We start from the raw sequence: 57,671 nt of genomic DNA, 5'->3' as shown, positions 1-57,671 counted from the left end.
ATATTGACTGAGGCTGACTTCACAGGAGCTAACTTAGAGGAAGCAAATTTTTATCAAGCCATTCTAGATCTGAGTAATTTAAGTCAAGCTAGATTAACCCGAGCGGATTTAAGATCTACTTCTTTGCAATCCGCATTGCTATATAAAGCTTCCTTAGGCAAGGCGCAGTTGCAAAAAGCTAATCTTAGCCAAGCCATTTTGAAAAGGACATTTTTACGGGATGCCAATCTCAGCCAAGCCATATTAATTAAAGCTAATCTCAGCCAAGCTAACTTAATTGGTGTCAATCTGACAGGTGCAGATTTGACTGAAGCAAATTTAGACAATACTTTTCTACAAGAAGCAAATTTGTTTCAAGCTTGTTTAGCAGGAATAGATTTAAAGCACACTATATTAACTGGAGCAATAATGCCAGATGGCAGTGTTTATCACAATTAATCTAACGGTGAATGAGAATTTGGTAAAGTCGATTACTGTCAGCAATAGTTACAGTGAAATCAAGGTCTTCGTATTGAAGCTTTTCTCCCTGTTGAGGTATTTTCTGCCACTGCTCTAACAAAAAGCCACCCAAGGTATTGTAATTGTCTGCTAAGGGAAGATCTAAATCTAGTTGTTCATTAACTTCCTCAAGATTCATTTGTGCCGAGACGAGGAATGTATTTTCATCTAATTCTTGGATAGCTTCAATCCCGGTTTCGGGATCACTGCCTGCATCACCAACAATCTCGGCAACTAAATCATGGAGGGTAATTAAACCAGAAGTTCCTCCAAATTCATCAATCACGATCACCATTTTTTGGTGCGATCGCTGCATCATTGGCAACAATTCGTTAAGGAAGGTGGATTCAGGAATAAAACTAACAGGTTTAATCCAGGGCTCAATGGTCGATTCATTTGATAATTGACCTTTAGCTAATGGCTCAGATAATTTTTTGTAATGAATAATTCCTTGAATATCGTCTAGAGAATCACCGATAACAGGGTACCCAGAGTAGCCTGTTTCGGCAACAGTTTGTAGTAGTTCTTCAAAGGTGGTGGTCAGGGACAGAAATTTAATATCGGTTCTGGGAATCATGACTTGTTCAGCAGTATCGTCATGAAAGTCAAAGACATTTTTGAGTAGTTGTCTTTCCTCCGCTTCTAAACCAATAGATTCTCGATCTGTAGCGATAATTAACTGTAATTCTTCTGAGGTAACTTTTTTGTACCATCCTTGTCCACTATATTCAACTCCCACTAGTTTCAAGAGTAAACGAGTTGATAGGTTTAAGATAGCCACAAAAGGGCGAAAAATACGAGCTATTACAACACTGGGAGGCCCAAAAAACCTAGCTAGTTTTTCGGGGTACATTAAAGCTACAGATTTGGGACAAAGTTCCCCGAGGACAATTTGTAAATATGCCAAGATAACAAAAGCTAGGGGGATTGCCAATGAATGGGCGATCGCTTTGGAAACAAAGGAAGGTAGAGACAAACGTTGGATTATAGCAACAATAGATACGGCCATCGTTTTCTCGCCTACCCACCCCAAAGCAAGACTGGAAAGAGTGATACCTAACTGGGTAGTAGATAAAAGGCGATCGATACTCCTTTGTAAAGACTGTACGGTTTGAGCTTGAATGTCACCCTCTCGAACCAGTTGACTAATACGAGAACGACGGACAGAAACAATCGAAAATTCCGCAGTAACGAAAAAAGCATTAATTGCAATTAGTAAAAAAACACCAACAAAGGTTAACAACAAATTTTGACCAACCATCGATTAACTAACGATGAGTAATAAATATTAGATGCCATCGCGTAACTTGCTTTTTGCTCATTTATTTTTAGAGTGAGTTAAATTGTATACCTTGGTTAAAATATCCTTTTCCTTAATGATTTTTAGACCTTTATGCTTTCCCCCCAAGGGTTTTTGGCTGCTGGTATCCTCAGAATTGATATCAGGTTGAGTTACCACTTTAAGAGCTTCTCGACCCATGAAATAGCCAACATAAGAGCTAGCTACCCCAGCCAGAAGCATCATCAGAAATAAAAATATGGTCAGCCAGAAGTTAACTCTTACTTTCATGCGATCGCAATTTTTTTTGAATGAATTTTGTCAAAGATACAAGACTTACTAATATAATGGTCTACTAGAGAAAAAAAATAAATACCCAGGGTTGGCCGAGCGGTTTAGGCAACAAACTCATAATTTGTGCTAGGCAGGTTCAACTCCTGCACCCTGGATACTAATCATGTATAAGATTAATTTTAGATCTATCGACAGTGATGACTCTTTCTTTAAAGTCAATAGCTAATGGCTAATAGCTAATTGCACTATAGCTTGGATTTTCTTTAAGGGAAGTATCATAGGGATTTTCCAGATCTCTAGTGTACATGCGCATTCCTGTTGCTGCTTGTTGCATCATCCCCTCTTGATATACTCGATCAACAGCTTTACCGTCGCTAGAAATATGCTGCTCGGGAAATCCTGTAAAACCGAAGATAGTGTTGAACTGACCCCAAATACTACTTTGTTTGAAAGCATTTTTGCCCTTGGTAAAATAGGCATCTTCAAACGCCTCATGAAGAGGCATCATTTCTGCTTGGGCTGGAAGTGAAAATAAGCTGGCAAGGGTTGATACTACTAAGATTTTGGATAATTTAGTTAATTTAGTAAACTTAATAGACATTACTTTATTGATGGATTAACTTCTGCTCAATCCTAGCTGATGATTTAGTGAAAGGACAGTCTAGAAGTATTATTTTCACTTCATAAATTATGAATACAGACCAGATTTCTATTTCTTCTCTAGCTACGGCTAATACTGATACTCTACGACAAGTTCTTTTAGATTTAATTGTCAAATATGCCTACGTCGAAGGAGATTTTGTTCTCTCTTCTGGGGCAAAAAGCGACTACTATATCAACTGCAAGCAAGTAACCCTTAGAGCCGAGGGGGCATTAGCATTAGGTCGCTTATTATTTCAACTATTGCCAGAAGATACGGCAGCAGTAGCAGGTCTTACTTTGGGGGCAGATCCCATGGTTTGTGCCGTGAGTGTTGTTTCTGCTTGGTCAAATAAACCTATTCCTGCTTTAATTATTCGTAAAAAACCCAAGGGACATGGAACGCAGGCTTATATAGAAGGACCATCTTTGACACCAGGAGCAAAGATAGTTGTCTTAGAAGATGTAGTTACTACAGGAGGTTCAGCTTTAACCGCAGTCGAAAGATTGCAGGATGCTGAATATCAAGTAATACAAATTCTCTCTTTAGTAGATCGAGAACAAGGAGGAAGTGAACTTTATCAGTCCAAAGGAATTGATTTTCAAGCTTTATTTTCGATCAAAGAAATTCAGCAACACTCAACTTAAAAATAATTTACTTTTCGTTATGTTGGGTGAGAATGTTATTGGTTAAGCTAGAGAGGTAATTATATGATACATACCTTAATTCCTATGGAATCTTCATCTCGCACTTCTAAACCAATAAACTGGTCAACAGTCATCATGTTTGCTTTGGGATTTTGGCTAAGCGCTAGTTTGGTCTTTGACTTGTTGGTTGTTCCTGGGATGTTAACCAGCGGCATGATGAGTGAGTCGGGTTTTGCTAGTGCTGCCTACATTATTTTTGGCACTTTTAATCATCTAGAACTATTGTGTGCTGCTACTGTTTTAGCCGGATGCTTGGTCTATCGTTACGGTTATCGGTTAACCAGTGAAATCAATTACAAGTCGATATTAACTGCAGCCATTTTATTGGTTATTTCTATTGCTTATACCTATATTTTGACTCCTCAAATGAGCAGTATGGGAATGTCATTAGATATGTTTGCCAATACAAGCTCTACTTCTGCCTCTATGACCGCCATGCATATAGTTTATTGGAGTTTAGAGGTAATTAAATTAGTTGCAGCTACTACTTTATTGCGCGGTTTCTATCGCAGTTCTTGTAGCCTGGCTTAATCTTTGACAATAGCTTTGTTAGCGTTGGGATATTAATCAAAACTAGAGAATTAAATAGTGCAGAAACAATTGAGTTATTGTTTCTGCACTATATTTTTTTTAATTTCATGTTGGCAAATCCACCAAAAGTAAATAGTTAAATTTATTAAGCCAACTAACTTCGTACCATCTTCTAACATGGCATGAATGCCACGACTGCTAATTGGCGTAATATCGATCGCACTAGAAAAGCCGAATAAACAAAAAGATAATAGTAAAGGGATATAGGGAGTGTGACGAATTGTGCTCCGAAATGCCCAAGCATAGAAAATCAAAACTACACCATACAGAGTATAGACGCTTAGTTTAACTAGCTTACACGTTCCAAAAAAGGCGCACATGATTAAGGTTAAACGAAAGCGATCGTCAAAGAAGAGTAGCAGCATGATCAGTGCGCTAACAAATAAAAAGATTTTGAAACGACGGTTGGCAGGAGGTAATAAAATAGCAGAAAATAAGCTGATGGCGATCGCAACACACCACATTATCTCCGAAATGCTGGTAAACCAGCCTAAATAGAACATCCCAACATAAAAAGGATCGCTAAAGAGACTTTCGATACCTGCGCCTTTACTTTTGATTTTGGCATAAATACTCAGCAGACTCAGAATCACAATAGTGATAATATTTAACCAAATTAGAATCGGGATACGGTTAAAATGCTGCTTTCCTTTATTTAACCAAAATTTAAATTGGGGAAAAGCATTGAATTTTTCTCTCATTAGTAGCAATCTAAAATTTTTGAACCTATTGAGGCAAACTGATATCATCTTCCATACTACATAAAAGCAGAAAGTAAAAATGGATGAAGGCAATCTTCTCTACGGAGGAGTTTTTGCCAATCACTAACTATGAATCTCAAACGGTTTGTTTCCTTGGTAATTAGCGTTGCTATTTTACTGTATATCTATGCTCAGATTGATGTTGTCAATCTCCTCCAAGTTTTTCAAAATTGCGATCGCTTAATGTTAGCCATCAGCTTAGGGATGGTTATTCCGATTACCCTGATTACCGCTTGGCGACTACAACAGTTAGTACCACAGCAAAGTTTAGGATTTCTAGAAGCTAACCGTCTAATTTTGGGAGCGAGTGTTCTCAATATGGTGTTACCGTCCAAGATGGGTGATATTGCCAAAGCATATTTTATGTGTGAACGCTCCAATTTGAGCGGGGGACTGGCTTTAGCAATTTCTATTTTTGAAAAAGCTTGTGATTTACTTTCTTTGTTGCTGTGGTGCGTTTTTGGCTTGATTTTATATCCTGCCAAAGATCCTCTATTTTGGACAATGACCTTAGGAGTAGCAACGGGATTGGCTTTAGGCTTGTTATTATTAAGCTCTCAACAATTTGCCGATTTATTTTTTAATTTAGCTATTAGTTTTGCCCCTAAGTCATTAAAAATTAAGCTACAGAAAATGCAAGTCTCCTGGCGAGAGATGTATAGCTATTTTTGGAGTAATAAACCGCAATTATTACTAATTAGCAGCACTTCAGTATTTATTTGGTTCTTGCATCTACTGCAAATTTGGCTGTTTATCTTGGCTTTAAAAGCTTTCACTCCCTTTATTATTAGTTTAGCCCTCTCTCCCCTATCAATATTGGCAGGATTGCTCCCTCTAACCTTTGCTGGAATAGGCACTCGCGATGCAGCGATCATCTATTTTTATCAAAATTACTTGAGTGATGCAACAGGAGCAGCTTTGGGTTTATTGTGTACTTCTCGCTATTTTATTCCTGCTTTAATTGGCTTACCTTTTTTGGGACAAATGCTTAGTGCAGCTAAAAAAATAAATGATTAGAGAAAACTCACGAGAGAACTGACGCTTCGCTTGTGGGTTTTCACCTTCTATAAAGTTTTGTAGTCTCTTTAAGCTACTGATTATATATGTTAATAAAATATTACAATAAACATCTCATAATAAGAGGTTACTTTGGCTATGTTATTAACTGTAAAAGCTTCTTTGAGTCCAGATCGTACTCTTAAATCTTCTTTCTTATTTAAAACCACTCCCCACGCAATAGGGTTTCATCATTAACCTAAAATTCATAATTTCAGTAATCCCAGTTTAACTAACTGCGGATTTTACCAAGCTCCTTCGAAGCTAAAGTAGCAAATAGCAAATAGCAAATATGACTCCGAAGTCGGTATAAAGCCTCTTACTCTAGGAAGAGGTAAAACTTGCTACTTGCTACTTGTTATCTGCTACTTGTGAATTGGCTAGTAATTACCTGAAGACCAGTGTATAGTCACCTTTTTCATCACTGACTAGCAACTCTTTACCTCTTTACAAAGAAATCAAATATCTTCAATCAGTGGGAATTTAATTGAGCTTCGCGCGCTATTCAATTCATTCAACACTAGTTGTCTGCTTTCCTATAATTAAACTTTTTTTTACTCCCAGCAGCAAAATTTGATTATGTCTCCTAAATTTAAACGTAGCGTAGCCATAATTATTGGTATCGATAACTATCAACATGGTATTCCAACTCTCAGAACAGCTGTTAACGATGCTAAAAAAATCTCTCAGATTCTGCATAACTACCATGGTTACAAAATTTGGGGATTATTAGACGAAAAAGCAACGTTAGCCAAATTTATACGTTTGATAGAAGAATCTTTACCAAACAAAATTCTAGAAAGCGATCGCCTGATTTTCTATTTTGCGGGACACGGTATTGCTCTTAACGGTGATGATGGACCTGAAGGGTTTTTGATTCCTCAAGATGCTCGAATGGGGGACACCAGTAGTTATTTACCAATGGTGCAACTGCAAAAGGCTTTGGATAAATTGCCCTGTCGTCATTTTCTAGGAATCCTTGATTGCTGTTTTGCCGGGGCATTTCGTTGGTCTAGCACTAGAAAGTTATTGGTTATCCCCGAGGTCATTCACCGACAACATTACGATCGCTTTATTGAAGCTTCTGCATGGCAAGTAATTACTTCTGCAGCTCACAATCAAACAGCATATGATAACCTAGCTTTAAAAGATGATCGTGGAGAAACCGACAGTCATCATTCTCCTTTTGCGGCAGCTTTAATTGAGGCTTTGCAGGGTGATGCGGATTCTAATCCTCCAGCAAAAAATGGAAAACCTGCAGGGGATGGAGTCATAACTGCCACGGAACTATACTTATATTTGCGCGATCGTGTAGAACTAGCCACCGAAGAAAATGGAACAAAACAAACCCCTGGTTTATTTCCCTTCAATAAACACGATCATGGAGAATACATTTTTCATACTCCTGGACATGAACTGAACTTACCTGATGCACCGCCCCTCGATGAAAGCCAAAATCCTTATCGTGGTTTAGAATCTTTTGACCAGGAACACCACAATCTATTCTTTGGTAGACAAGCTCTAACAGAAAAGTTATACCAGTTTTGCCAACAGCGACCATTAACAGTAGTTTTAGGGGCTTCGGGAACAGGTAAATCGAGCTTGGTCAAGGCGGGATTAATTACTTATATCCAGCAGTTAAAAACAACAGAAAACCGATGGCAAGTTTTGTCTCCTATGCGTCCTGGAGAATCTGCCTTCAAAGCGTTAAATAAAATATTGTCAGAACACAATTCATCTGGCTCCTCAATTCTTAGTCTGACTAGCAGGGAAAAAAAAGAGGTTTTGACAGGCAAAATTGATTATATACTGGCTGCGGACGTTCGAACTAAGTTGTTATTGGTAATTGACCAAACAGAAGAACTAGTTACTCTATGTCGAAATAGGAGAGAGCAAGATGAATTTTTCCTTCTGTTGGCTGAATGGTTAAAAAAATATCCTCAACAGTTGCATATTCTCTTCACTCTTCGCAGTGACTTTGAACCCCAATTTAGAACTCTGATTTTAAAGTCGTATTGGCAAAAAGCTAGATTTGTAGTGCCAACCATGACCAGAGAGGAATTAAGAGAAGCAATTGAAAAACCAGCAGCAGCACGGGTGATGTATTTTGAACCTTACTCATTGGTGGAGCAATTAATTGATGAAGTAGTTCAGATGCCAGGAGCTTTACCTTTACTTTCTTTTGCTTTAAGCGAGCTGTATATTAAGTATTTGCAGAAATTCCGTGCAGGAATTAGAGATAAGCGGGTAATTACTCAAGAAGACTATCAAGAGATAGGAGGAGTAGCATACAGTCTGACTCAAAGAGCCAACAACGAATATGAAAAGTTAGTCCAACAAGATTCAGCCCAAGCTCAAACTATTCGTAATGTATTGTTACGCATGATTGCTGTAGGTGGAGGAGAAATAGCTCGTCGCCGAGTACTTTTATCGGAACTAGAATATCCTGAACCAGAAAACGGACGGGTTAAAAAGATGATTTTGCACTTCTCTGCTGCACGTTTACTGGTAGAAGGGCAAGATACTGAGGGAAACTCCTATGTAGAACCAGCTCATGATGCTTTGGTTCGAGGATGGTCAAAGCTGTTGGTATGGAAACAGCAGGAGGAAGAAAGTTTACTCTTACTACGGCGGCTAACACCCATAGCAAAAGAATGGAAAAATTTAGAAGATGGAGAACAGCCTTCTGGGAACAAACCTGTGGATTATCTATGGCATGGCAATCCTTATCTTAATGTATTAAAAGAAAAACTTGAAACTAGTAAATACTGGTTTAACCAGATAGAAGCTGAGTTTGTGCAGCGTAGTCTTCAAAGAAAGCGCAATAATAGGCTTCGTTCAACTAGCTCAATTACGCTAGGAGCAATCTTACTTACTATCTTGGCTTATACCATCATACAAATCTTATCAGCATTCGATCAATTCCAATTTGGTCTAATCAAAGTATTACGAGCATTTCCTCCTGAAGATGTGCTGAATTTTACTGATACTGAAGAGAGACAGGATATTCCTGGAAGGATCGAAAAAAAATCACCTAATAATGATTGGAAGGCTCTCTTGGAAAAAGAGGAAGAAGAGAAAAAAGCATATGCTATGCTTCGCAAATATAAACGAGGAAAAGTATTGGCAATTGGACATGAGGGCATTTTAACCCAGAAAAAAAACGTACAAAAAGGATTTTTGTTAATAGTACTCAACCTTCTTAGTGGAATTAATGATGACAAGAATGATGACAAGAAAATCAAAATCTTAATTTCAAATGGACATTGTGAACATGTAACCAAAAATGGAGGCTGGGACAACAAAAAAATTTCAGAAGAGCAACTTAATAAATGGAATTATGAAATAGAAGAAATTTCTCAAGATATTAATCTTAATCAACTCAAAAAAGGTCGAATTTTGATAATTGCAAATGCCTGGGGGAATCTAAAAGATGCTGAAATTAATGCTATTAAAAAATTTGTTTCAGAGGGAGGGAAAATTATCGCTATTGGCACAGGATGGTCGTGGCAAAAATTTAGTCACAGCGATGATTTGAGAAAAAAGTTTGTCAAATTAAACGAATGCGTTAGAGATGGACAAGATCCTAGCGATATTGAAACATATCCTATGAATAAACTGTTAGTAGAATTTGGAGCTTATTTTACAGACGATAAAATAGAATTAGGGATTACATTAGGGAAGTGACTGTAAGACTCTGGTCTATTGAGCATCTCCATGTGGATAATTACGTAAATGTCTCAAAAATTGTGCCAAAGTGGCATTTGAACTATAAAAAACGTTTTGAATATCGCTAGGCGATTGCCCTCCGCCCTAAACAAAGGCTTAAGCTGCATATACTAGCTTCTTGCTCAATAGTCTCAACGGGTGGACCCCCCGCCTCGCTTCGCTTTTCGCGCTCCGCATCGCGAACCAGCAGAGCTGAGCGCCAATTAATCGAGAGGAGCGATCTAAGAAAGTTTAATTGTTTAATTTCTATATGAGACATTTACAATTAATAAGATTAGTTAGTGAGCTAACTAAATCTTATTTTGCCTTATTTTAAGTTGGTTGAGTTGATTGCCGATGAGTTTACCCAACTTATGAAAGTCTCCGACATACAAAAGTCGTAAAAAGTTTTGGACTTTAGCCTTGAAAATCAAAAAATAGCTATTTTTGACAATGTAAGGTTGTTGAGCATACCATTTTGCTTGGGCATACTTTTGAATTTTAGTAAAAATTGCCGATCTGGGCGGAGAATTTTTGTTTAATTTCCATTCTGGTTCTAAATTCAAAAACTGTTTTAAAACTAAACCAGTCCATAGCTGAGTATCATCGATGATGATTTTTCCTCCTACTTTTAACTTTTGATATGTATAGTACCAATCAATAAACGGTATAGGAAATGCATGAGAACCATCAATTAAAACTAAATCCATTTTGTTAATATTTAAAGATGGCAAAACCTTTTCCGAAAAATCTATTTTAAAATCTATTTTATCAGTATTTATTTGATGTCTTTGACAGTAACTCTTGATTCTGTCAACCTGTTTTTCACTAGGACAAATGCAAGTATGATGAGAAGATTTTATAGCAAAAAGTATTGTGCTAATTCCAGTACCTGTTTCTAAAGTTATGGAATCTTCATTAATATTATTATTAATAAAATAAAGGACTTCATCAGATAACTGCCATGAAGTCAGTTTACCTGGAGCTTCTTCATGTATCAAAGGAGGATTTTTCAATAATTCTTGTAATTTTTCCATGCCAAGTAATAGTTATAAATTTGACGCTATTGGTCATAAATAAAAGTATGTTAGCATTTAGTATGAGAGCTTAATATAAGTGAATACACGGAAATTTATTGAGTATTAATTAATCACACTCATCACTTTACAGCGCAAATCCACTCAATATTGTTCCAGGAGAGTCGGCAGAAATAAAGACGCTAAAGCTCTCAGAAGCTTTAGTATTGGGGTTATTAATGTCAATCTGCTTCCTGTAAAACTTTGATCTCAGCTATTAATTTGGCATTTTTAGGGATAACGCCAAGAATTCCCTTTTCTCCATAACCTAAATGGGGGCTAATAATTATTTTTCGATAGCCCTTTACTTTCATCCCTTGAACTGCATAAAAAATTCCTGGAACTAAATATTCCCGATCTATCCGTGTCCGATGTTTTAAAAAGCCATCATCATTAACCTTTATAGCAATACGAACTTTTATTATGACACTCATTACTCGTTACTCGTTACTCATTACTTACGAGCAATCAAATAAACTTGTCCTAACGTAATTTTGTACGGCTATAAATGTGGATCAATTGAATAAGATAAGCATTGATGCGGAACTTTTACCACATCACCTTTATTCAGGGTCAAGCGAATTGCGAGTATATAATATCGATGGCGTTGAACACGATTTCCAGTTCCTTCTGTTTCCTCAATTAGTTTGATTCCCTTTTTTAAGTTCATGCCAAAATTATTTGAGTTATTTTAGCGATCGCTAACTATTTGAGAAGTTAGCATTTTAGAATCTGATTGTAGGGGATCGATTGCGGAATATAGCCCCTCTTTTACTCGTTTACGAGATAAAACATTAACTACACTCCCACGAATAGAGATTTCTTTGCCTTGGCTCACTGCCATATCAATAAGCACTGATAACTAATAACTAAGCAAATAAAAAGCTAGTAGAAAATTTTTAATTCTACTAGCTGGTCATTGGAAAATCAATCTTTATTTTTCTTATCACATCATCATAGTACTAAAAGTATTATTCTTGATCATTACTAGGATCGCCACTAAAAGGTTGAACTCCTGTATTGGGATAGTCATCGTCAGTAGGTTCAAAAAGTCTTGCAACTCCGTTAACAAGATATTGAAATGTGTCTTGTATCCATGTAAAGATTTTCATGTTTTTTTACCTCTTTATTTAGCGACTATTTTAATCTAATAACTATTTAAATCTAACTCTAGATGCACCATTTATTCTCGAAATATTTATTAATTAATAATTGTTGTTTTCTTTTCTAGTTTTAGATTAGGCGAAAATTTTGAAGAACTTGTGAGCTTTTGGTAATAGTTATGACAGATGATAATTAAACCTTGCGGTTTGATTGGTTTGTAGGCTACAACGGTTAGTCACTAACAAATCAAGTTATTCGTCCTATGTCATCGCTACACTCATATTTATGTAGACTACGAATAGCAAGCATTGGTAGAAAATATCGACTATTTCTCAAACTTGGCATGGCTTCTGTTTGCTTGATTTTGCTGCAATCTTGTAACGTCTCTTCTGCCGTAAAGACTCCTCAGCGGCTAGCCAAACTTGTCAATCTCTCTCAGGAACCCCAAAAAATCCCTTCTAACGCTACAGACCAGAAATCAAATAATATCGAGGAGCGAGAATTATTTAACCAGCCGTCAGAATACGATCGGCAAAAATCCGACTTATTGACTGATACTGCAAAGCTACTGGCAGGAATGCGTATCAGTAACTACAGTCAGTTAGCTCAGGTAAAGAATTTAGCTGCCTGGTCTTCGCATATTGATTTTCTCAGCAATGCTTGGTCACAACTAGAATCTCAACATCTAGCGAAAATTCGTTATTGGCAACAAACCGAGCTATCTCCAATCATTGGCGATCGCACCACAGTTTTATACCCTTTTAGTCGTGCAGATTTTCTCCACACTTATACTTTATTTCCTCACAGTAAAGAATATATATTAATTGACTCATATCCTGTAGGAAATTTAGTTGATTTTGTCCAAGCTAAACCGCAGCAAATTCGACAAGAATTACAAAAAGCAAGAACTTATCTCTATCATATTCTATCGAATAATTCCTTACGTACTGAGGAAATTCACAATTTACAAACTATAGAAGCTCTACCTGCTTTATGTGTCTTGATAGCCAGAAGCAATAATCGCATTGTTAATATAGAGCATATTAGTCTTAACGAAGCAGGAATAATTATCCCTCAACAACCAGGAATGCTTACAGGAGTTAAAATAACTTTTCTTACTCCAGTTAACACTGAATTAAATTACTTATATTATTTTTCAAGCAATCTATCTAATCAAGAATTAGCTCAAAATCCAGAATTGAGTAAATTTATTGACAGTCGGCATAATATAGTTACTTATCTGAAATCAGCAGCTTATTTAATGCATTTTGATCGCTTCTCTAGCATTAAAGAATTAATCTTATCTCGAAGCAAATATTTATTACAGGATGATTCTGGGGTGCCATTAAGTGATTTTAATCCTCAAAACTGGAATTTTCATTTTTATGGAAAATATAGTAAACCAGCCGAGTTATTTGGCAATCAATATCAACCTGAATTATGGAAAGCATATAACTCTAAAAAACAAATTAAATCTCTTGATTTTGTCATTGGCAACCAATTATCTATTGACCACAACAATTTAATATTAATAATCAAGAAAAATAAAATAAGCAAGTAATAACTAATAATTAATAATCAAACTATAAATGAAAATTATCGGGTTGATGAGTGGAACTTCTGTTGATGGTATTGATGCCGTGTTAATAGAAGTTAGTGGTCAAGAAACAGATCTTAAAGTTGAGCTACTGGCAGGAGAAACTTTTGCTTATCCTGAAGAACTAAGGGCAAAAATACTGGCAGTGTGCAGTGGCAAGCCCATTTCCCTCGATAAGTTAGCTAGTTTAGATGATGCGATCGCTTTAAACTTTGCGCAGGCTGCCCAAAAGATCCAATCTCAGAAATCTCCAGCCAAATTAATTGGTTCTCATGGTCAAACTGTATATCATCGACCACCCTTAATAGAAGGAACTGATAAGAATTTAGGCTATAGCTTACAAATTGGTAGAGGAGAATTAATTGCTCATCTTACGGGAATCAAAACTATCAGTAACTTTCGGGCAGCAGATATCGCTGCTGGCGGAGAAGGTGCACCTATGGTACCAAAAGTAGACGCTTGTTTACTGTCTCATCCTACCAAAACTAGGGCAATTCAAAATATTGGTGGTATTGGTAACGTGGCATATTTACCACCAAACCAAGAATTAAATTGGCAGCAACAAATCCGTGGCTGGGATACAGGACCAGGAAATGCCTTATTGGATTTAGCAGTTGCTCGCTTAACAGATGGTAGGCAAACTTATGATCATAATGGTCAATGGGCAGCCCAGGGAACTCCTAATCAGCAATTAGTTGCTCAGTGGTTACAGCAGGATTTTTTTCAGCAGTCTCCACCGAAATCTACGGGACGAGAATTATTTGGTCAAGATTACCTAAATCAGTGTTGGCAAGATATGGAGCAAGCACAGCTTAATGATAGCGATCGCCTTGCTACCATTACAGAACTTACAATAGCCTCGATTGCCCATAGCTATGAGCAGTTTTTACCCCAGATGCCCGACGAAGTTTTACTGTGTGGTGGTGGTAGTAGAAATTTATATTTGAGACAACGCCTACAAGCTAAGTTAACATCGGCAAAGATTACTACTACCGATCGATCGGGAATTGATGGCAATTTCAAAGAGGCGATCGCTTTTGCTATATTGGCGTACTGGCGGGTTAATTCTATTGCTGGTAACTTACCTCAAGTTACAGGAGCAGCCAGAGCAATGCTACTAGGAGATATTCACGTACCGTAGATTACATAGATCAGAGCCAATGAAATATGAATTATAAATATATTAATTACCATATACAAATTATGAGGATAGGCTTGTGGCTCATAGTTTCTTATTAGAGTCGGGGTACTGGAATGTTGATGGTCATTGGTTAAAATCCAATTCTGCACTTGTTCCGCTCCAGGGAAATATTCAAATTAGCTGGAAGCGAGAAAACTGGTTTAAATTGACTACTAGTTTGACTTGTGATGATCAAACAGCGACCCAAATTATTTACGAATGTCGAGGCAACCTAAATTACGAAGAAAAATACTATACCTATGTTTCACAACACAGCCTTTTTGGGAATATTGAGGGAGAGGGGCGGCTCGGTTTTCAATCAATTATTCAGTATTACTGGTTTATGGGTACTGCCAAAAACTCTAGAGGGCTAGACTCTTATTACTGCATAGATCAAAATACATATCATTTCACCAGCAGTATTTTAGAAGGTCATAGTTTAAAAAGTACTATCGAAGCCACTCTCAAACGTTAATAGTATCTTGGAATTCAAAAGAGCTGATTTTAAATTTTCTCAAATTAGTTCTTATTGTATAAGTATGAATAAAGATCTTAATCACGGTCGATTACTTGCTAACCGTTACCAGCTATCTGATTTAGTGGGCGAAGGTGCTATGGGAAAAGTTTATCGTGCCAGGGACACTATCTTAGGTGGTGTTACCGTAGCAGTCAAATTTTTATCTCAAGCACTGCTAAATGATAATATGCGCGAGCGTTTCGAGCGCGAGGCAACAATTTCGGCACTATTGGGAGAAAAAAGTATTCATGTAGTTAGGGTCAAAGACTATGGTGTAGACAAAAATAATATACCTTTTTATGTGATGGAATTTCTTTCCGGAGCAAGCTTTAATGAAGTAATTCGCTTTAATCCTTTAACTTTGGACAGGTTTTTAACCTTAATTCGTCACGTTTGTTTGGGTTTAGAATCTGCTCATCAAGGTATTGATCTAAACGGAGAACTCTGTCGCATTATTCATCGCGATATCAAGCCTAGTAATATAATAGTAGTTCAAGATCCTACCCTGGGAGAAGTTGCTAAAATACTTGACTTTGGCATCGCCAAGTTAATCCAAGCCAGTGCCAACCAAACCCAATCTTTTATGGGGACTTTAGCTTATTGTTCTCCCGAACAAATGGAAGGACAAGAATTAGATAATCGTTCTGATATCTACAGCTTGGGAGTCATGATGTATGAGATGCTCACTATGGATATGCCTTTATTGCCTCAAAACTCTTCTTTCGGTGGATGGTATCAGGCACATCACAACTTCAAACCAGAGCCATTTAGCCATCAACTTCAGATCCCAGAAAAACTACAAACCTTAGTATTGCGCTGTCTAGCTAAAGCAAGAGAAGATAGACCTCAAAGCGTTAGAGAAATTTTAAATATTTTAGAGTCATTAGAATCATTAGAGTCAATACCGATTGATCACATCACAAATCCTAGCAATTTATTGATCCATGATGATCAGACACAAGTAGCTGTCGATAAAACTTTAAATACCGAATCTTCTATCACAGAAATATGTCTTCAAACGACCTGGCCTCAAAATAAGCCTTTGCGCAAAATTGTATTTGCGCAACTAATTTCTACTCCTTTAGGAGAAGCTCCCGTACTTTGTGTCATGTTAGACCAAGAGGATATTCACAATAGAATTGCGAGCATTTGCTATAACCAGTTTTTATACTTAAATTATCCACATCCAATGTTGCTCTGGATTACTCTGCTATACAATGCCGAACATGGTCCTAAATGGCTTTCATGTTACCTTGACCTTAAATCTAATAAAGGACAACAAATTAGTCGATCGCTCTCAGAACAGGGCAAATATCGTATTTTATTTTATGCTCTTAATCAATCCAGTCGTTGCCAACATGTAGCTAGTTCAGTAATTAATGCTCAGAATCGTAAGATGCTAGAGCAATGGGCTAATTTGAGTCAGGTAACAAGAAGTGTCGGTGATGTTACTTTAGCCAAAGAAATTTTAAAAACCGAACTCGAAAAGCTCAAAGACAAAATTTTATCCAAGGTAAAACAATCTAAATTAACAGATGCAAGTTCTGGCTAATAGAAAGATAAAATTTTTGTAAGGGCGAATCGCCGTTCGCCCCTATAAATATAAATATCCGCTATTGCATTCTATCTATGGTGCGATACTGAATGGCTTCTGCTAAATGATGACTTTGTAAGTGGCGATCGCCTGCTAAGTCAGCAATAGTCCGAGATACTTTTAACACCCGATCCATCGCTCTAGCAGATAAACCTAGTTTGCGTATTGCCCCTTCTAATAAATTGCGGCTGTCATCATCTAAGATACAAAATTCTCGCAGGTGGGGTGATCGCATTTCGGCGTTGCAGCTAATTCCGGTTTCCCCCTGAAAACGCTTTTCTGCTAGCTTTCGGGCAGTAACCACTCTTTCTCTCACGTCTTGAGAATCCTCTCCAAAAGTTTGTCTGGTCATTTCTTCTGGTTTAAGACGGTTAACCGCTACCTGCAAATCAATCCGATCCATTAACGGTCCAGATAATTTTGCCCAGTAATTTTCTCTTTGCCGAGGAGAACAGGTACAGTTTTGAATTGGATCGCCAAAATAACCACAGGGACAGGGATTTGTACTAGCAACCAAGGTGAACTGAGCCGGAAAAACTACCGATTGTCGAGTACGGGAAATCGTTACCTGACCGTCTTCAAGAGGTTGACGCAAATATTCCAGTACATTGCGTTTAAACTCTGTCAACTCATCCAAAAAAAGCAGACCTTTGTGGGCTAAGGAGATTTCACCAGGGCGTGGATAGCTACCACCTCCCACCAAAGAAGGACCAGATGCCGAATGATGAGGGCTACGAAACGGTCTTTCTGTAATTAATCGTCCTCGATCTTTGAGCAAACCAGCAACAGAATGAATCTGGGAAACTTCCAATGCTTCGGGGAAAGAAAGACTTGGTAAAATACCTGGAAGTCTTTTAGCCAGCATTGTTTTGCCACTACCAGGGGGACCAACAAATATTAGATTATGTCCTCCCGCTGCGGCAATTTCTAAGGCTCGTCTGGCGTGAACCTGACCTTTAACGTCCTTGAGATTAGGTATTGGCGGTCGAGATAGGCTGGATGGAAGTTGGTGTTCTACTGTGATGGGCTGATACTTATCTGGTTGATTGAGAAAGCTTGCTACTTGCTTGAGATTGTCAAATCCATATACTGCAATATCTTTGACAACTGCTGCTTCCTGAGCATTGCCGCGAGGCACAATTAATCCAGCAATTCCCATATTGGTAGCAGCGGCAGCAATTGGCAGTACTCCAGATACTGGTCTTAAAGTACCATCTAAAGAAACTTCACCATAAAACAAATAATCTCCTAACAACTGCGGATCTACCTGTTCTGATGCGGCTAAAATACCCATACTAATAGGCAAATCAAAGCATGGTCCTTCTTTACGTAAATCTGCGGGAGTGAGATTAATCACAATTTTACGTACTGGAAAGGCAAAATCAGCATTTTTGAGAGCAGCTTTAACTCTCTCTCTCGATTCTTGCACTGCCACATCCGGTAATCCCACAATGACAATCTTGGGCAGTCCACCAGAAACATCAACTTCTACACCTACCTTGATGGCATTAATACCTGCGATTGCTGCGCTCCAAACCCTTGCCAACATGAATTAATTAACTATTCATCCACCCCAGCCTATGCTTCCTCAATGTGATTAGCTAACCGAAAAATTACTAGTATTTGAGCGAGATAGATAATTCATTGGTTCTAGCTGATATTTTATTCTGGCTTTCGGGAACAATATAATTAATTGTTATGAAGAGCAAGCAATACTTTGAATAATACTAAATATATCTAATAGCTGGTACATCAGTTAGAGAACAATCACGAGCAGCCAAAACATATTCTGCTACATGGTTTTTGAGCGGTGCTGGTGTTGATAAAAGTTTCAACTGAATAAATGGTTAAAGTAACTTTAATTGATGCTAAGAGCAATATGGATCAACAATATAACCTAGATAAGACGATGGATAGTTTAGCTCAGTTACACCATGTGTTAGTAATTGAAGATCCCTCTTTTGAAAGGGAGATTCCCCTCGATGGTGCTACTTATTCTATTGGTCGCCATTCAAGTAATGATATTGTTCTTTCTTGTCAAAAAACTTCTCGTAATCACGCTACTTTACTTAGAAGAACAGATGCAAAAACGAATAAGTATTCTTATTGGATCTTAGATGGAGATTTGCAAGGGAATAGAAGTCGTAATGGAATTTATATCAATGGTAAGAAGAGCTTAGTTCATGAACTAAAACACGGAGATGTGATCCAATTTAGTGGAGATGCTCAGGCTAGATATCAAATCTCTATTAGCCAAGCAGATCAAAACTCCCCCGCTAATTATAAGAACGATAATGCTACCAGGCTGGAAGTAAGTAAAAATACTCTCACTAATAAAGATACAATTGTTGCTTCACCTCCAGAGGCTCTCCATACTGGCAAATCTTGGGAATCTTCACATCAAACTTCCCTTGGTGAATTGAGTTTTCAGCCAATTATCGAAATAGATTTATCAGGAAATATCACCTATATAAATTCGGCTGGTCTGATTCACTTTAAAGATATCTATCATCAAAAGCTCAACCATCCTTTATTTGAGAACCTAATTTTTGAATATCAAAATCAAGATAAAAATATTATCACTAGAGAAGTTAAGGTTGGCGATCGGGTTTTTCTGCAAAATGCTCACTATTTACCAGATAATCAAGCAATTATAAATTTCATAGTAGATATAACTCAGCAAAAGAATTTAGAAACTAAACTTGAACACAAAACAGCACTTTACAATAGCATAGTTCAACAAATCTCTGAAGGAATTATTATTGTTGATATAGCTACTAAAAAAATCATTGAAGTAAATTCTGCTTGTAGCGATTTGTTAGGATATTCTGCCACAGAAATGCTGCAAATGAATATATATGAGCTAAGTTGCGAATCGGAGAAACTGTCAGCAGTTTTACAGAGAGTTATCACTGAAAAAAATAGCTTTTGGGGAGAGTGCCTATTACGTCATCATAATAGCAATATAGTCAAAGCTCAGGTCAAAATTGACTCTATTAATTCTGGTTTAAGCGAAAAAATTTGTCTAGTCATACATGAACTGACTGAACGCCAACATCTTCCAGAAAATGCTAGCAATATCTTGGGGATTGACTTATCCAAGAGAGACGTATTTAATCAACAATTACTGACGGCGATCGCCAATGCTAGAAGAAGCGAAAAACTGTTAGCAGTGATGTTTTGTAATATTGATTTTCTACCTGATATTCGCGCTACGATTGGCATTCAGAAAAGTAACCAATTTTTAGCCAATTTAGGTCAAAGATTAAGTACCTGTTTGCGTTCTGGAGATACAGTGGTTCATTGGCAAGAAGGTAAGTTTGCTCTACTAATGCCTCAAATTAGTGGTGTAGAAGAAGTAGCCCGAATAAATCAACGAATTCAAAAATCTATCAAGCAATCTTTTAAAATTGGTGACACCTATGCTACCGCCAACACCACTATTGGTATTGCCATTTACCCTCAAGATGGCGCTAATGAAGAAATTCTCTTAGCTAATGCCAATACAGCACTAGATCGTGCTCACCAAAATAAAAGCAGTTATCAATTTTATGATGCTGCCATGAATACCCAGGCATTAGTATCCCTAGAATTAGAAGCTTTGCTGCAAAAAGCTCTAGAACGAGAAGAATTTAGGCTGTATTATCAACCCCAGATCAATATAGATACCGGAAAACTAGAAGCAATTGAGGCTTTATTACGTTGGGAACATCCAGAGTTAGGCTTAGTCGCTCCTAATAATTTTATTAAAGCAGCCGAGAAAACTAAACTTATTGTGCCGATTGGAGAATGGACAATCCGCACAGCCTGTAACCAGAATAAAGCATGGCAATCCCAGGGATTACCTGCATCAAAAATGACAGTGAGTTTATCTTCTGCTCAATTTCAACAGCCCGATTTAGTACAAAAAATTGGCGCAATATTGTCAGAAACCGGTTTAGAATCTAATTTATTAGAATTAGAAATTAGTGCAGACAGTTTGATTCAAAATATTGAACATAGTCAGCATCTTCTTCAGCAATTACATGCCTTAGGAATACATATTGCTGTTGATGATTTTACTGCTGGCTTTTCTTACCTGGAAAATCTTAAACAATTTCCTTTAAGTACTTTAAAAATAGATCGCTCTTTAGTTGAACAATTAACTGATAACCCTAAGGATGTGGCGATTATTGCAGCATTAATAGAATTAGGCAAAGGATTCAATCTTAGGGTAGTGGCTGAAGGAGTGGAAACCCAAGCACAAATTGATTTATTGCGTAGTTTAAATTGTCAACATATGCAAGGTTTTTGGTTTGGTCGACCTCTAGCTGCGGAAGAGGCAAGTAAATTACTTCCGTTTAATTATCACGACGACGAATCTAAACAAACTTTAGAACAAATGGTAGAAACTTTAGAACAAGAACCTTCCGATGTAAATGGTAATCAAAATTAATTCACATTAGGCGTTTTAGAGAGCTATTAGCTAAGGTTTAGATCGGATTTTACTTACCTCTTCTAATTTTCCCCAATCTCGAATAATAATTGTTCCGCCTCTTCGATAAATCACCGTTCCTGGCAATTTTTTAAACAAACGCACACATTCTTCGTAGGTAATACCAATACTGCGAGCAATTTGATAGTAGGGCAATTTTAGATTCAAACAATCTCCTTCTTTTGTTGTGTGAGTGCCATAGCGATCGCGATAATATTCAATTAATCTGACTAAACGCATTATTGCCCGTTCAGAAATTAGTCCGTGTACTGTATTGTGGAGTTGTTGTAGTCTTTGATTAAATACTTCTAGTATTCTTAAACTAATTTCTGGTGAGTGAGAGATCGCTTTTAATAAAGCTTCGCGGTTGATCGTTAATATTTGCGATTCTACTTGACAGATTACCGTTGCGGGGGACAATCCGTTGCCAAAAATAGCTGGTGCGGCAAAGAGTTCTCCTGCTGGAATGAGTCGCACGACTGTTTCTTTACCACTGTCAGCAATTTTTTTGATTTCCAGTCTACCCGTAATTAGAGCATGAAGTTGTTGCGGGATGTGATCGCCTTCTTGCATTACTATCTCATCTGATTGATATTCTCGAACACAACTATAGGGAATAAGACTTTCTAGTTGGGTGGAAACTAAATCTTTAAAGATGGAAATTTGTTTTAATTGAGCGATCGACGAGCAACCTTTGACAATCATTATTAATTCATGCAATCAAGCCCACTAAAGACTATTTAAACCGAGAATAGATTTCTCGATCAAATAAATCACGAATTTTCTTCGGTGATGTACCTACACTGACCCTTCGGGTACAGATGTAGGCTTCTCCAAATCCCGAAGGACAGAGAGAACTTGCTTCAAGGTACTATTAGTAGTAGATGCGACTATTACTGGATTCCCTTTACGCCGTTTTAAAGTTGGAAACACATCCAGTCCAACCCTCTTGGTATTTATTCCAGCCGAGATGTCTCGGTCTACCAAAAGTTGATATTCTTCATCCCAATATTCTCTGATGCTGCAATCGGTAAAAACAAATTCATCTTTGTACGGCAGCAATTGAGATGTGTATTGTGGATTAACAGGTATTACCAAAGCACCAGCTTTCTCGGCTTTGAACTTCAGTATGTTGAAAAACTGACCAAAGGCAGCATCAGCCCAAGACTTATTTAGTCCTGATTTAGCTGACTGTCCATTAGGTAAAAACTTACCCGTCTCATCAGTTTTAACTTTATTCCTCCGACTCAACCCAGCAAGATTGAGTTGTTCATGAAAGAAAACTTTTTTGCCAGTATTAAGGAGAGCCTGGGCAGTATTGTAGGCATGATCTTTTCTAGCTCTCGCTATTTGCTGATGTAGCTTGGCTTCGCGCTTCGCCAGCTTACGACGAGATTTACTACCTCGTTTTTTTGTAGATTTACGCGCCTGAATCTTGGCTAGTTTGCCTTGAGATTTCCGAAATGACTTAAGACTAGGTAATTTAACGCCTTCGCTCGTAGCCAAATAGTCATTTTCATGAAGAACAGCGTCCATGCCCAATGAGTTATCCCAAGTAGGAGTAATATCGGGCTGGAAATCAGGAACAGAATCGTCTTGTAATCTTAGGTTGATGTACCAACCATCGACTTTCTTGATTACCTGAGCTTGCTTTAATGTTGCACCATCAACCAGTTGTCTATGATGTCGCACCTTGACCATACCTATTTTTGGCAAATTAATATGCAGCCATTTACCACCAACAGAACAAGAATGAAGCTTTACCCCGCTCATAACCATCGATCTGAAACGTACGCTTATTTTGAATCTTGGTTTGCCCGAACGCTTACCGTTTTTGTCTCCCGATACGAAACGACTGAAAGCTAGTTTCACCCGTTTGCACACCTCTTGCAGAGTCTGTGAGGGAACAGAATTGAAGTCCAACAATTCACCACTCCAGCCAACAGAAACCAAATCTTTTTTGATTATTGGTAGCTGCTTTTTTTGCCCATAATATTCAGGTTTTTCTTTTAACTGTGGCAAATGACAGATTAATGGGCATCGGTCAGTGTAGCTACGATTCTTCGACCACCAATCAAACCTTTCTCTCAGTTGGCGGTTGTACCAGTACCGACAGATACGAAGCCAGTCATTAAGGACAAGCTTTTGTTCTGTAGTTGGTCTTAGTCGGTACTGGTAGTTGTATAGCAAAATTAGAGTTGTTTATTCTGATACACTGATATTAACATATTTATCTCCACCTATTCATGAAGAAAGATTTTGTATCAAGAGGGCGTTCTGTATCTGATTTAAAAGCTCATTTAGTTTTAACAACCAAATACAGACGTAAAGTTTTGACTGCGCCAATGATAGATAGGCTTCATGAAATCTGGGAATCTTTGTTGGATAAATTTGACGGCAAAATCGTTGAGTTCAACGCAGAGAGTGACCACGCACACTTGCTTTTTCAATACCACCCAGAAATACAATTAAGCAAACTGGTTAATAGCCTTAAAAGTATTTCTAGTCGTAAGCTGAGGCAAGAATTTTTACCAGAACTAGAGAAAACATACTATAAAAAGAAAGTGGTTTGGGATAGTAGCTACTTTCTCGCGTCATGTGGTGGAGTTACTATTTCAACACTGAGAAAATATATAGAAAATCAAGATTCTCCTATAGCTAGTCTATTACTGGCGATTCATCCCACACTCATTGCTGTCGTAATAGAGATGTGGGGCTTCTCGCCAACTAGCTAACTCTGGTTCGTTTTCTATATGATTAATATATAGCAATACGAACTTTTATTAGGACACTCATTACTCGTTACTCGTTACTCACCCTTCGGGAGGTGCCCTAAAGGACTTCCTTCGGTCGCGCATTCCCTTGCCTAGATAACGCTCCTGGGTAAACGCCTTACGTCGCCCTAAAGGACATTGTGCCCTTGTGGTATACCGCTCCGCATAACGCGGGGTCGCACCTTTACTTACGAGCAATCAAATAAATTTGTCCTAACGTAACTTTGTACGGATATATATCACTGTGTTCTGCAATTATCATCAATCAGGAGAAAAATATGACAGCTATCAAAAGTCGGGAAATTCGGTTAATCTCTCGTCCCGAGGGAATGCCCACGAAGGATAACTTTGACCTGGTTCAAACCGAACTAGAGCCACTACAAGATCGGCAGGTGCTGGTGCGTAACCTTTATATGTCGGTCGATCCATACATGCGCGGTCGTATGAATGAGGAAAAATCCTATATTCCGCCGTTTGAGTTAGGTGAGCCCCTTACAGGTGCAGCAGTAGGCGAAGTGATCGAGTCACGCACGCAAGATTTCCAACCAGGTGATATTGTTACATCTAACTTTGGTTGGCGAGAATACTTCATCGCTGCACCCCAGGATTTGCATCGAGTCGAGCAGGAAATTCAACCACTTTCGATTTACCTCGGTGCTTTAGGGTCAACTGGCATGACCGCTTGGGTAGGATTAAATTTAGTCGAGGTCAAGGCGGACGACATAGTTTTCATTTCGGGCGCGGCTGGGGCGGTTGGAAGTGTAGCTGGACAACTGGCAAAAATACGGGGATGTAAAGTTATAGGAACTGCTGGTTCATCGTCAAAGATTGAATATCTTAAGGAATACTGTGGATTTGATGAAGCTTTTAATTACAAAAGCGGTTCTGTCCTCGAAAAGCTAGAATCGGCTGCGCCAGATGGAATTGATGTCTACTTCGATAATGTAGGTGGCGAGATGCTCGAAGCTGCTCTTTCAGTTTTACGGACGCATGGTCGAATCATCGCCTGTGGCAGTATTGCAAGCTATAACGCGACCGAGCCACCGTCTGCACCGCATAATCTTCCTAATATGACTACCAAACGATTAACGATGAAAGGCTTAATTGTTAGTGATTGGCTCGATCACCAGAGTGAATTTGAACGGGAAGTGGGCGGTTATGTCCAAGCTGGTAAACTAAAAAGTAAAGAAACAGTGGTGACTGGGATTGACCAAGCTGTTAGCGCATTCATCGGTCTGTTTGAAGGCAAAAATATTGGCAAGATGGTGGTAAAGTTGAAATAGCCCTAGACGGTGAAAATTAGAGAGTCATACAAAACTTCAAATCAAGAATAAGCACAGTAACAATTGATTGCGGAAATCCTGAATATTTAGACTCAAAAATATCTAGCCCTGAGACTTTTAATGGTGATTTACCAAAAAGCTCTAAAGTTTATCCTAGTTCAACCAAGTAATAAATCGTATTGATATCTAGAGAAAAAACTCGATTTACTACTTGGTTTTTAACCCTACAAGTTATGCAAAAAAGATCTTTTTGTAATAATTATCTATACTTTTCTTAAAGGCAAGTCTACTAGATTTAAACATCAAAATAGTATCTGACTGCACCAGTTTTTTCATCGTTATCTATATGAGCTAATCCTTGCTTGAGAGCATTTTGTAATAAGCTTTCAACTTTTTCTATGGGTAATTCAGTTGCCAGCATTGCCTGTCCTACAGACAAAACATTATTTTGTGCTGCTGCTGCCTTAAGTAAAACTAACATGGGGTCAGTATCTTCCTTTTTGACCAAAGTTACCTTAGGAGCTTCTGCGTGGGATTTAACAGTAGCTTCATATAGAAGATATAGATTTCTCTCTCTGGTCATACCAGGGATAAGAAACAAATCAACAAATTGACCAATACCAAAAAAACCTAGGGTAAAAAAGTAGAGCAAACCACTTGTTACCTTACCCGTATAGAAACGATGGATGCCAAAAAATCCCAAAAAACCACAGGCCCATAAAATATAGGCAATTCCAGGATCAACCTCTTGTCTTTTCTGGTTCATGTTAAAAAATCAGATTAATGATATCTACTATATTTTTATTATAGGCATTGCGTTTTTAAATTATGCATGGTTATTACAATATTAAAAGATTAGCAATACCAACTAGTGAAAAAATAAAACTTACGTTTAATATGATTTAAAAAAGGTTGTTAATCAAAAACTGATAGAGAATAGCGGATAGTTAAAAGAGTTGAAATTAACAAGGCTAACTTGTATAAAGTGTAACTTTTTCTTTAGAGTGAAAATTAAACTTAACTACTTAAAATCTTGATTCAAATTCAATTAGTGCCCTGCTACCTTTGCTTTCAAAATTAGTTGAGCCCCTAATAACAAAATTATTATTGAGCCGATAGCGTAACCCAAACTGAGCAGGAATATCAACATTAAGAATTTTCAGTATCGAAAAAGAAAAATTATCAATTAAGTCAAAAGCAATCTCCCCTGCCAATCCATCACGACTACCATCATCTGGATTTTCTTCATCTTCAATAATTTGGGTCGGAAATAGACGTAATTCACCGATAGGAAAAGCGTTATTAAATTCAGAATTTAAACTACCAAACAGTGCTGAACCAGCTAGACTAGCTAATCCTAAGGTACTATTGCTATTGGCTAAGTTTTCCACGAATCCGCCCCCTAATAAGGCGACAATTTCTGCTTGGCTACGGGGAGGACTACTGGTCAGTTCAATTTTATTAGTAATTTGGCTCGTAAGTCCCTTAACTTTCGCCGAAACTCTGACAGTTTCTAAAGTTCCTATATTAGAGACATCAGGTCTTTCTGTGGGCAAAACCTCACTGGGAATATTTCTACCTGTAGTTTCTAGGGCCGAACCAACTAATAATACATCTAAAAAGGGATCGAGGAGATTGTTACTAGAAAAACGAGCCGTATTTTGATAGTCTCGTGATAAATTTAGCTGAGTAGTAAACAGATTAACTTGACCTCGTTGTAGATTGATTGTCCCTTCAGGACTAGGTTGTAGAAAAGTTCCATTGACATTTAAAGCTCCAGTAGCCAAAAAAGTAAAAATTGGTGGTTGGCTGATTTGAATATCTTCCCCTAATCTTAGTTTCAGGTTTTTGTACTGAGTGACTGCCGCGATTCCTTGATCGGTTTGACCGCTACGTCTACTGATGGCATTAATCTCCTGCGTTTTATTATTTACTACCTCATCCTCACCCGTAGGAGCTTCACTATCCAACAAAACAGTACCGTCAAAAAGAGTGAGATTTCCAGAAATATTTGGTTCAGTTGCTTTACCTAAAATCTTTAGTTTGCCTTTAATACCTCCATTATAAAGTTTGGGAATATCAACACTAATATCATTCAAATTAACTGTCAGAGGATCGGCTGCTACCCCATTAGTAAAAGGAATAGTACCCGCTGCTAAAATTTCACCTCCACCAAAGCTCCCTCGCAAACGATCAACACGAATATTATCGAGATCAAAAAAGACTTGACTATTGATATTAGTAAATGGATTCTTGGGTAAGCTTTTGGCGGTAATCGTGGCATTGGCAATTGTAGCCTTCCCCTGAGCTACTAGCTGCCGGGGAAAAGTTTGATTGGCTTCGAGAATACCAGAGATATCAAGGACAATTTCTCCTTTGCCATCCATCCACTTAAGTTCTCCTCCAGAAAAGATATCCAACAGAGCCAAGCCTCTGTCTTTGACGCTTAATTGTAGCTCTAAGCGATCGCTATCTGGTTTAACTTGGGCAAAAGGCAGTTGATAGGGAATATTACCTGTTATAGTAAGAGGCTCGGCATTTTCGGCAATAACACTACTGGCAGAGAAGTCTAAGCGAGCATCATTATAATTAAAGCTACCTTTAGTAGACTGAATTGAAGTTTGGTTGAGGGATGCATTGTCAATTCTAATTTCTCCTCTAGCTTGAGGATCGTCTTTCGAGCCGGCAATACTAGCAGTTGCATTAATTAATCCGCCGAAAGCAAAATCTGAGGGTAAGGAAAAGAGTTGCTCAATTAATTTAACTGGAACTTCTACTAGTCTAAATTGTCCCGATTGAGTTTCTCCGCCAAACGTACCTGTAAATAAAAGGGTAGAAGATGAATCTAGATTCTTATTTTTTTGAGGTTGAACAGTTGCATCTTGAAACTGAATCGAAACTGGCAACAGGGTTAATATTCCTTCTTTGAGATTGCCTCTAGCGATAATTTGTTGACTAATTAGATTCCCCCAACGCCACTGTTCCCCAAGAAATTCAAATTCTGAATTTAATCCCCTATCTAAAGAACCAGATACATTCACTTGACCATCAAAAGTTCCCCTTAAGTTTTTGATTGGTGGGATTAAAGCTGTTTGTCGCTGTTGCTCAACGGAGGTTAACCAAGCTTGAATTGCTGATAACAATTGCAACTGTTCCATAATTTGAGCATCTTTTAATCCCACATTAAATAGGGGTGGTTGATTTGGTGGCGTGGTGGACTGGTATAAATCCGCTGAATTTCCATAGTTGCGATCGCTAAAAATACGATTAAAGTCTGCCAATTCAAAAATTTGCAGAGCGATTAAAATATCTTGAACCTGCCCCCCTACAATGGAAACTTGGCCATCAACTTCGATATCGTCTGGTTTTTGAATTAAGTTACCTTCTAACTGATAAATACTATTTCTTTGCTTAAATGTCGCATCTTGAATAGCAAAGTAACCGTCGGCAAATTGAAAATTTCCTTGAAGACGATCACCCCTAATACTGGCAAAGGTAGGCGAATCGACGACCACATTTTCTCCTGAGGTTGCCAGAGTATTGAGATTAAAAACAAAGTCTCCAGAAAGCTGACCGTCTATAGGTTGAACGGCAACATTTTCTGGTACTTCAAAATCATCACTTTTGAGGGCAATGGTTTTCAGCAATTTCACAGGAATATTTTGCGTGGTAATTTCGACTATTTCTCGTTTGCCTATCCCCGTTACAGCAAGATCATCATGAGCGATCGCAAATGCTACTGGGGAGAAATTAGAATCTAGTACCAATTCGATCTTATCTTGAGACTTAGATCCCGAAACCGTATCTTTGCTGGAGGGAGAGAAAGCAGAAAACGTCAAAACTTCTTTTAATTCAAGCTTGGCTCCTTTTATGGGAGATACTTGTACCTTTCCTGCCAGTAAAGGGTCAAAATCGATATTTTCTACCCTAAAATTTCTTAAACCCAAGTCGCCATTTATTTCCATGGCAGATGGAACACCACTAATTTGTCCTGAAAAATCACCTCTACCTGAATAGTCAAGATTAGTTGCCCAGCTAGGAAGAGTTAAACGCAACTTTCTAATATCGATCCATTGTGCTTGGGAGACATCAAACTCAAAGTAGTCTACTGCTGCCAATTTATCGGGAATATCACTAAAAAATGACTCGTCTAGTTTAATATAACCCTGGGCATCTAAGTCATCACCCTTGGCTTGCAATACATCTAATCGTTTGCCATCCCATACTACTTCTGCTCCAAAGGACTGTTCCAAGAGATCGATTCCTTGGCTAAAGTTAACTTTACCTTTAGCAGCCACTGCCGTAGGACTTAGGTTATCTACCTTACCAGTTACCTCTAACTGTCCTCCTAATTCCCCGTTAAGTTCTAGATCGTCGGAATTAGGATCGGCAAAGAGACTTAAATCCACCCCTCGGGGAATTACTTGAGCTTTAAATTGACCATTGGCGATCGCTAATTCTTCTGCGGCAAAAACTCCTTCTGGCAGAGTTAAACTGCCATGTCCCTTAGCTTTAATCCCTTCAGGTGTAATATCATCTGTAGTTCCGGCTAACTTGATCTTGCCATTGACTAACCCAGCAAACTGATCGGGAGTAGTGGAACTCAATTCTTTTAGTTGGAGATCGATTCCTTGAGCATTTGCTGTCCAATTTTGCTCAACTATTTTTAAGTCATTTACTTTAACTTTGCCTTGTGCCAGGGCTAAATCTCCAAAACCATTAATCAAAGTTCGAGGTTGAGCATCATCAGGAATATTTCCCGTAAGATAAAAATCACCACTGAGATTGTCGTTAAATTCATCAGGCAAATCGGGAAACAAACGCTGTAATTTTAAATTCTTGGTTTTAGCATCTGCCTGCCAATGACCATCAGCTATTTTAATTTTGGGTATAGGTATCTTACCCCCTACAGTACTTAAATTTGCTTTACCACGAGCCTTAACTTGATTCAAATTACTCAGATCTTTGGTACCTGAGACATCAAACACACCATTAACCAAGCCTTTAGCAATAGTGGGAGCACTGCCCTTACCAAAAGGCAAACTGCCAAACTCTACCCCTGATGAGGTTAGCTTAGATGACCAAACACTATTACCATAATTAAGTTTATCTACCTGAACCATGCCATTACCTAAAGGAAAACGAGCCTCCCCAGCTCGTAAACGCAGGGTTGATAAGTCTCCAGCTTGGGCAGATAGTTGAGTTTGACCAGAAATCAAACCCAGATCTACAGGTAACTTGTTATTGTAGCTACGGGCGATCGCCTTCCCAGAAACATTGGTCGCCCAGATATTAAAAGCTAGATTTTGTAGTCCATCTAACTGGAGTTTTCCGTTTCCCTCAAATTTTCCTCCAGACCGAGGTAAGCTAGTAAATTGATTGACGGATAAGGTTGAACCCACTAATTCTAAATCAGCATCAATTTGCTTAAAATCCAACTTATCGATGCGACTAGAGCCAGTAGTAGCAAGATCTAACTTGATTAAAGGATTTTCCAACTCTCCTCGAACTGCTACATCTCCTCTTATTTTGCCTTTAAGTGGTACAGGAGCCTCTAATTCTAAAGCATCGAGGGCTTTGGTAAAGGTTACTGGTTTTACCTGAGCATTAATTTGATAATTTCCCGACTCAGCCAAATCAAGTGAACCAGAAGCTAGCCCCAATATTTCACCAAAATTAGTCCTTATCTTGTCAAGCTCAATTTTTGATCCCTGAAAGTGCATCTTGCCATTACTCTTACTGAAGGGTTGTACTAGTTCAGGAATTTGCAGACTAACATCGTCTAAGTCTAAGGAGCCATTTAACTCGGGGATCGGAGCATCAGTTAGAGTAACACCGAGCTTGCCGTTAATTTTGCCCTGCTCCAATTCAATTGGCAATGCTAGTAAATTACTTACTTCAGACGCTTCTAGCCGTCGCGCTACCAAAGTTAAATCAATTATGCCTGTCTCGTTATATCCTTGACCATCAACAGTAAATCTACCACCTTCAACTAATTTGGCAGTAGCATCAAACTTGATTGTTTGGTCATCATTAGTAGGACGGACAATCAGTTTATCCAATTTGGCCCTAACAGGGGGGTTTAATTGCTTTTGCTCGGAATTATAGGCAACTAATGTCAGATTACCTCGGTGAAGTCGAATTGACTGTACCTCAACTTGTATTCCTCCTCCTGAATCATCCTCTGAACCAAAATCGGTGGGAGTCCACAGTTTAGATTCGTCTTGCTCAATATAGACATCAGGTTTAATCAAAATAATGTCTATTTTAAGTTTGCGCTTACGTAAAAAGTAAAGTGGTGCCAAGTTTACCTTCACTTTTTTTACTTTGACAAAATCGGGATTATCAGTAGTAGCAGGTAGGGCGCTTCTGCCAAAACTCGCGCCGATGGGAGAGATTGCTTTTAGGTCTCCCAATTCTAAGGGGCGATGAAGATAATTCCCCGCTTCCTTTTCAATCAAAGGAATTAATTTGTGCTGTACAAACTGCCAACCATAAATTAAACCACCCCCAGCACTACCTAAAAGTAAAATAGCTATGATAAAAATTAATTTACGCCAACAACCTCCAGGAGCTATTATTGGCTTGCCTAAGCGAGCACTTTTTGAAGAGTTATCCCCAGGAATTACTTGACGCTCGCCTCTGGCGGTGGGCGAAGCCCAATCAGCTCTGCTGGTGCGCGGAGGGATATCGCCATTATTAGCTTGTCTATCTGAATTGTGATCAGAATCTTGGTTCATCTTAGGGTTATAGTCTGTGGCTGAAGATGCCAATAATACGAGCGAGAATTATTTCCAATCTAGCTCAGGTTTTTTTAGCTATGAATATTATGAATATAGAGGGTAAATTCAAGTAATTAGTTGCACATTATTAATTAATTTTTTTAAATCAAGAATTAAGTATAACCAATCATCGATTGTATCGCTTGTTTTAATCACGGTTCTAATTAACTAGATATATCTTGAATTATTATACTTAAGTAAAACTTATAAAAATGAAAATTAAGATTAGGGTAAAGCCCAACTCTAAGCAACAAAAAGTAGAGGAGTTAGAAGATGGTAGTTTGGTCATTCGTCTCAAATCTTTACCAATCAAAGGTAAGGCAAATCAAGAGTTAATTAAACTGCTAGCTGAGAGGTATCAGGTAAATAAGTTTCAAATAATCATTAAGTCTGGTTTGTCCAGTAGCAATAAGTTGATCGAAATCAACTAACTAGATATAAATGAAGTCATCTACCTGACGTGAATTCAAAGTCAGGAATTAGAACTTACAACTTATTACTTTTAGAGAGAGATACTATGTAAAATTAGTATGCACAAACTCAATTATCTGCTGATGAATTCGATGTTTATCTTGTGTTCCATCTAGAACAATCACTTTTTCCTTATATTCGCTAAATATCTGTTGATACTTCTCTCTGACTTTAGTTAATTTAGTCTTGGTTTCATATATTTCTTGTAGAGAACGTTCCTGTAACCTTGCTAAAGAAACTTCAATTGGAATATCAATATAAACTGTAATATCTGGATTAGGGAAGGAATCATTTAGCTTTTTAATAAATTCAAACTGTTCTACAGTATCACAGTTATATGCTAAAGAAGAGAAGTAGTATCTAGTGCTAATAACATGATAATTATTTTCTATTAATTTAAATACACCATCAATATCATTATATAAATGATCGTGACGATCAGCTGCAAATAGATAAGCCATTTGCCGATCAAATAAATTGCGATCGCGACTAAAAATAATTCTTTGTTTTAATGCCTGACGGATCAAATTGCCAATAATTCCGCTGGTAGGTTCAGAACTAATTACAGCTTGCTCCCCCACGGTCACAAAGTAATCTTTTAACAAATCAGCCTGAGTAGATTTGCCTGAACTATCAATTCCTTCAAAAACAATAAAAAGTTTTTTTTCCATGAGCGAGTATTAGTTATTAATTAAAAATTATTTGTTCCGAGTTTGATAAATTGAAAACTAAATTTTTAGGCAATTTAATTCCAGCTTATTCTGTAATCATGGTAATTTTTAAGTCCAGAAAATAAATGGTAAATTATAAAACTATTTGCTCATATTGACTTTCTGTACAAATAGAATCTAGTTTTTGATCCCAAGGATCGACGGGTAACTGTTGCAGAAAGGCAAAATCATACACAATGCCAATTGTGGTCATATTGGAGCCTTGAATAGAACTTAAAAGGCGATCGTAGAAACCTCCTCCATAACCTAAGCGATATCCTTGGCGATCGCAGGCAACAGTTGGCACCAGAATCAAATCAGCAGATTGAGGTCTAATCATGGGTGCATTTTCTTGAGGTTCTCTAATTCCATACTTACCTACGTTTAAATTTTGACCGGGTTGCCACAAATGCCAGATTAAGGACTTATCTACACAACGAGGAAAACCCCAGTTTTTATCGAAAGCAAATAGAGGAGTTAAATCAGCTTCTTGTTTGAAACTAAAATAAGCTAAAACTGTTTTAGCTTCCTTAAATACAGATAAGTCTTTTAGGCGATCGCCGATCAGATTGCTTTTTGTATGCCATTCCTCGGTAGAAAGAGACTGTCTCTGCTTTAGTATTGCTCGTCTCAATGCGAGTTTATCTAATTGCAACATGACTTGATAGACCAAATTATTGTTGAGATATAGCAATACTGACTTACATTAGGACACTTATTACTCATTACTTATTACTCATTACTTAAGAGCAATCACATAAGCTTGTCCTAATACAACTTTGTACGACTATAACTGCTTGACCATCTTGACATGAGTAATACCAGCTTCGCTAAATTTTTCTCCCACTTCTTCAAATCTTAATTGCTGATAAAGTGGGGCAATATATTCTTGTGCATGAACTATCGCTCGTAATTTATTCATTTGCGAGATAGCTTCTAAAGCTGTTTCCATTAATTTTCTACCAATACCCTGCTTTCTCGCTTCTGGAAGAACAGCCAGCCTCTCAATTTTGGCTGTTTGCCGATCAATTTCCCTGATTCTGGCAGTTCCCACGGCTCTATCATTTATAAAAGCTAATAAGTGAGTAGCATTTTGGTCTAAACCATCAAATTCTAATTCTGGTGCTACTCCCTGCTCTTCCTGGAATACTGTAGTTCTAATGTAAGAATTCAGGTACTAAATTGAGGGATTAAAGAAGGGCGATCGATAACACCGATAGTTGCCAATAAAGCTTGAGTGAAAAAATCCATCACAGAGCGACCCTGAAAACGGCAGGTTTGAATCACACTCAATAAATTAGCTGTATCTTGAAATCGTGTCATGCTGCGAGAACCACCACTTATTTTTCGTTTAGTGACTGCCAATCTTAAAGCACGTTCGGCGAGATTGTTATCAGGCGAAATTTCTGGATGGTCTAAGAAATACCACCATTGGTCTGCTTTTAATTTCAAATTCCGTAATAATTTACCAGCTTCATAACCTGCCTTCTCACTCCACTTACTCAAAGCTAAATTGATTTGAGTTTTTAATTGCGTAGTAGAATCGAGATATTGCTGCCGATGATTATTTTCACGCCATAATCGATGTTGTCGAAAAGCAGAATCCACAATTTCGGTCAAAGCTAGTCCCATTGATCCATTGTCAATTCCTGGTGTTTTCATGAGTCTTTGACAGTGACGACGTAAGTGAGCCTGACATTTTTGTTGTGCTGCGACCGGATAGCCATTGTACACGCTGAAATCATCGGAGATAATGATTCCCGAATACTGCGCGCCTAGTTGGTCTTCTATTTCTTTTCTCGAACGAGTATCCCCCGCTCGAAATAAGCAAAAATTCGGATTAGCAAACACCCACAACCATTCTTTTAATCCTCTTACTGACCAAGGTGTTTCATCAATATTTAAGGTTGGATGATTCTGATTAATCCATTCTTCTAGTTCACTAATGCTGGGCTTAATAGCTGCTGAAATTCTTTGGTTACTGGCAACTAAAGTTCCTAATCCAACTTCAATTTGACCTAACTCCCGCAATAGTTCCTGCTGCTTTTGATAGGGTAGATGCCCATAGTTTCCTAGCCATCCTAGTAATCCCTGTAACTTAATTCCCAAGTCTTGTCCTGGTACAATCTGATGAGACCATTGTGGCGATGTTATTTCTCCACAACACTGACATAGAGAGTGATGACGTTGATACTCAACTATTTCTATTGGTCTTTCTACTAATACTGCTGCTGAGTTGGTTTCAATCTTGATTGATTCTGCTGAGGCTAACAGTTCTCCACAACTCAAGCACTTTTCTGCTTTGAGTACTTCGCAGCGATCTACTCGCCCAAATCCTTTTCTTGTTTTCCCTTGATGTCCTAATTGCCCCCCGGGACTTTTTTTCGGTTTTTGAGACGATGACTTTTCTTTTCTTTCTGGTTTTTTGAGTAAATCTGATGATGGAGGCTTTGACGATATTTTACTGTCTAGGCTTCTGCTTATTTTTAGCTTCTCTATTTCTATTTTTAGCTGCTCGATGATTTCTTGTTGACTCAGTATGAGCTTCACCAGTTCCTTTTTTGACAACTGGTTGAGTTTTTCTAGTTCGTTTAACTCAGGTTCCTGGTTCATCTTACCGTTACATTACCCAGTTTTCTTAACGAGTGCAACCTTATCTCTCTTTTTAATACCTGAATCCTTACGTTCTAATGTTTTTAATTGTAGATATGTTTGCTTGATATTTTACGGTTTTTATCTGCAAGGAACACATAATATGGATTACCTTAACCTATAACCTATAACCTATAACCTATAACTCAAAACTTTTTTAGTATCCATCATTTCAAAATTGGCAGACTAGTAGTACTCTAACAAGTTTCTAAAATAGTTAAGTAGGTGGGTGTAATTAAATATAAAATGCCTACGGCAAGAGAATAGGGAACAGGGAATAGAGAAACAGCTTAATAGTATGGTTTTATAAATTATTCTGCCTACCTACTTATGTATTGCTTGACTGTATTGATATGAAATCTAATTTGATTGAGGCGTGGTTACAAGATGGATTAGTAATCGCTTCGAGATATCAGGAAAAAATCTCACAGGGGGGAATAAATTCTGCTAAAAGTCTCGGTGAACGAACTGGTGAAAAGGACTGGAGATTTCATTCTCGAATGTTTGAAGATGTCTCTCTAAACGGAGACGTTTCAATTCTAGACATTGGCTGTGGCAAAGCAGAGCTAATACCTTTTCTAAAAAACAACTATTCTAAAATCAAAATAGATCGCTATCTAGGAATCGATTTGGTTGACGAGTTTCTGCATTTGACAAGGGTTAATTATCCAGAACATGAATTTCAACAGATAAATTTTATTTCCGAGCATTTTCAGGTCAAACAAAAGTTCACGCTAGTTGTCGCTCAAGGAGTTTTGGTATCGCGAGTAAGTCATCATCTAGAATATGTGGAATATTTTATTAGAAAGATGGTTCGATGCTGTTCGGCTCACGTACTATTTAATGTGATTAGTGAAATCGATTTTTCATCACAGAACTATTTACACCATGAGCAGGTAGGCCACTCAACTTCTTTCTCCAAGATTGCCCTCAAATCAATTCTAGATAAAATTGAAAATACGAGCTATCGCATTCTGGAGTCACAAATTTTTCCCGATGCAACAGATATATTTGTTCATATCTTGATTGAATAATTTAGCGGTTCAATAACTGGCGATCGCCTTTTTTCAGTTCGAGAAGATAATCTTTTTAACCGTGTGGTTCGACCACAAGTAATCATATGACATAATTTAGACTAAGACGTTTTTTATTAACGTTGCGCTACGTAATTAATATTTTGATAAATAACATAGATATGTCAACTACTAAAAGAAAAGAAGCGAAAACCTACGTCAAATCTGGAAGAGGTAGGCCGCGATCGCCTGAAACCCGCGAGAAAATTCTTAAAGCAACTTATGAAATACTTAATGAAGTAGGATTTATGGACTTGACTATTGAAGGAGTCGCCGCGAAAGCAGGGGTAGGCAAACCAACTATTTATCGGCGTTGGAAAACAAAAGCAGCATTAGCAATGGATGCTTTTTTAGAATTCGTAACCCCGGAGATTGCATTTCCTGACAGTGGTAAAGCTAAAGAAGATTTTAGAAAGCAAATGCAGAAAATTGTTAAGCTGATGAATAGTCCTAAAGGTGAAGTATTAGCTAGTGTCATTGGTTGCGGACAATCTAATAACGAACTGATAGCTGCGTTTCGAGATAATTGGTTAATTCCCAGAAGAGAAGATGCCAAACGAATATTTCAAGGCGGGGTAGAGAGAGGAGAGCTGAGAAAAGATATCAATGCCGACGTGGCGATCGATGCTTTGTATAGTCCGCTATTTTATCGTTTATTGCTCAAGCATCAACCATTAACCAACGAATTCGTAGACGAGTTAATTGATGCTGTCATCGGAGGATTAGAAGATTAATTAGTTTGACTTGAGGTAAATTTAGCTAATCAGCGATCGCTAGCTTATTCTACTAAAATAATATTTAATAGAGTTCAGATACTTCTTAATTAGCTTGACTGACGCAATTACCAGCATCAATCGGAGTGCGAGGTTTATTCTGAGTTTGATAAGCGGTTAAAATAACATCTCCATTTTTGGTCAATTTAATGCCCCGTGCCGGAATTATATTTCCCTTAGCAGTGGGAATTGATTTTATTACTGATGTTCTAGCTTGGTTATCAGTTGCATTCTGTAACTGAGGATTAAACAATTCCTCGCCCAATACTATCTCCTCACGATTTAATGCCGATCCTGATGATGATCTAACTTCATGATCAGTAGTTTTATGCTGTAAATAAGGATTAAATAATTCTCCACCCAAAACTATCCCTTCAGAATCAAATGGCAAATCAGGCGCAGATGGAACACCACCTTTCCCTGTGACTAATAATTCGCTGCCTTCTGCTTTACTTTGGTCAGCAGCACAAGCTTGGGCAACAGTTTGCTCTGACTGAATGAAGTTACTTGATAATTCCGTTGCCCCCTGAATCGGATTCAGATCGGGAGTATTAATCGATACTGTACCCGTTAAACCAAACTCAGAACTAGCATCAATATCATTAGTAACGTTATCTGCTAATGCTTCTCTTTCTTCAATACCAAATAATGCCTGAGCACTAATACTAATATTACCTCCATCACCTTGTTCGGCAGTGGCAATGATATCACTATCTTGATTAGGAAACGCAACTATAAAATTAGTATCAATATTGACATTACCACCATTAGCTTCATTGGAAGCCTCTGCGGAAATTAGACTATTATTACTTAAAGTAATATCTTCAGTAACATTTAAAGTAATATTCCCACCATTACCAATAGGAGTAGATGCATCAATCCCTGCCATGTTGTCTAGATTGATTGAATTCGCATCAATTCTTAAGTTTCCCGCTTCTCCTGTGCCGATACTTGCCGTTTGGATTTGTGAATTATCGCTAATACTCAAGTTTCCTGTATTGATATCCACTTCGCCACTATTGCCAGTAGCATTCTCAGCAACATTAGCAAGTATAGAGCTGTCATTTAATAATTCAATGGAATCTGGGGCTTCAATTATTAAATTACCTGCATTACCTTCACCAAGAGTAGTAACAGAAATACTAGCATCATCGATAACAGATAATCTGACTGTGTTAATTTCCACATTGCCACCATTGCCAACAGCACCAACACCGAGAAGAGCAGAAATCCCACTGGATAGATTGATAGTTTCTCCATTAAGGGTACTTGTACCTGTGCCTTGAATTAAAGTATTTTCTTGGGCGTTGATGACAATATTGCCACCGTTGCCCATACCACTAATTCCAGCATCAACTGAAGCTCCATTAGTCAGCGATAAAGAATTAGTATTAATCGTAATATTTCCTCCATTACCTTGGGAAATTATTGAACTATTAGGATCGCTGACAACTTCGCTAGAAATACTACTAACAACCCCTAATGGAGAAATTTGTCCACTATTATCAACAATCTCGAAAAATCCTTGACCATCAAGATCAATTGTCTTAGCAGTAATCTCAATATCTCCCGCGTTTCCTATTCCCCCAATATTGGTACTGATATCACCGCCATTAGTAATTGATAATGAATCAGTATTAATCGTAATAGTTCCACCATTACCCTCAGCAACTATTCCATCATCAATTATGGTTGAGCCAAGAGTGCTAAGAGTCTCACTGGAAATACTACTTTGACTAGCTAATCGAGAAACTTGTCCACTATCATCAACGATTTCTTGAAATCTTCCTAGACCATCAATGTTAATTGTCTGAGCAGCAATATTAATATCCCCAGCATTGCCTCTGCCAAAGCTATCAGAGCTGACCGCACCGCCATTAGTCAGAGAAAGATTATTGGTAGAAATATTAACATCACCAGTATTCCCGGTGCCTGAACCAAATACGCTAGTAGTAATTTCACTATTAATTAATCTTGATGTTCCATCATCTCTTAATAATTCACCTTCCCCATTGATATTGATACTATCAATAACATCAATATTGATATTTCCACTATCACCAACCCCACTATTGATACTGGAAATTTGTGCGCCATTGGTCAAAGTCAAATTTCTGGCAATTATATTAGTTGTACCAGGAATTCCTGTTTGCTCTGCAACCCCGCTATCATTGTCTTGAAGGATTAGTAGACTATTTACAATACCACTTGTCTGATTTTGAAAAATACCATCAAAATTAATATCTTCAGTGGCTGTCAAAGTTATATTTCCTGAATTACCTAATCCATTGCTAAAACTAGTAATTGCGCCACCATCAACAAATGATATATTACGGGCATTTATATCTACATTGCCTGCATTGCCAACACCGAAATTACTATTGTTGATAGTAGTTGAACCGTTACTCTCAGTTGCATCTATGACAACATCTTCAGTTGCATTTATAATAATATCTCCAGCTTGAGCATTTGGAGTTCCCACATCATTAGCAATACCACCTGCAATAAAGCTATCAGAAGCAAGTTCAAAGTTTCTGGCATCAATCTTTACTGAACCACCTCCATCTGAAGCAACAAAAATTCTGGAAGAATTAGTTATGGACACATTTCCTCTGGCAACATTTTCAGGGAAACTGAAGCCACCATTATTGTCTAGTTCTATAGTTCCTGTGGCAGTGAGTCCGCCCAAATTAACTCTTGCCCCTGGTGCCAAAATTTGTCCACCATTCAAGGTAACATTGCCACCAATTAGAGAAATGCTTTCGCCTGCGTTAACTGTTAAAGCTCGATCATTATTGGAGGTAGAACGATTGATAATGTCTCCTGGATTATCCCGAAAACTTAAACCTATAGGCGCATTTATAGTTAGCAAAGGTGAATTATTTAAATCTGTTGCGCTAAACTCTCCATCCTCAAACAAAATACTGTCAGCACTAGTGCCATAAAAGGAACCGCCAACACTTAAACTGGCGTTTTCGCCAAAAATAATTCCTGCGGGGTTGACGAGAAACAAATTTGCACTTCCATTAGCACCTAAAATACCATCGATGTTAGAAATATTTCCTCCTGTTACTCGCGAAAAAATATTCTCGATCGCCTGCTCATTATTGAATAAGGCTGAACCACCATCGGGAACTGAAAAATCTTGGAAACTGTGAAACAAATTATTCCCCGCGCGATCGCCATCATTAATCGTAATATTATTCCCTTCAGCATCAACTGTAGTGTTAGTTGTACCATCTGGAACAACTTGTGCTGTAGCAGGATTTAAGGCGATTATGATTCCCAAAAGATAACAATTTAGGGAAATCAATAATAAAAGAGCCTGTTTCACGTCATATCTCCAAGTAAATCAAAGCTATCTTACAGGAAGATATGTCTAGGTATTATTACTATTTTTATAGTTTTAAGATTGTATAGCAGTTTGAATATTTAATTTACCTGATTGACGCAATTGTTTGAATTACTAGGCGATCGCGATCTACTTTGAGTTTGATAGGCAGTTAGAATTACATCTCCATTTTTGCTCAATATTACTCCCCGCGCAGGAACTATATTTCCCTGGACAGTGGGAATTGGTTTTATTGGCGATGAAGTAGAAGTATGATTGGGTTCTTGTTGTAGCTCAGGATTAAACAATTCTGCGCCTAAAACTACATCCTCTGGTTTTAATGTCAATTCTGATTCTGATGATGATCTCGAAGTATTATCAGCTTTACTTGATAAATCAGGATTAAACAATTCTCCACCCAAAACTATCCCTTCTGGATTCAAGGGTAATTTGGGTTCAGGTGGAATACCGCCTTTTCCCTTAACCGTGTGAGCGGAAAATCTCCATCCTCAACGAAGTAGGTTGGAGATGAGAGCGAACTATACAACGTAGAGGGTTGTCTGTTACAATCTTATCAGATTCGTTTTCTTCTGATAATGCTTCAAGCAGTAAAAGTAAGACTATATACCAGATAGATAAACTTCCTCTCGATGTTAGATTCTGGGATTGTCCAAACTGTGGTGAAAAGCACATAGACAGGGACATCAACGCAGCCAAAAACATTAGAGATGAAGCACTACGTTTATTAGCCTTGGGGCGCAAGGCTACTGCTCATGGAGGAACTGTCAGACTAAGGAGTGGACGTGAAAAATCCACGACTGAGCAAGTTCTAAGGAAGTGAGAATCCACCTGTTCTGAGGGCGTAAGCCTGGGGTCTCCCCACGCTGTTGACCGCCCGAAGCGACCGATAGGGAGCTAACTGGTGGAGTCGTCAAACTGATGATAATCCCGCTTGATATAGTTGTTGAATTTTAGAAATTAATTTATCAAAAACAGAAGCATTCTCTGAGTTTGTAGGATCGAGATTCTGCATTTCTGTCAGGAGTGAAGCTTCTTCTGTAGCAATATCATTATCACTATAAATTAAGGAGCTAACAGCTGATAGCAAATCATGGTAATCATCTGAACTAGGATTAGAGCCCAGATATTCTTTGAGTAACTCATAAACCTCGGCGGTCGAGGTAGCTTGATGACTATTCAATAAATCTTGTATTTCTACTGTAGACTCTAAATTTTTCTGCGCTGCTATTTTTTCTAAAAATTTTCTTTCTTCTGGTTGGACTTCTCCATCAATCCAAGCAACTGCCACCAGAATTTTGAATAAATCTTGATTGTTATTATTAGTTGATTGAGACATAGTATTTGTTTACTCAAATATGAATTATTAATTAATCATGATATCTTTAGACATTTACTGTAGCTAGACAGTCTGGTGAAGTAGATTACTTGATCTTATAAAAGAGCAGTAATACCCAAGAGCGAATAATCGGGTTTTCTTTGACAAAAGCAAAACAAATTCAAGAAAATATTGCTTTCTTCAAAATCTTAAATTTGCAGCTTTGAGTATGAATGCAGGAGGAAATAGCCTTGCTCAGAATTAATTTCGTTTCGTTCTGATTGATGAATGCCCAAAGATTTTGAACTTCAATCAAAACAATTTCCAACTTGGTGGTCATTTGCAGACATTTTCTCCGATAATATATACGAAATTAAATAGGAATAGAGATTTCCGACGCTTGATTATGAAAATTATTGATTCCAAGGGAAGGTTATTTGGCAAGGTTAGCATTCTCGACTTAGCTGCTGCTTGCGTAATCCTGTTCGTCGTTGTCGGTATTTTCTTTTTCCCTGGTACGCCCTTAACTAACAACATTGTTGCTCAGACTAAACTTAAGCCCATTGAAGTGAAGGTATTAGTTAGAGGATTAAGCGTGGCTAATTTTGATAATTTGGTTCAAGAATTTGAGCAAGAAAAAAAAGCTGATATTGTCATCCGCAATCAACCTGCAGGAAAAGTAGAAATAGTCTCTACTGAGCTTTTACCTCGAACAACTCCAGTACCTCAACCAGATGGAACAGTTAAGGCTTTGCCAGATCCTCGTCCTGAAGTGGCCATGATTAAAGATATTGTGATGACTGTAGGTAGTAGAGCCGAAGTTACTAATAGTGGTTTTGTTTTAGGAGGTAGCAAAAAGGTAAAAATTGGCTCATCAATCCAACTGCAAGGTAATGTTTATGACTTTAGCGGTACTGTAATTGCCATAGACACCAAAAAATCTTGATCATTTTCTCAACGAGAAAAAGTTCAGATTCAGATTATTGTAAGTTTAACAAGCCGAAAACTTTGTCAATCATAGATTTTAGTTCAAATTACATACTATTCAATAAAAAAAATTCTGAACTTCCAACTCCGAACTCCAAACTCCGAACTCCAAACTCCCCTTTATGCCCATTCGTATTCGCCAACATGTCAATCCCCTGAGTCGTAAGTTTCAGCAACCAATAGAAGTACCTATCTGGCAGGAAATTTATGCTAAAAGCGATCGCTCTATGCATCTCGATATTGGTTGTGCACGAGGTAGGTTTTTGCTAGAAATGGCACAACTTATTCCAGAAACTAATTTTCTAGGTATCGAGATTCGTCGTCCACTGGTGATGGAAGCCAATCGGCTCAAAGATGAATTAGGTCTGACTAATCTGCATTACCTGTTTGGTAACATCAATAGTTCAGCATCGGTGCTATTCCAGTCTTTACCAGCTAATACCTTAGAAACAATCTCCATTCAGTTTCCCGATCCTTGGTTCAAAAAAAGACATCATAAACGGCGGGTAGTCCAACCAGAGTTAGTTGACATCTTGGTTAATTATCTAGTCGAAGGAGGCAAAGTATTTTTACAATCGGATATCGAGCAAGTGGCACGGGAAATGCGAGATCGCTTTTCTGCTAATCCTTTACTAACTCAACTACATTCAGATACCTGGTTAGCTGATAATCCACTTCCAGTACCTACCGAAAGAGAGCTATATGTCCTGGGAGATAATTTACCTGTTTATCGAGTTTTGTTACAAAAGTCATAAAGGCGGCAAAGCCGCAGCTATCAGCCCTTCGGGTTCGACAGTTTGCTCAAGTCGGGGAACCCGCCCAACGCAACTGTCTCACTATCAGCTCTTAGCTATTTACTTAAGTAAACTTTAGAGCTAAAAGCTTTTTTGTTGATTAATTTTTATAACCAATCAATTCTAAATTCCGAATTCCGAATTCCGAATTCCGAACCCGAATTACTTTGTTTGTGCCAACCAATTAACTATTGCCAATGGTAGATTTACTCTTGCCCTATCCTGAGGATTAATACAGACATGATTGGTTTGGGCTTTAACTAGCACTTTGTCTAAATTAGTAGCGTTAAATATTTGATAGGCGATCGCAAATTCACTATCCTTAACTCGATTGACTACTAGGCTGACTCGTAGCAGATCGCCACAAAACATGGGACGGCGAAAATCTATTTCGGCATGGACAATCGGAAGGGCTATTGTCCCCTCGATTAACATCTGTTGTAAACCAATTCCTGCCACTGCCAAGGACTCTTCGTAAGCTTCGTGACAAATCTCCATTCCTCTAGCAAAATAAACTACTCCTGCTGCATCTGTATCCCCTAAATAAACTCTGCGTGAATAATTAAATGCCATTTTGCGCTAACTTGTTTAATAATTGCCTAAGATATTATTCATTATTTATCACCTCCTGTTCATGTTTCCCAGTTGTATCCCTCCTGAAGCTAGCAATTTAACCGAATCAACCTCGATCGCTCTCGCACAAAAGATTAAACTCGAATTTATCTCAACAACATTAACTGAGGATGGTATTGCAACTACCTATGTAAATCAAGGAAACGGTGGCACACCAATATTTTTAATTCACGGTTTTGACAGTTCTTTACTAGAGTTTCGTCGTTTATTGCCTTTACTCGCAGAAAAACAATCCACTTGGGCAGTAGATTTACTAGGATTTGGTTTTACTCAAAGAAATTTAGACATTCCTCTCAATCCCGAAAATATCAAAACTCACCTTTATTATTTTTGGAAAACCTTAATTAAGCAGCCTGTAATCTTAACTGGTGCATCTATGGGAGGTGCTACAGCAATTGATTTTGCATTAACTTATCCTGAGGCTGTAGAGAAACTCGTCTTAATTGATAGCGCTGGTTTAGCTAAACCACCGGCTATTGGCAAGTTTATGTTTCCACCGTTAGATTATTTCGCTACAGAATTTTTACGTAATCCTAAAGTTCGTCAAAATATTAGCCGTTCAGCCTATTTCGATAAAAGTTTTGCCAGTATAGATGCTCAAGATTGTGCTGCTATGCACTTGAAGTGCCCCAATTGGGATAAATCTTTAATTGCTTTTACCAAAAGTGGTGGATATGGTTCTTTTGCTAAGCAAATTTCAACTTTGCAACAGCCAACTTTAATATTGTGGGGTAAACAAGATAAAATCCTGGGGACTAAAGACGCAGCTAAATTTGCTCAGGGGATTCCCGATAATAAATTAGTATGGATTGAAAACTGCGGTCATGTACCTCATTTAGAAAAATCTCAGGCTACCGCTAATGAGATTATTAATTTTGTGAGCTAATTTGCAACTATGGTCACGTGATGGAATCCCGTTAGGTAATGCTAAAAATTTCTCCAGCCATTCTTGTTTACTGTGTCTGTATTCTTCAATCTCAACTTAGTTAGGAATAATTTTTTATTTTCAACTTTTACTAAAAATAGGTCTCAATTTCCTTTTTTCATCTTTAATAAACTTACTTGTAATCCAAATTAAGCAGAAAATTAGAAATTTGTATGTAGTGAATGAAACTTTTTTCACTATTGTTTTATGTTGATGAATACTGGGTGCTAGAATCCACTTGGACTTAGCAGATTCTCTTTTTCCTGGTCCTACAATCCGGAACTGACAAGGCCAAATATGATGAAACCAATATACATAAAATTCATTGAAAGAAAAAACAGGAGATGGCATAGGAAGTCTACATCCTATTAGATCTGCTATCTTCTCATTATAGCGAGCTCCATTCACTAATCCAAAAACATGAGGCGTTTCATAATACTCATTTTCCCATTTTTTCTTATCCTTTTGAGCCAATTCTTCCAGATCATCTGGTAGGATTCTTTTACCAGATAAAACTAAGGCATAATATCGAGCTTGAAGTTCAGCCATCAAGGGAATTCCTCCCTGATGAGGTCGAATAAAGCCTATTAAGGCTAACTCATCCTTTAAATGAGGATGAAACATTTGTAGGTAACAATCTCTAATATTTTCAATCTGATATTTTGAATCTAAAAAAGGGAGATCGAATTTAAATCCCGTACAGAGTAATATAGAATCAATTTGTTCTTTCCGTCCAGATTTGAATAAAACAGTAGACTCAGAAATTTCTTCAATACCACCAATATCTATTTCCATTCCCTTTGCTACTGCTTCAAAAATGCGTTCATTTTTTGTGACTATAGATCCAGGTTCATCTTTAGCTTTGACAATGTGTTCTGATAACAGTTTGATTGGCGCGTCTTTTGGAATATTAGGATTTTTTAAAGTATTAGACCATGTCCTTCTTACAGAAAATGCTTTCATTTGTGCCGATAGACTGTGCCACCATCTAGTTTGAACAACATCTGAGGCAAATTTTATATTTTTTCCGACATATTTTTTGATAAACACATGATATCTTCTCAGTGATAAAACAGTAGATCTTCTCAGTGATAAAACAGTAGATTTTGCTATTTCTGATATTTCAGTAACAACATCTGCGGCTGATTCTCCCATTCCCAAGCATAAAACTTTTTTATCACGGAACATTTCCGCGCCAAGTTGAGGATTCTTATATTTACTAGAGTGAAGTACTTTTCCTGGAAATGTATCAATACCTTTAATATTTGGTATGTTTGCCTTTTGAAATTGTCCCGAACAAATAGCTAAGTTATCAAAATGTTTGATATGGAATGATTTATCCTCTTTTTCAATGGTAAGATCAAATCCTTTATCTAATTTTTTTATATCTTTCACTAAACAATTAAATTGAATATATTTCTTAATGTCAAAATGGACAGCATATTTATCTAAATAATCTTTATACTCCTTTCTCGTCCAAAACCTTACCCTTTCGTCATATGGCATAAAGTCTGAAAACGCCATGAAGTAGTTAGATGCCGTCAGTTCTACAGAGTCATAGCAACCTGTATCAGAAAATACTCCACCAGTATCATCATTTTTTTCAAAGCAAATTACTTCGTGTCCTTCTTCCACAAGTTCTTTGATTGTTGTGAGTCCAGAAAGACCAGCTCCGATAATAGCAACTCGTTTTCTCGTATTCATAAATACAAATGTAGTATAGTTGTTTAAAAAAATATCTTCATTATCATATCAAACTTTGCTTTTCAGACTAATCTGTGACTTTCAGAATCAAGTAGAACTCTTGCAAATTGCAAAGATATATAGAATCTGCATCTTGATATATCTGCTGTACTTCAATTAATAGAGTTACAGAACTAGAAGTACGGCTTTACTAATACCAAATTGAATAGCTTTGACTACACATTGATCGTAAGGGCGCATTGCCATGCGCCCCTACACAAACAATCTGTTGTCTTTTAAATTTAAAACGGTATAACTACTTCCGTACCGAAACTGATGGTTTTATCGACGTTACTATTAATCGACTGGTAGAGAGCCGTACCACCACCTTTACTCATGGCATAAGCCAAACCTGGTCCGAAGAATGCTGCCTAAACTAGAAAGGTGACATCGCTAAATGGCTGGGCGTTACTCAAAACAATGGCAGTAGCAGCCAGACCGATAATGATGGTGTAGCAAACTTGAATTGCAGCGATCGCCGCAAACCAGGTAAGCCAGATAGAAATGTATCGCTGTCCCGTAGGAATGAGAGTCAGAATGACGGCTATCGGTGCTAAAAGTGAGTGTAGCAGTAGGACAATCTCGATAATCATATTGAAGATATCGATCATATTCCATAATAGGGAGGGTTTGAATTTTGTTGCTATTTTCATTTTCTCCCTACTGGCACTTGTTTCTCTCTATGTTTTTCTTCTCTACATTTTTGTTAGTCTAAACTACAGTTAAAAGCTATTAGTTACTACGCAGATAGTAAATCAAAGCTAAAAGCTTTTTAAAGTAATTATTCTCGGACAAATTGTTGTACACCGCGTGAATTGACACTATATTTGAGAACCCTAATGATAAAATACAACGCCAGAGGAGCAACCATTCCTGCACCTCTCTCAATAAACTCAAACCAACCGAAAAAAGCTCCAGAAAAGATAAATAGGGATTCTGTGGCAATTTTCCATCCGCAGACAAAGAACAATAAATAGGCGACCGGAGCAAACAAAACTGCAATACCAAGTACTATCTCAAACCAACCAATTACGGTTAAGGCAGCTTCTGTAGAACCGAAAAGTGCAGAAATTCCTGTCACATCGTATTGTTTGGCCAGACCCGCTTTGGCATCAAAAGCACCAAATGCACCGTGGCCGATTAAATATACTGCGATCGCAACTTGCAACAAAATTTTTAACCAGCGCCAATGTTCTCTGGTGAGAGTAGGTAGGTTTTTTACTCGATGAAACCAGCCGTGTTGCTTAACATCCCAAGTAATCATCAGGAAAGCCACCAAAGGAACACAGTAGTTGTAAGAACGCTCAAGCAACTCGCTTACAGGCTCACCAGCAAGGGGTCTCAGACAAGCGGTCATTAGTCCCCAAGCTGCCATAAACAGTAACAAAGCTTTTCGAGGGGCAAAAAGAGCTAAGATTCCGAGAACAATATCCATTACTCCGACTATAGGCATGATTCGCCAAGCTAGATTTTCTGGAATCCCCCACACCGCAAAGTAGGGCAACCATCCGGCTTTAGTAATTACGCCAAATGCACCGTGACCAATAAATTCTAAACATACTCCTAATCTGAGAAGCCACCAAATTTTTGATTCATTTGTGCTTAAAAAACTGGGCAATTTTGCAATATAACTCATTATGATTTTGTTGATTATGTCTATCTACGAATAACTAATAATTGCTGTACACTTTTGAGCTTAAAAGCTGGCAGCTTCTTGCCTGTAGCTGTCAGCTACTGGAAAAAGTAAAATTACTTGCTCCACAATTAGAGCCGTTGCTAACAGAGAAAACCTCAACCAAGGAATAAGGAATATTTTCCTGGCTGTACAGAGACAATTTATAGACATAAATTCCGCCAAGTTAATTGAGAATAATTCTTGAATATGATTTCAAATATTATCACATTTTATTAGTATTTCTTCTCAACTAATTTTAAAATCTCATAAAGAATTTCCAACTAAAATAATCGCCAGATAATTCTCTTTCGTTCTGATTGATTATTATCAAGGCTATGATAGTTATATTTTTGAGCGATGAAATGTCAGAGGATTTTTACATTAGATTCGATAAATATGAACACTGTGACAAATGAAATTTATCTAGATAATAGCAATAAGAAATTGAAACTAATATTAGAGTAATTAGTATTCATTTTGAATAATTTTAACCAATAATTGAGATTATACTCAGATAAATCCAGTGGATATGACTATCTGCCTATAGTTGTTTTGTCATGAAAAATATAATTGTTCCTCCGCGCTCTAAAGAATCCCAGAGGAACAATAGAAAACCACTTTAGTGGTGAGTAAAATATTTGGTCGTGGATAAGTTATAGGTGACACACGGGCAGGCGTAACCCCTCGTCTCCTTTATCTCTTATTGACTTCTCCTGAGCAGAGAATCAATTGCCATTACACTACCTGCACCAGTTATGGGAACTCCAAAAAAGGGGATTAGAATGATGGGAAAGGTAGCGATATTTTCAATTAAAGGAACGGATAGCAGAGTGAATGTTAAACCAGTACCAACTGCCAAAACAAAATCTAAAAGACTAAAAATGTGAAATGCAATGTATTTGTTCGTGCTTTCAGGGAGCATTAAAACAATCGGCACGAGAATACCAACAGCTAAGTCACCATAGCCAGCATTTAGCACAAACTGTTTAGGTAAAAGTTGTTGACTACCATAATACAAGAAAGCAAATCCTGCTAAAATACGCCATAAATGAAAAATTGTCAGATGTTTCGGGTGAATCGATGATATGTAAGCTCTAAAAGTTTCGTGCCGATAGTAAATTGTTAACAGAATACCAATTGCCGATATGACAAAGAAGGCAATACTAGGAAGGGGTAATTGAGAAAACCAACCCCAGTAACCGAGAAGAGAAACTGTTACTGCCCAGATGGTTAAAGTTAATACCAGTTTTCTTTCTATGCTTTCAAATTTGACCGAATTGGAAGTATGCATAATCATTCCTCAGATTTGTTGATAATGTTAGATTTCCAAGACTAAACATTCATGTAACCGCCATCGACAACAATGTCGGCAGCCGTCATATAAGAAGAATCATCACTAGCAAGAAATACCGCCGCTTTGGCAATTTCTTCTGGTCTGCCTTCTCTTCCTAAAGGAGTAATATTTTTCACATAATCAATAAATCCTTCAAAAGCTTCTGCGGGCAGATCTAACTTGCTTTGGAAATTGGTTCTGACAATTCCAGGACTTAAGGCATTAACTCGAATTTTACGAGGAGCTAATTCTGCGGCTAAGGAACGAGCTAAGGAACGAACTGCTGCTTTACTAGCAAAGTAAAGACTTCCCATTGGCGCACCTTTTTCATTGACCGCAGAGGCATTCAAAATAATACTTGAGTTTTCATTTAATAATCCCACCAGTTTTTGTACGGTAAAGAAAACTCCTTTGACATTGATATCAAACTGATTATCATAGAAAGCTTCGTCTACATCTTCTATTGCTGCAAAGTATCCAATTCCTGCATTAGCAAACAGAATATCAAGACTGCCAAACTCTTGTTTTACTTCTTTCGCCAAATTATCGAGATCTTTTAAAGAACGAACATCGGCACGAATAGAAGCCGCATTCTCTCCTAATTGAGCGATCGCAGTTGCTAATCTCTCTTCATTAATACCCGTAATAATAACCTTTGCGCCTTCAGCTAAATATTGTTTCGCAGTTTCAAAACCAATACCAGTAGTTCCACCAGTTATTAATGCGGTTTTTCCTTGAAGTCTAGCCATGATTCCTGAGTTTATTAGTAAGTTAATTATTTATTTGCTGTTGTTGTACTTAATCTAATGTATTTTGGAACGATCAGTCAAGAATAATAATCAGAGAAAAATCCTGGAAACAGACCTTATTCTGGAAATATTTGTATATTATCTTATCAAGTGTAATAATTTACTAAGTATTCTGGAATATTTAGTAAAAGATAAAAAGAGGAAATGATGGCTGGAGTCAAACAATTTAATCAAGAGGAAGTTTTAGACAAAGCAATGGAAGTTTTTTGGCAAAAAGGATATGAAGGGACTTCGATTCAAGATTTAACCAAAGCCACAGGACTGGGTAGAGGTAGCCTTTATGGTGCTTTTGGTGATAAAGAACAGTTGTTTATAACAGTTTTAGATCGTTATGGCGATAAATTTCAGGCTCAGATTGTAGAGCAGTTAAATAATCCAAACCCTTATCAAGCTATAGAAGGTATGTTTGAGGTCATGATCGAGCGGATGAGTAATCCCAATTATCCACGGGGTTGTCTGAATACGAATACTTCTGTTAGTTTTGGAGGTAAGTCTGAGATGATCGAACGAAAAATAGCCGAGCGTTTAGGGGGCTTGGAATCCTCTATTTATCTGGTACTGAGAAAAGCACAAGCAGAAGAAAAGCTCTCTTCAGAAAAAGATATTCGGGCATTAGCTAGGTTCTTGGTCGGTGTTTCTCAAGGTATGGCTGTTTTAAATAAAACTTTTGCCGATCCTTCTGTAATTCGAGATGTAGCCAAGGTAGCCCTTAGTTTTTGGGAACCAATAGAAAAATATAAAACTAATAGAGAAGCGAAGCCCCAGCCATAAGCTCTCAGCTATAAGCTCTTAGCTATAAGCCTTAAGCTGCAATCAGACAAGGTATTAGACCCCGACTAATTGTAGTTTCTACAAATTGGATTGATAGACGCTTCTTAACTGCAATTCTAAACAGCGTTGCTCTAATTTTTCGGACTCGGCAAGATTCCCTTGAGTACGATAACATTGGGCTGCTTGGCGAAAGTCTTGTTTTGCCTGGGGGTATTCTTCCAATTCTAAATTAATATTACCCCGATATTGATAGGCTTGAGCATCGTAAGGGTCGAGTTGCAATAGCCAATTACAATCTCTCAATGCTTCATCAAGTTTACCTTGACTAATTTTTTGTTGCACTTGTTGCAAAAAAACTTGATTAGTAACTCCTCCCGAAGCTGCTATTTTTTGCTGTTCAATTTGTCGAATACGGGCAATACAAAAACGACAACTTTCTTTATCCTGGCGTTCAAGATAGATTTTTCCTGCTTGTTTAAGATAGTCAATTGCTCGATCATATTCTTTAAGGCGAATGCAGATATTAGCCCTCAATTTATAAGCGCGATCGCAATTAGGATCGAGACTAAAAACTACTTGCAAGTCAATGATACTGCTTTGAATATTATTGATAGTCAAAAAAGCCATAGCCCGACTGAGATAAACTTTTATCTGCTGAGAATCCAGATTAAGACTTTGATTATAATCGGCGATCGCTTTTTCTGTTAGACCAGAATCGAAATAGGCTAAACCTCGACGATAGTAAGCTTCAGCTGATTGAGGATAATCAGCGATCGCTTGCGTAAAATCAGTAATTGCTGCTTCGTAATCGCCATTTTTAGCCTTAGTTATACCCTGCTGTATAAGTTTTTGTTCCATGGCACACAATTAACTCAATCATTCGTGTAGCTTAGATATTGCTACGCTGGTCGGAAATCATTCACGAGCCAAAAACTTCATCTTCTCTTCCTTTCCACCATTCACCTAGTTTGAGTAAATCTGCTTGAATATCTTCAAGTTGTTGCATATATTCTTGTGATGGGATTTGCTCTTTACGTTCTTGTAATTTTTTTAGTCTTAATTGTACCAACAGCCAGGGTTTAGATATTCCATCGGTGGCTTCGATATATTGAGCTAACTCTTTACTATCCATTTTGTAATTTAACTAAACATTAATTGATGGTACGTCATTGCTATTAGCTTAACGTGCATTACCAAAAAAAAATTGTTAGCTTCAAAACCCTGGCTATTAATCGAACTGATGTATTTTTAAAATTCTGATAAGTGAAAATTTGGAGGCCTTTATTCTTAGTCTAGAGATCATCGCTTATGCACAAAGGCGTATAGTTCGCCGCATGTAAGTCTTCAATATTAAGAACATAAGTATAGTAAACAGTTAAGTTACTTGATTTTAGTAATATAACTGTAACTTGGAAAACAAATCTAATGATGGAATCTAATGAAACCTCGAGAAAAAGAGCCTTTGCTCCGCTTCGCGTTGCAGCAGAACGTATCCTATCTATAGCACTGGATACTCAGATTCGTATTAACCAAGTTGAACGCTTAACCGAAGCAGGAAGAAGAAATTTGCTATTGCGATGTTTCATCGATCCAGTTAAAGGTATGCCCTCAAGCTTTATTCTGAAAAAAGTCGAAGCAGAAAAGTTTAATCCAGATGATGCCGAATCTCGGAACACAAGGCGTATATTTAATGATTGGGTAGGTTCTCAATTCCTAAACAGAGTATCTAATAATCACCAGCATAGCCCGTATTTTTATGGTGGCAATCGCCATTTGGGCTTAATTGTAATAGAAGACGTGCAGCATCATCATAGTTTAGTAGAGCCATTATTAGGAAATGATCGTGAGCGCGCAGAATCGGCATTACTTCAGTATGCAATTTGTCTTGGTCAACTACACCAAGATACTCTTGGTAGAGCAGCAGAATTTCACCAACTATACAAGACAGTTTCTCCTAATATGAAACCTGCTAAGGTTGGAGTCAATATTCCCAAGCATCAATTAAGACTAGAGAAATTAGGAATAGATCTTGAACCCAATTGTTTGAGCGACTTGGAAGCCATACACCAAACCGTAAGTAATCCTGATAAATTTCTAGCATATATTCACACCGATGCTTGCCCTGATAACGTTTTAAATACGGGTAAAGAGATGCGATTAATTGACTTTGAAACGAGTTTTTTTGGTCACTCTTTTCTTGATGCTGTTTTTGGTAGAATGATGTTTCCCAGTTGTTGGTGTTCCAAACGCTTGCCTAATGAGGTTGTACGACAAATGGAGAACACTTATAGGGAAATATTGATTCAACAATGTCCAACCGCAGAAGATGACAATATTTTTGAAACGGCATTAGTCCATAACTGTGGTTGGTGGCTTTTGTGTACAATCTCAGATTTTTTGGAAGATGCTTTAGTTGCGGACGTAGATTTTGGTATTTCCACTTTTCGCCAGCGTATTTTAGCTCGATTAGAAGCTTTTATTACCATCTCTCAGGAGTGCAACCAACTAAATGGTTTGCGTGGCACATTTAGTCAGCTTTTAGATTTACTGTATCAACGTTGGTCGGATGTTCCCGAGCTACCCTTTTATCCAGCATTCCAATCAAGAATCATAAATGATCAATAGCAAATTTGTGAGCTTCAAAACCCTAGCTATTACTCAAACTGATATATTTTTTAAAATTCTGAAAACCGTAAATCTGGAAGCCTCTATTTCTAGCCTAGAGAGAGTGATGTTGTTGAACAGAACTATTCTCCAGTTCCTTCTTGTTGCTGTTGCTCAAAATTATTTTTTTCTTGTCTTCTAAGTTTTTCTGCCGTAGTGGCATCGAAGGGATTAGGTGGTTCTCCGATACGGAACAAAACGGTGAATATATTATCAGATTGGGTGAAACCATCTTCAAATTGATATTCATTATTTGTCCAGCCTAAAGTTAAAGTGGGGTGATTATAGCTCTTACCCAAGCGTAATGAAGCATTTGCTCCATAACGAGAACGGCTCGTATTATTATTAATCGGCGTATAATATCCTGATAAATAAATGCGATCGCTCAAAGCAATTCCGAGATCTAGAAGCAACCGTTCTTCTAAGGAATTGGGTAATAGATCATCAAAATTATAATTTGCTCCTAAGGAAATTCTTTGCCATTTTGCTCTAGTGCCTAGCGTTACAGAACTAGCTCGGGAGGAAAGAATCACTTCTCTAAAGCGATTAGGGCGATCGATAGCGTAATTTACACCAGTGAAAAAGTTTAGTTGTGTTTGAGGATTAATAGTAACTTTTTTGTTTACATTGCCCCATAGCTGACTGTAATACTCTCGATCGGGATTTAAATAGCCAATTACCCCTTCTGTTCTTTATTCCACAAACTGTTCTTTGTTCCACCAAGAAAATAACAATTAAATAGCTCTGCTATATATTATCTTCAAATATATTCAATAAGATTCATCGTAAATTCATAAAATAACAACAAAATATCAGTCATTTCAACAATTTAATTTAAACAAAAAAATCCTTAGTCTTACTGAAGACAATGATGATAAAGGTAGGCAATCATAGCAATATAAATCAATTAAAAACAAATCAATATTGAATACAAAATTGCAAACGATTGTTCCCATGAAAATGTTAAATATATCTTCATTTAGTCGCCTTATTTTAGCCTCCAGTTTGTCGATTTTACCTATTGGTATTTCATCAACTGCTTATGCACAAGTTTCTGGTTCACAACAGGTTAAAGCTACAGTTAAAGGAGTACTGCAGATAACCGAGCCAAATGATGCTGCATTTGAGGCTGACTCTAGTCCAACTGCTTCACAATCTTTTACCGTAAATGTTCGCTCAAATCAAAAAGATGGTTACGAGATAAAAGTGTATTCTGCAAATGGTGGCAAATTAACCAATAGTGATGCTAACGCTAAGTTTGCTTACACTCTGAGTGCTAGCGGGGGAGCAGGAAATAACAAAACAAATGTAAAACCAAGCTCAGATTCAGCTTCTGCTAAAACTTTGTATAGTTCCAAAAATTTTAAAAACGAAAAGTGTTCTTTGTTAGCTGGTTGCGATCTCACAGTATCCCTAGATTATGATATCAGCGCTTTAGAATTACCCGCAGGTGATTATACAGATACTATTACTTACGAAGTTTCAGCTAAATGAAGTTAAGCAAACTAAATCTAAGTAAGTGGTTTACTTGGCCAATATTCCTAGGAACATCTTTACTTGCTGGTCAACCTGCCTTGGCTTCTTTCTTGTTTTATCTGACTCCAATGATTAGTAATTTATCACCTGTTGGTAAAGATGCTTCTGGAGCATTCCAAGTAGTTAATGCTAGTCAGGATGAGTCTGTAGCTGTTGAACTTTATCTGGCGAAACGAGAAGTAGGGATTAATGGCGAAGAAACCTATGTTAGAGAAATAGCAGAGGAAGACTTTTTGCTTTATCCACCCCAAACTTTCCTCAAACCAGGTGAAGCTCAAACTGTTCGAGTTAGTTGGTTAGGAGATCCTGAACCTAGTCATGAACTCGCCTATCGGCTGATTGCGGAACAAGTTCCTCTAGATACTGATTCCCAATCAACTAAATCTGATAATCAGCAGATTAATATTACTACTTTGGTACGTTATGCAGGTTCAATTTACATTACCCCTGAAGATGCACTTCCCAAGGTTATTTTAGAAAGTGCAGTACATCAAAAACGCGAGGGAGGAGGCGATCAATTAGTTCTGACTTTTAATAATCAAGGTACTGCCCATACACTATTACAGGATCTTACATTAACTATTAGCTCTAAAGAACAGCCAAGCAAAAGCGTTCAACTTATGCCAGAAGACCTCAAAGGCGTTAGTGGCGAGAATATATTGGCCGCTCATCAACGTCGTTTTCTCATTCCCTGGCCTTCTGAATTACCTGTGGGTGAAGTAGACGTAAGTTTTGACTATGAGTAATGAATGTCTGAATTCCAGTCTATAAGATAAATATTTTGATCTATCCTGGCAAACTCTCAGCAGAGTAATGATGTTGATACATTGTACATAATCCAATACTTTTCGTTTAATAAAAGTTAGCGGTAGGAGACAGGGAATAAGGACAATAAATTTTTCCCTAAGATCCAAAACCCTTTTGCTACGAGTATTTCTGAGCTATCCGCACAATATTGGGACTCAATATTACGCTAACGTAACGTGTTTTGAGATATTAACAAGGTCATCAGCAGACTTGAGGATTACACAGCGATGGATCTGATGACTTATTTTTTATGTATAAGTTTTACAGGGTATTGTTGACAGGGTTAATAGCTTCCCTATATGTATTAATCAATCCTAAGTCAGTTTTTGCCCAAAATCAGCATAATAGTACCAAAAAATCAGATGATCCTGATGTGCAGCAAATATTTGTGCCTTTTATTCTAAATAATCAGGAAAAAGGTCAAATTATCCTTTTTTTGTATCCTAATAACCAAATCAGCTTTCCAGCAACCTCTGTCATTCAACAGACAAAAGTACTTTTGCTTAAAGAATGGCAAGAAAAATTAGTAGCAACGGTTGATCAAGAAGGTAATCTTACTCTAGAAGCGTTTCAACAAATTGGGATTGAAGCAAAGTTTGACCAACGCAAATTAGAGTTACAAATTCAAATTCCCCCAGAAAAACTTCAAACTTCTGTTATTGCTTTATCGGGAGAACGTCTACCACCAGAAGCTGAAAAGGCGTTGCTTCCTAGTGATTTTAGTGGTTGGGTC

At 37.6% G+C, this 57,671-nt stretch carries 55 protein-coding genes and 1 tRNA gene (2 of these 56 cut by a window edge); 25 read left to right on the top strand and 31 right to left on the bottom strand.

Annotated features, from left to right (window positions below; all coding sequences use genetic code 11):
• A protein-coding gene (locus PLEUR7319_RS0121530) for a pentapeptide repeat-containing protein (RefSeq protein WP_019507302.1) crosses the window boundary here: on the top strand, positions 1 to 438 show its 3' portion. It extends 120 nt beyond the left edge of the window; the window shows 438 of its 558 coding nt (coding positions 121-558); its start codon lies off the left edge, out of view; its stop codon occupies positions 436 to 438.
• 1 nt (position 439) lies between these two features.
• Here PLEUR7319_RS0121530 and PLEUR7319_RS0121525 read toward each other — a convergent pair whose 3' ends face one another.
• Positions 440 to 1,759, bottom strand: a complete 1,320-nt coding sequence (locus PLEUR7319_RS0121525; protein ID WP_019507301.1) for a hemolysin family protein — start codon at positions 1,757 to 1,759, stop codon at positions 440 to 442.
• Positions 1,760 to 1,816: 57 nt separating this feature from the next.
• Positions 1,817 to 2,068 (bottom strand): hypothetical protein, encoded by a 252-nt coding sequence (locus PLEUR7319_RS36320; RefSeq protein WP_036800565.1) that lies wholly within the window; start codon positions 2,066 to 2,068, stop codon positions 1,817 to 1,819.
• Positions 2,069 to 2,153: 85 nt separating this feature from the next.
• Between PLEUR7319_RS36320 and PLEUR7319_RS0121515 the strand changes: the two genes are divergently transcribed.
• Positions 2,154 to 2,226 (top strand) — tRNA-Ile (locus tag PLEUR7319_RS0121515).
• 74 nt (positions 2,227 to 2,300) lie between these two features.
• On the opposite strand, the gene PLEUR7319_RS0121510 is transcribed toward PLEUR7319_RS0121515, so the two are convergent.
• Positions 2,301 to 2,672: a hypothetical protein gene (locus tag PLEUR7319_RS0121510; RefSeq protein WP_019507299.1), complete on the bottom strand. Its 372-nt coding sequence runs from the start codon at positions 2,670 to 2,672 to the stop codon at positions 2,301 to 2,303.
• Between the two features lie 89 nt (positions 2,673 to 2,761).
• Here PLEUR7319_RS0121510 and pyrE point away from each other — a divergent pair, with 89 nt between their 5' ends.
• Both pyrE and PLEUR7319_RS0121500 read left to right on the top strand, forming a co-directional pair.
• Positions 2,762 to 3,358: an orotate phosphoribosyltransferase gene (gene pyrE / locus PLEUR7319_RS0121505; RefSeq protein ID WP_019507298.1), complete on the top strand. Its 597-nt coding sequence runs from the start codon at positions 2,762 to 2,764 to the stop codon at positions 3,356 to 3,358.
• A 63-nt stretch (positions 3,359 to 3,421) separates the two neighbouring features.
• On the top strand, positions 3,422 to 3,949 hold the full coding sequence (locus PLEUR7319_RS0121500; protein WP_237743599.1) for a hypothetical protein: 528 nt from the start codon (positions 3,422 to 3,424) through the stop codon (positions 3,947 to 3,949).
• A gap of 74 nt (positions 3,950 to 4,023) precedes the next feature.
• Here the strand turns inward: PLEUR7319_RS0121500 and PLEUR7319_RS0121495 are convergent, their stop codons facing one another.
• Positions 4,024 to 4,710 carry a hypothetical protein gene (locus tag PLEUR7319_RS0121495; RefSeq protein WP_019507296.1) on the bottom strand — a complete coding sequence of 229 codons (687 nt, stop codon included), beginning with the start codon at positions 4,708 to 4,710 and terminating at the stop codon, positions 4,024 to 4,026.
• A gap of 129 nt (positions 4,711 to 4,839) precedes the next feature.
• Between PLEUR7319_RS0121495 and PLEUR7319_RS0121490 the strand changes: the two genes are divergently transcribed.
• Together PLEUR7319_RS0121490 and PLEUR7319_RS36315 are read left to right on the top strand one after the other, a co-directional pair.
• Positions 4,840 to 5,787, top strand: a complete 948-nt coding sequence (locus PLEUR7319_RS0121490) for a lysylphosphatidylglycerol synthase transmembrane domain-containing protein (RefSeq protein WP_019507295.1) — start codon at positions 4,840 to 4,842, stop codon at positions 5,785 to 5,787.
• 618 nt (positions 5,788 to 6,405) lie between these two features.
• Positions 6,406 to 9,513: a caspase family protein gene (locus PLEUR7319_RS36315; protein WP_019507294.1), complete on the top strand. Its 3,108-nt coding sequence runs from the start codon at positions 6,406 to 6,408 to the stop codon at positions 9,511 to 9,513.
• A gap of 332 nt (positions 9,514 to 9,845) precedes the next feature.
• Here the strand turns inward: PLEUR7319_RS36315 and PLEUR7319_RS0121475 are convergent, their stop codons facing one another.
• From PLEUR7319_RS0121475 to PLEUR7319_RS36310, 4 genes are all read right to left on the bottom strand, one after another.
• Positions 9,846 to 10,571, bottom strand: a complete 726-nt coding sequence (locus tag PLEUR7319_RS0121475; RefSeq protein ID WP_019507292.1) for a class I SAM-dependent methyltransferase — start codon at positions 10,569 to 10,571, stop codon at positions 9,846 to 9,848.
• A 221-nt stretch (positions 10,572 to 10,792) separates the two neighbouring features.
• Positions 10,793 to 11,044, bottom strand: a complete 252-nt coding sequence (locus PLEUR7319_RS0121470; protein WP_019507291.1) for an FKBP-type peptidyl-prolyl cis-trans isomerase — start codon at positions 11,042 to 11,044, stop codon at positions 10,793 to 10,795.
• Positions 11,045 to 11,301: 257 nt separating this feature from the next.
• The gene (locus tag PLEUR7319_RS41415; protein ID WP_019507289.1) at positions 11,302 to 11,454 is read right to left on the bottom strand and encodes a hypothetical protein; all 153 of its coding nucleotides are present in this window, start codon (positions 11,452 to 11,454) and stop codon (positions 11,302 to 11,304) included.
• Between the two features lie 127 nt (positions 11,455 to 11,581).
• Entirely contained in the window at positions 11,582 to 11,722 is a 141-nt protein-coding gene (locus tag PLEUR7319_RS36310; protein WP_019507288.1) for a hypothetical protein, read from the bottom strand.
• A gap of 335 nt (positions 11,723 to 12,057) precedes the next feature.
• Between PLEUR7319_RS36310 and PLEUR7319_RS36305 the strand changes: the two genes are divergently transcribed.
• The 4 genes from PLEUR7319_RS36305 to PLEUR7319_RS0121435 all read left to right on the top strand — a co-directional run bounded on the left by PLEUR7319_RS36305 (position 12,058) and on the right by PLEUR7319_RS0121435 (position 16,560).
• On the top strand, positions 12,058 to 13,275 hold the full coding sequence (locus PLEUR7319_RS36305; RefSeq protein ID WP_019507287.1) for a hypothetical protein: 1,218 nt from the start codon (positions 12,058 to 12,060) through the stop codon (positions 13,273 to 13,275).
• A 28-nt stretch (positions 13,276 to 13,303) separates the two neighbouring features.
• Positions 13,304 to 14,452 carry an anhydro-N-acetylmuramic acid kinase gene (locus tag PLEUR7319_RS0121445; RefSeq protein ID WP_019507286.1) on the top strand — a complete coding sequence of 383 codons (1,149 nt, stop codon included), beginning with the start codon at positions 13,304 to 13,306 and terminating at the stop codon, positions 14,450 to 14,452.
• Between the two features lie 76 nt (positions 14,453 to 14,528).
• Positions 14,529 to 14,966, top strand: a complete 438-nt coding sequence (locus tag PLEUR7319_RS0121440) for a hypothetical protein (RefSeq protein WP_019507285.1) — start codon at positions 14,529 to 14,531, stop codon at positions 14,964 to 14,966.
• Positions 14,967 to 15,030: 64 nt separating this feature from the next.
• Positions 15,031 to 16,560, top strand: a complete 1,530-nt coding sequence (locus PLEUR7319_RS0121435) for a serine/threonine-protein kinase (protein WP_019507284.1) — start codon at positions 15,031 to 15,033, stop codon at positions 16,558 to 16,560.
• A 61-nt stretch (positions 16,561 to 16,621) separates the two neighbouring features.
• Here PLEUR7319_RS0121435 and PLEUR7319_RS0121430 read toward each other — a convergent pair whose 3' ends face one another.
• Positions 16,622 to 18,151, bottom strand: a complete 1,530-nt coding sequence (locus tag PLEUR7319_RS0121430) for a YifB family Mg chelatase-like AAA ATPase (RefSeq protein ID WP_019507283.1) — start codon at positions 18,149 to 18,151, stop codon at positions 16,622 to 16,624.
• A gap of 294 nt (positions 18,152 to 18,445) precedes the next feature.
• On the opposite strand from PLEUR7319_RS0121430, the gene PLEUR7319_RS0121425 reads away from it, so the two are divergent.
• Positions 18,446 to 21,037, top strand: a complete 2,592-nt coding sequence (locus tag PLEUR7319_RS0121425; protein WP_019507282.1) for an EAL domain-containing protein — start codon at positions 18,446 to 18,448, stop codon at positions 21,035 to 21,037.
• A gap of 30 nt (positions 21,038 to 21,067) precedes the next feature.
• On the opposite strand, the gene PLEUR7319_RS0121420 is transcribed toward PLEUR7319_RS0121425, so the two are convergent.
• Together PLEUR7319_RS0121420 and PLEUR7319_RS0121415 are read right to left on the bottom strand one after the other, a co-directional pair.
• A complete protein-coding gene (locus PLEUR7319_RS0121420; RefSeq protein WP_019507281.1) occupies positions 21,068 to 21,781 on the bottom strand; it encodes a Crp/Fnr family transcriptional regulator in 714 nt (237 codons plus the stop codon).
• Between the two features lie 93 nt (positions 21,782 to 21,874).
• On the bottom strand, positions 21,875 to 23,266 hold the full coding sequence (locus tag PLEUR7319_RS0121415) for an RNA-guided endonuclease TnpB family protein (protein ID WP_026102685.1): 1,392 nt from the start codon (positions 23,264 to 23,266) through the stop codon (positions 21,875 to 21,877).
• A gap of 56 nt (positions 23,267 to 23,322) precedes the next feature.
• On the opposite strand from PLEUR7319_RS0121415, the gene tnpA reads away from it, so the two are divergent.
• Complete coding sequence (gene tnpA, locus PLEUR7319_RS0121410; RefSeq protein ID WP_019507279.1) at positions 23,323 to 23,811, top strand: IS200/IS605 family transposase; 489 nt, start codon at positions 23,323 to 23,325, stop codon at positions 23,809 to 23,811.
• A 78-nt stretch (positions 23,812 to 23,889) separates the two neighbouring features.
• Here the strand turns inward: tnpA and PLEUR7319_RS41410 are convergent, their stop codons facing one another.
• Positions 23,890 to 24,048: a hypothetical protein gene (locus PLEUR7319_RS41410; protein ID WP_158441869.1), complete on the bottom strand. Its 159-nt coding sequence runs from the start codon at positions 24,046 to 24,048 to the stop codon at positions 23,890 to 23,892.
• Positions 24,049 to 24,128: 80 nt separating this feature from the next.
• Here PLEUR7319_RS41410 and PLEUR7319_RS0121405 point away from each other — a divergent pair, with 80 nt between their 5' ends.
• Positions 24,129 to 25,133 carry a zinc-binding dehydrogenase gene (locus PLEUR7319_RS0121405; RefSeq protein ID WP_019507278.1) on the top strand — a complete coding sequence of 335 codons (1,005 nt, stop codon included), beginning with the start codon at positions 24,129 to 24,131 and terminating at the stop codon, positions 25,131 to 25,133.
• 295 nt (positions 25,134 to 25,428) lie between these two features.
• Here the strand turns inward: PLEUR7319_RS0121405 and PLEUR7319_RS0121400 are convergent, their stop codons facing one another.
• Both PLEUR7319_RS0121400 and PLEUR7319_RS0121395 read right to left on the bottom strand, forming a co-directional pair.
• On the bottom strand, positions 25,429 to 25,899 hold the full coding sequence (locus PLEUR7319_RS0121400) for a TM2 domain-containing protein (protein WP_019507277.1): 471 nt from the start codon (positions 25,897 to 25,899) through the stop codon (positions 25,429 to 25,431).
• A gap of 259 nt (positions 25,900 to 26,158) precedes the next feature.
• Positions 26,159 to 31,873, bottom strand: a complete 5,715-nt coding sequence (locus PLEUR7319_RS0121395) for a translocation/assembly module TamB domain-containing protein (protein WP_144054354.1) — start codon at positions 31,871 to 31,873, stop codon at positions 26,159 to 26,161.
• Between the two features lie 254 nt (positions 31,874 to 32,127).
• Here PLEUR7319_RS0121395 and PLEUR7319_RS0121390 point away from each other — a divergent pair, with 254 nt between their 5' ends.
• Positions 32,128 to 32,346 carry a DUF167 domain-containing protein gene (locus PLEUR7319_RS0121390; protein WP_019507275.1) on the top strand — a complete coding sequence of 73 codons (219 nt, stop codon included), beginning with the start codon at positions 32,128 to 32,130 and terminating at the stop codon, positions 32,344 to 32,346.
• 84 nt (positions 32,347 to 32,430) lie between these two features.
• Here the strand turns inward: PLEUR7319_RS0121390 and tmk are convergent, their stop codons facing one another.
• The 4 genes from tmk to PLEUR7319_RS0121370 all read right to left on the bottom strand — a co-directional run bounded on the left by tmk (position 32,431) and on the right by PLEUR7319_RS0121370 (position 35,709).
• On the bottom strand, positions 32,431 to 33,057 hold the full coding sequence (gene tmk / locus PLEUR7319_RS0121385) for a dTMP kinase (protein ID WP_019507274.1): 627 nt from the start codon (positions 33,055 to 33,057) through the stop codon (positions 32,431 to 32,433).
• Positions 33,058 to 33,190: 133 nt separating this feature from the next.
• Positions 33,191 to 33,754 (bottom strand): 5-formyltetrahydrofolate cyclo-ligase, encoded by a 564-nt coding sequence (locus PLEUR7319_RS0121380; protein ID WP_019507273.1) that lies wholly within the window; start codon positions 33,752 to 33,754, stop codon positions 33,191 to 33,193.
• A 129-nt stretch (positions 33,755 to 33,883) separates the two neighbouring features.
• A complete protein-coding gene (locus tag PLEUR7319_RS36300; RefSeq protein WP_237743682.1) occupies positions 33,884 to 34,258 on the bottom strand; it encodes a GNAT family N-acetyltransferase in 375 nt (124 codons plus the stop codon).
• Between the two features lie 8 nt (positions 34,259 to 34,266).
• Entirely contained in the window at positions 34,267 to 35,709 is a 1,443-nt protein-coding gene (locus tag PLEUR7319_RS0121370) for an IS66 family transposase (RefSeq protein WP_019503489.1), read from the bottom strand.
• Between the two features lie 392 nt (positions 35,710 to 36,101).
• Between PLEUR7319_RS0121370 and PLEUR7319_RS0121365 the strand changes: the two genes are divergently transcribed.
• Positions 36,102 to 36,782 carry a trans-aconitate 2-methyltransferase gene (locus PLEUR7319_RS0121365; RefSeq protein ID WP_019507271.1) on the top strand — a complete coding sequence of 227 codons (681 nt, stop codon included), beginning with the start codon at positions 36,102 to 36,104 and terminating at the stop codon, positions 36,780 to 36,782.
• A gap of 161 nt (positions 36,783 to 36,943) precedes the next feature.
• The gene (locus PLEUR7319_RS0121360; RefSeq protein ID WP_019507270.1) at positions 36,944 to 37,555 is read left to right on the top strand and encodes a TetR/AcrR family transcriptional regulator; all 612 of its coding nucleotides are present in this window, start codon (positions 36,944 to 36,946) and stop codon (positions 37,553 to 37,555) included.
• Positions 37,556 to 37,640: 85 nt separating this feature from the next.
• Here PLEUR7319_RS0121360 and PLEUR7319_RS0121355 read toward each other — a convergent pair whose 3' ends face one another.
• Entirely contained in the window at positions 37,641 to 40,928 is a 3,288-nt protein-coding gene (locus PLEUR7319_RS0121355; protein WP_019507269.1) for a filamentous hemagglutinin N-terminal domain-containing protein, read from the bottom strand.
• A gap of 98 nt (positions 40,929 to 41,026) precedes the next feature.
• The gene (locus PLEUR7319_RS0121350; protein WP_019507268.1) at positions 41,027 to 41,368 is read right to left on the bottom strand and encodes a hypothetical protein; all 342 of its coding nucleotides are present in this window, start codon (positions 41,366 to 41,368) and stop codon (positions 41,027 to 41,029) included.
• 98 nt (positions 41,369 to 41,466) lie between these two features.
• Between PLEUR7319_RS0121350 and PLEUR7319_RS0121345 the strand changes: the two genes are divergently transcribed.
• Positions 41,467 to 41,766 carry a zinc ribbon domain-containing protein gene (locus PLEUR7319_RS0121345; protein WP_083892516.1) on the top strand — a complete coding sequence of 100 codons (300 nt, stop codon included), beginning with the start codon at positions 41,467 to 41,469 and terminating at the stop codon, positions 41,764 to 41,766.
• Between the two features lie 90 nt (positions 41,767 to 41,856).
• Here PLEUR7319_RS0121345 and PLEUR7319_RS0121340 read toward each other — a convergent pair whose 3' ends face one another.
• Positions 41,857 to 42,282: a TerB family tellurite resistance protein gene (locus PLEUR7319_RS0121340; RefSeq protein WP_019507266.1), complete on the bottom strand. Its 426-nt coding sequence runs from the start codon at positions 42,280 to 42,282 to the stop codon at positions 41,857 to 41,859.
• 385 nt (positions 42,283 to 42,667) lie between these two features.
• On the opposite strand from PLEUR7319_RS0121340, the gene PLEUR7319_RS0121335 reads away from it, so the two are divergent.
• Positions 42,668 to 43,207 (top strand): DUF4330 domain-containing protein, encoded by a 540-nt coding sequence (locus tag PLEUR7319_RS0121335; protein WP_019507265.1) that lies wholly within the window; start codon positions 42,668 to 42,670, stop codon positions 43,205 to 43,207.
• A 163-nt stretch (positions 43,208 to 43,370) separates the two neighbouring features.
• The gene (trmB, locus tag PLEUR7319_RS0121330) at positions 43,371 to 44,003 is read left to right on the top strand and encodes a tRNA (guanosine(46)-N7)-methyltransferase TrmB (RefSeq protein WP_019507264.1); all 633 of its coding nucleotides are present in this window, start codon (positions 43,371 to 43,373) and stop codon (positions 44,001 to 44,003) included.
• A 201-nt stretch (positions 44,004 to 44,204) separates the two neighbouring features.
• Here trmB and PLEUR7319_RS0121325 read toward each other — a convergent pair whose 3' ends face one another.
• The gene (locus PLEUR7319_RS0121325; RefSeq protein WP_019507263.1) at positions 44,205 to 44,615 is read right to left on the bottom strand and encodes a thioesterase family protein; all 411 of its coding nucleotides are present in this window, start codon (positions 44,613 to 44,615) and stop codon (positions 44,205 to 44,207) included.
• Positions 44,616 to 44,676: 61 nt separating this feature from the next.
• On the opposite strand from PLEUR7319_RS0121325, the gene PLEUR7319_RS0121320 reads away from it, so the two are divergent.
• Positions 44,677 to 45,561 carry an alpha/beta fold hydrolase gene (locus PLEUR7319_RS0121320; RefSeq protein ID WP_019507262.1) on the top strand — a complete coding sequence of 295 codons (885 nt, stop codon included), beginning with the start codon at positions 44,677 to 44,679 and terminating at the stop codon, positions 45,559 to 45,561.
• A 120-nt stretch (positions 45,562 to 45,681) separates the two neighbouring features.
• Here PLEUR7319_RS0121320 and PLEUR7319_RS0121315 read toward each other — a convergent pair whose 3' ends face one another.
• The 6 genes from PLEUR7319_RS0121315 to PLEUR7319_RS0121295 form a co-directional block, all read right to left on the bottom strand.
• The gene (locus tag PLEUR7319_RS0121315) at positions 45,682 to 47,304 is read right to left on the bottom strand and encodes an NAD(P)/FAD-dependent oxidoreductase (RefSeq protein WP_019507261.1); all 1,623 of its coding nucleotides are present in this window, start codon (positions 47,302 to 47,304) and stop codon (positions 45,682 to 45,684) included.
• Between the two features lie 410 nt (positions 47,305 to 47,714).
• Positions 47,715 to 47,996, bottom strand: coding sequence for a hypothetical protein (locus tag PLEUR7319_RS0121310; RefSeq protein WP_019507260.1), 282 nt, complete (start codon positions 47,994 to 47,996; stop codon positions 47,715 to 47,717).
• Positions 47,997 to 48,124: 128 nt separating this feature from the next.
• Positions 48,125 to 48,979 carry a hypothetical protein gene (locus PLEUR7319_RS38420; protein WP_019507259.1) on the bottom strand — a complete coding sequence of 285 codons (855 nt, stop codon included), beginning with the start codon at positions 48,977 to 48,979 and terminating at the stop codon, positions 48,125 to 48,127.
• Positions 48,980 to 49,039: 60 nt separating this feature from the next.
• Complete coding sequence (locus PLEUR7319_RS41405) at positions 49,040 to 49,189, bottom strand: hypothetical protein (protein WP_158441868.1); 150 nt, start codon at positions 49,187 to 49,189, stop codon at positions 49,040 to 49,042.
• Between the two features lie 529 nt (positions 49,190 to 49,718).
• A complete protein-coding gene (locus PLEUR7319_RS0121300; protein WP_019507258.1) occupies positions 49,719 to 50,309 on the bottom strand; it encodes a hypothetical protein in 591 nt (196 codons plus the stop codon).
• 41 nt (positions 50,310 to 50,350) lie between these two features.
• Positions 50,351 to 51,100, bottom strand: a complete 750-nt coding sequence (locus PLEUR7319_RS0121295) for a glucose 1-dehydrogenase (RefSeq protein ID WP_019507257.1) — start codon at positions 51,098 to 51,100, stop codon at positions 50,351 to 50,353.
• A gap of 204 nt (positions 51,101 to 51,304) precedes the next feature.
• Between PLEUR7319_RS0121295 and PLEUR7319_RS36290 the strand changes: the two genes are divergently transcribed.
• Positions 51,305 to 51,931 carry a TetR/AcrR family transcriptional regulator gene (locus tag PLEUR7319_RS36290; RefSeq protein ID WP_083892515.1) on the top strand — a complete coding sequence of 209 codons (627 nt, stop codon included), beginning with the start codon at positions 51,305 to 51,307 and terminating at the stop codon, positions 51,929 to 51,931.
• 78 nt (positions 51,932 to 52,009) lie between these two features.
• Here the strand turns inward: PLEUR7319_RS36290 and PLEUR7319_RS0121285 are convergent, their stop codons facing one another.
• Positions 52,010 to 52,789, bottom strand: a complete 780-nt coding sequence (locus PLEUR7319_RS0121285) for a lipopolysaccharide assembly protein LapB (RefSeq protein WP_019507255.1) — start codon at positions 52,787 to 52,789, stop codon at positions 52,010 to 52,012.
• Between the two features lie 61 nt (positions 52,790 to 52,850).
• Positions 52,851 to 53,063 carry a hypothetical protein gene (locus PLEUR7319_RS0121280; protein ID WP_019507254.1) on the bottom strand — a complete coding sequence of 71 codons (213 nt, stop codon included), beginning with the start codon at positions 53,061 to 53,063 and terminating at the stop codon, positions 52,851 to 52,853.
• Positions 53,064 to 53,356: 293 nt separating this feature from the next.
• Between PLEUR7319_RS0121280 and PLEUR7319_RS0121275 the strand changes: the two genes are divergently transcribed.
• Entirely contained in the window at positions 53,357 to 54,556 is a 1,200-nt protein-coding gene (locus PLEUR7319_RS0121275) for a hypothetical protein (protein WP_144054353.1), read from the top strand.
• A gap of 122 nt (positions 54,557 to 54,678) precedes the next feature.
• Here the strand turns inward: PLEUR7319_RS0121275 and PLEUR7319_RS0121270 are convergent, their stop codons facing one another.
• The gene (locus tag PLEUR7319_RS0121270; protein ID WP_019507252.1) at positions 54,679 to 55,128 is read right to left on the bottom strand and encodes a hypothetical protein; all 450 of its coding nucleotides are present in this window, start codon (positions 55,126 to 55,128) and stop codon (positions 54,679 to 54,681) included.
• 391 nt (positions 55,129 to 55,519) lie between these two features.
• On the opposite strand from PLEUR7319_RS0121270, the gene PLEUR7319_RS0121265 reads away from it, so the two are divergent.
• The 3 genes from PLEUR7319_RS0121265 to PLEUR7319_RS36285 all read left to right on the top strand — a co-directional run.
• Positions 55,520 to 56,089, top strand: coding sequence for a hypothetical protein (locus PLEUR7319_RS0121265; RefSeq protein ID WP_144054352.1), 570 nt, complete (start codon positions 55,520 to 55,522; stop codon positions 56,087 to 56,089).
• Positions 56,086 to 56,877 (top strand): molecular chaperone, encoded by a 792-nt coding sequence (locus PLEUR7319_RS0121260; RefSeq protein ID WP_019507250.1) that lies wholly within the window; start codon positions 56,086 to 56,088, stop codon positions 56,875 to 56,877. Before PLEUR7319_RS0121265 ends, PLEUR7319_RS0121260 begins: the two co-directional genes overlap by 4 nt.
• 311 nt (positions 56,878 to 57,188) lie before the next feature.
• Positions 57,189 to 57,671 carry the 5' portion of a fimbria/pilus outer membrane usher protein gene (locus PLEUR7319_RS36285; protein ID WP_019507249.1) on the top strand. Its footprint extends 1,977 nt past the window's final position, so only the first 483 of its 2,460 coding nucleotides appear in the window; the start codon lies at positions 57,189 to 57,191; the stop codon falls past the right edge of the window.

This window comes from Pleurocapsa sp. PCC 7319 (genome assembly GCF_000332195.1).
Taxonomy (GTDB): domain Bacteria; phylum Cyanobacteriota; class Cyanobacteriia; order Cyanobacteriales; family Xenococcaceae; genus Waterburya.
Note: the sequence above shows the minus strand (reverse complement) of the source record. Positions and strands in the feature narration are given on the sequence as shown.

Excerpts from the sequence above, each read along its gene's own strand:
- PLEUR7319_RS0121525 (WP_019507301.1), bottom strand. The coding sequence starts at position 1,759 with ATGGTTGGTCAAAATTTGTTGTTAACCTTTGTTGGTGTTTTTTTACTA.
- PLEUR7319_RS36320 (WP_036800565.1), bottom strand. The coding sequence starts at position 2,068 with ATGAAAGTAAGAGTTAACTTCTGGCTGACCATATTTTTATTTCTGATG.
- PLEUR7319_RS0121510 (WP_019507299.1), bottom strand. The coding sequence starts at position 2,672 with ATGTCTATTAAGTTTACTAAATTAACTAAATTATCCAAAATCTTAGTA.
- pyrE (WP_019507298.1), top strand. The coding sequence starts at position 2,762 with ATGAATACAGACCAGATTTCTATTTCTTCTCTAGCTACGGCTAATACT.
- PLEUR7319_RS0121500 (WP_237743599.1), top strand. The coding sequence starts at position 3,422 with ATGATACATACCTTAATTCCTATGGAATCTTCATCTCGCACTTCTAAA.
- PLEUR7319_RS0121495 (WP_019507296.1), bottom strand. The coding sequence starts at position 4,710 with ATGAGAGAAAAATTCAATGCTTTTCCCCAATTTAAATTTTGGTTAAAT.
- PLEUR7319_RS0121490 (WP_019507295.1), top strand. The coding sequence starts at position 4,840 with ATGAATCTCAAACGGTTTGTTTCCTTGGTAATTAGCGTTGCTATTTTA.
- PLEUR7319_RS36315 (WP_019507294.1), top strand. The coding sequence starts at position 6,406 with ATGTCTCCTAAATTTAAACGTAGCGTAGCCATAATTATTGGTATCGAT.
- PLEUR7319_RS0121475 (WP_019507292.1), bottom strand. The coding sequence starts at position 10,571 with ATGGAAAAATTACAAGAATTATTGAAAAATCCTCCTTTGATACATGAA.
- PLEUR7319_RS0121470 (WP_019507291.1), bottom strand. The coding sequence starts at position 11,044 with ATGAGTGTCATAATAAAAGTTCGTATTGCTATAAAGGTTAATGATGAT.
- PLEUR7319_RS41415 (WP_019507289.1), bottom strand. The coding sequence starts at position 11,454 with ATGGCAGTGAGCCAAGGCAAAGAAATCTCTATTCGTGGGAGTGTAGTT.
- PLEUR7319_RS36310 (WP_019507288.1), bottom strand. The coding sequence starts at position 11,722 with ATGAAAATCTTTACATGGATACAAGACACATTTCAATATCTTGTTAAC.
- PLEUR7319_RS36305 (WP_019507287.1), top strand. The coding sequence starts at position 12,058 with ATGGCTTCTGTTTGCTTGATTTTGCTGCAATCTTGTAACGTCTCTTCT.
- PLEUR7319_RS0121445 (WP_019507286.1), top strand. The coding sequence starts at position 13,304 with ATGAAAATTATCGGGTTGATGAGTGGAACTTCTGTTGATGGTATTGAT.
- PLEUR7319_RS0121435 (WP_019507284.1), top strand. The coding sequence starts at position 15,031 with ATGAATAAAGATCTTAATCACGGTCGATTACTTGCTAACCGTTACCAG.
- PLEUR7319_RS0121430 (WP_019507283.1), bottom strand. The coding sequence starts at position 18,151 with ATGTTGGCAAGGGTTTGGAGCGCAGCAATCGCAGGTATTAATGCCATC.
- PLEUR7319_RS0121425 (WP_019507282.1), top strand. The coding sequence starts at position 18,446 with ATGGTTAAAGTAACTTTAATTGATGCTAAGAGCAATATGGATCAACAA.
- PLEUR7319_RS0121420 (WP_019507281.1), bottom strand. The coding sequence starts at position 21,781 with ATGATTGTCAAAGGTTGCTCGTCGATCGCTCAATTAAAACAAATTTCC.
- tnpA (WP_019507279.1), top strand. The coding sequence starts at position 23,323 with ATGAAGAAAGATTTTGTATCAAGAGGGCGTTCTGTATCTGATTTAAAA.
- PLEUR7319_RS0121405 (WP_019507278.1), top strand. The coding sequence starts at position 24,129 with ATGACAGCTATCAAAAGTCGGGAAATTCGGTTAATCTCTCGTCCCGAG.
- PLEUR7319_RS0121400 (WP_019507277.1), bottom strand. The coding sequence starts at position 25,899 with ATGAACCAGAAAAGACAAGAGGTTGATCCTGGAATTGCCTATATTTTA.
- PLEUR7319_RS0121395 (WP_144054354.1), bottom strand. The coding sequence starts at position 31,873 with ATGAACCAAGATTCTGATCACAATTCAGATAGACAAGCTAATAATGGC.
- PLEUR7319_RS0121390 (WP_019507275.1), top strand. The coding sequence starts at position 32,128 with ATGAAAATTAAGATTAGGGTAAAGCCCAACTCTAAGCAACAAAAAGTA.
- tmk (WP_019507274.1), bottom strand. The coding sequence starts at position 33,057 with ATGGAAAAAAAACTTTTTATTGTTTTTGAAGGAATTGATAGTTCAGGC.
- PLEUR7319_RS0121380 (WP_019507273.1), bottom strand. The coding sequence starts at position 33,754 with ATGTTGCAATTAGATAAACTCGCATTGAGACGAGCAATACTAAAGCAG.
- PLEUR7319_RS0121370 (WP_019503489.1), bottom strand. The coding sequence starts at position 35,709 with ATGAACCAGGAACCTGAGTTAAACGAACTAGAAAAACTCAACCAGTTG.
- PLEUR7319_RS0121365 (WP_019507271.1), top strand. The coding sequence starts at position 36,102 with ATGAAATCTAATTTGATTGAGGCGTGGTTACAAGATGGATTAGTAATC.
- PLEUR7319_RS0121360 (WP_019507270.1), top strand. The coding sequence starts at position 36,944 with ATGTCAACTACTAAAAGAAAAGAAGCGAAAACCTACGTCAAATCTGGA.
- PLEUR7319_RS0121340 (WP_019507266.1), bottom strand. The coding sequence starts at position 42,282 with ATGTCTCAATCAACTAATAATAACAATCAAGATTTATTCAAAATTCTG.
- PLEUR7319_RS0121335 (WP_019507265.1), top strand. The coding sequence starts at position 42,668 with ATGAAAATTATTGATTCCAAGGGAAGGTTATTTGGCAAGGTTAGCATT.
- trmB (WP_019507264.1), top strand. The coding sequence starts at position 43,371 with ATGCCCATTCGTATTCGCCAACATGTCAATCCCCTGAGTCGTAAGTTT.
- PLEUR7319_RS0121325 (WP_019507263.1), bottom strand. The coding sequence starts at position 44,615 with ATGGCATTTAATTATTCACGCAGAGTTTATTTAGGGGATACAGATGCA.
- PLEUR7319_RS0121320 (WP_019507262.1), top strand. The coding sequence starts at position 44,677 with ATGTTTCCCAGTTGTATCCCTCCTGAAGCTAGCAATTTAACCGAATCA.
- PLEUR7319_RS0121315 (WP_019507261.1), bottom strand. The coding sequence starts at position 47,304 with ATGAATACGAGAAAACGAGTTGCTATTATCGGAGCTGGTCTTTCTGGA.
- PLEUR7319_RS0121310 (WP_019507260.1), bottom strand. The coding sequence starts at position 47,996 with ATGAAAATAGCAACAAAATTCAAACCCTCCCTATTATGGAATATGATC.
- PLEUR7319_RS38420 (WP_019507259.1), bottom strand. The coding sequence starts at position 48,979 with ATGAGTTATATTGCAAAATTGCCCAGTTTTTTAAGCACAAATGAATCA.
- PLEUR7319_RS41405 (WP_158441868.1), bottom strand. The coding sequence starts at position 49,189 with ATGTCTATAAATTGTCTCTGTACAGCCAGGAAAATATTCCTTATTCCT.
- PLEUR7319_RS0121300 (WP_019507258.1), bottom strand. The coding sequence starts at position 50,309 with ATGCATACTTCCAATTCGGTCAAATTTGAAAGCATAGAAAGAAAACTG.
- PLEUR7319_RS0121295 (WP_019507257.1), bottom strand. The coding sequence starts at position 51,100 with ATGGCTAGACTTCAAGGAAAAACCGCATTAATAACTGGTGGAACTACT.
- PLEUR7319_RS36290 (WP_083892515.1), top strand. The coding sequence starts at position 51,305 with ATGATGGCTGGAGTCAAACAATTTAATCAAGAGGAAGTTTTAGACAAA.
- PLEUR7319_RS0121285 (WP_019507255.1), bottom strand. The coding sequence starts at position 52,789 with ATGGAACAAAAACTTATACAGCAGGGTATAACTAAGGCTAAAAATGGC.
- PLEUR7319_RS0121280 (WP_019507254.1), bottom strand. The coding sequence starts at position 53,063 with ATGGATAGTAAAGAGTTAGCTCAATATATCGAAGCCACCGATGGAATA.
- PLEUR7319_RS0121275 (WP_144054353.1), top strand. The coding sequence starts at position 53,357 with ATGATGGAATCTAATGAAACCTCGAGAAAAAGAGCCTTTGCTCCGCTT.
- PLEUR7319_RS0121260 (WP_019507250.1), top strand. The coding sequence starts at position 56,086 with ATGAAGTTAAGCAAACTAAATCTAAGTAAGTGGTTTACTTGGCCAATA.